Origin of the sequence: Streptomyces sp. NPDC098789 (assembly GCF_044759975.1) — a bacterium.
GTDB lineage: Bacteria > Actinomycetota > Actinomycetes > Streptomycetales > Streptomycetaceae > Streptomyces.
The window spans coordinates 109,609-166,572 of sequence record NZ_JBIWAJ010000021.1; the positions used below are offsets into that span (position 1 = coordinate 109,609).

Genomic DNA, 56,964 nt, shown 5'->3' on the forward strand with positions numbered 1-56,964 from the left:
AGTCGGGGCTGGCCGTGGACATCACGATGAGGTCGACCTCGGCGGCCTCCACGCCGGCCCGCTCCAGGGCCTGGCGGGCGGCCGCGGTGGCCATCGCGGAGGTGGAGGTGCGGTGGGCGCCGGTGGCCGGGTCGATCAGCCAGTGGCGGCGCTCGACCTGGATGCCCTCCAGGACGTCGTCCGGCAGCGGCCCGCAGACCTTGGCCAGGGCGTCGTTGTCGAGGGGGTCACCGGGCAGGTGGGCGCCGGTGGCGAGGATCGACACGTGGCGGGTGGGACCGGCCGAGCCGGTGCCCGAGGCGGTGCCGACGGGTGCGGTGCTGGCTGACATGGTCAGTTCTCCGTTGCGGGACGCAGGACGAGGCTGATGTGGGTGCCGCCGAGGGAGGAGCTGTTGATGAGCACCGGCCCGCTGTCCAGGCCGTTGTCCCAGCCGGTGACGGCGAGCAGCGCGGCCAGTTGCGCGCCCGCGCCGACCGGCTCGCCCAGGATCCGCTTGGGGCTGTGCACGGGCGGCCCGTCGACCGCGGCGACGCGGCCGGTGGCCAGGGCCTCGGGGGCGTCGGCCCGTTCCAGGCCGGCCGCGTTGGCCCAGATCCCGGCCAGCTCGGCCGGCTCCACGCCGGCGTGGGCCAGTGCCTCGCGCATGGCCCGCTCCACGCCCTCGCCCCCGTCGTCCCAGCGGCCGATGCCCTGGGCGTCGGAGGCGGTGCCGTGTCCGGCGAACTCGGCCAGCACCTTCGCGCCCCGGGCCCGGGCCGTGGACTCCCGCTCCAGCACCAGCGCGATGCCCGCCTCGGCCAGGGTGTACCCGGATCCGGCGAAGAGCGGCAGCTTGCGGTAGGCGTCCAGGACGCCCGGCGAGAGGTCCTCGACCGCGGGGCACAGCACCGCGTCGGCGCGGTGCTGGAGCAGCAGGTCGTGGGCCACGGTCAGGGCGGAGGCCCCGGCCGCGTGCCCGGTGGTCACGGTGGAGGTGGGGCCCTTGGCACCGACGTTCATGGCGACCTGGCCCGCGGCCGCGTTGAAGACCGTATTGGGGAAGACGGCCGGGCTGCCGTGCGAGGGGCAGCCGCCCAGCACCGGGAGCAGGAACTCCTCGATGCTGCGCATCGGGCCGAGGCCCGTGCCCAGGACCACGCCGACGCGCTCGTCGGCGGTCAGGCCCGCGTGCTCCAGGGCGCCCTTGCAGGAGGCCACGGCGAGCTGGCCGAGCCGGTCCATCCGGCGGGCCACGCGGGGTTCGATGTGCGCGTGCGGGTCGAACGCGGCGCGGGCGACGCTCAGTCCGTCCTCGTCGACGCCGAGCGGGCGGCCCTCGCTCCAGGCCCGCCACAGCGCCTCGGCGCCGTCACCGGCCGAGGTGATCGCCGCGAAGCCGGTGATCACGATCTTCTCGACGGCGGGCGGGGCCGGGACGGTGAAGCGGTGCCCGGAGGGCCAACCGAAGGCGACGCAGGCGTTGGCCCCGGCGAAGGCGAAGTTGTTGGACAGCGCGGCGCTCATGGCCAGCGAGCGCCCGGGGTCGGGCACCGCGTCCAGGCCGCACTTGGGGTCGACGCCGGTGAAGTTGGCGGTGGGCGGGGCGATCTGTTCGACCAGCGCCTTGACGGTGACGATCGCCTCGACCGCCCCCGCGGCGCCGAGGAGGTGGCCGATCATCGACTTGGAGCTGCTGAGCGCGGTCTTCTCGGCGGCCTCGCCGAAGGCGGCGCGGACCGCGTTGGACTCGGCGGAGTCGTTCTTGGGGGTGCCGGTGCCGTGCCCGTTGACGTAGGCGACGTCCTCGGGGGCGATGCCCGCGGAGGTCAGCGCGCCGCGGATCGCGCGCGCGGCGCCCTCGCCCTTGGGGTGCGGGGCGGTGGCGTGGTAGCCGTCGGCGGAGAGCCCGTAGCCGAGCACCTCGGCCAGGATCGGGGCGCCCGCGGCGCGCGCCACGGACTCCTCGGCGAGTACGAGCATGCCCGCGCCCTCGCCGAGCGAGAGGCCGTCGCGGTCCCGGGAGTAGGGCGCGGCGGGCTTGGTGGACAGGGACTGCAGGCTGGTGAAGCCGGCGAAGGCGGTCTCGGTGAAGGCGTCGGAGCCGCCGACCAGCATGGCGTCCGCGCGACCCGCGCTGATCGCGTCGGTGGCGTGGGCGATGGCGTGCGCGCCGGAGGCGCAGGCCGTGTTCACCGACAGGGAGGGGCCCTTGAGGCCGAAGGCGCTGCTCAGCGCCTCGGCTATGGCCTGCGGCGGGACCAGCAGGAAGTGTCGGCCGTCGTCCTCTGGCGCGGTGCCCTCGTCCGCTCTGCGGGCGAGCAGTTCGGCGCTGCGCAGGCCGCCGTTGCAGGAGCCGAAGGCGACGCCCCAGCGGTCGGCGGGCAGCGAGCCCAGGCCCGCCTGCTCCATCGCCTCCTCCGCCGCGAGCAGCGCGAAGTCGGCGGCGGGTTCGCGGACCTGCCCGCCGAAGGCGGCCAGGTAGTTGTAGGCGGGGCGGCGGTCGGTGGAGACCTCGCCGCCGATCTCGGTGTCGTAGCCCACCATGGACATGCCGCGGACCGGGCCGATGGCCGTGTGTCCGGTGCGGATGCCCTCCCACAGCGCCTCGGCGCCGTCGCCCTGTGCGGTCACGGCGCCGACGCCGCAGATCACCACGGTGCGGGTGCGGCCCGGGCCGTCCGGCGGGGTGGTGTGGTCGTACACGTCGTCGGTCATGTCCGCGCTCCTTTCGGGTGTGCCGGTCATGAGACCCGCCTCAGCGCCACCGCCACCGCCTGGCCCTCCAGGCCGCGGGCGAGGGCGAGTGCGCTGTCGGGCCGGGTGTCGCGCGGGGTGAGCGGGACGAAGTCCAGGTCACACTCGGCGGCGGGGTTGTCCAGGTTCAAGGTCGCGGGGATGATCCCGGAGTCCAGGCTCAGCGCGGCCACGGCCGCGTTCAGCGCCCCGGCGCCGCCGACCAGGTGCCCGGTCTGCGGTTTGACGCTGCTGATCTGGGCCGCCTTGGCGGACGTACCGAGCGCGTCGTGCAGGGCGATGGTCTCGCTGGCGTCGCCCTGGACGGTGGCGCAGCCGTGCGCGGCGATGTAGCTGCCGTCGGGGAAGATGCCGCCCGCGTCGGTCAGGGCGCGGCCGATGGCCCGGGACAGGCCGCGTGCCCGGGCCTGCGGGCTGGGCGGTCGTACGCAGTCGTTGCCCGCGCCGAAGCCGGTGACCTCGGCGTAGCAGTGGGCGCCCCGGGCGAGCGCGTGTTCGCGCTCCTCCAGGACGAGCAGGGCGGCGCCCTCGCCGAAGACGGAGCCGGAGCGGTCGCGGTCGAAGGGGCGGAAGGCCGCGTCGCCCAGTTCGGGGCGGGTGGTCAGGACGCCGAGGCCGTCCATCTTGGACATCGCCCACCAGCCGGTGGCGTCGTCGTAGCCGCCCGCGACCACGATGTCGGCCTCGCCGCGGCGCACGGTGCGCATCGCGCGGCCCACCGCCATGGCGCCGGAGTCGGCGGTCCCGGCGAAGTAGGCGTTGGCGCCGCGGATCCCGTACTTCTCGGAGATGTGGAAGCCGGCGGCGGGCTGGAGGCCCTCGACGAAGAAGAGCGGCGCGACGACCGAGGAGGCTTCCTGGCCGAGCTTGTGGAGGTCGGGGGTGCCGTCCTCGGCGCGGATGGCCTGGAGCTGGGCGATGAGTTCGTCCATGCGCGGCATTTCCTTGTTGCTGCCCAGGAAGAGGCCGGCCCGGTGCCCGAGGTCCTTCTCGCCGTCGAGTCCCGCGTCGCGCAGCGCCAAGGTGGCTCCGGCCAGGGCGAGTTGGTCGCCGCGGCAGAGCATCCGCAGGGTGCGGCGGCTGGCCCAGTCGGTGGGCTGGAAGTCGGGGATCTCGGCGCCGATGCCGGTCTTCAGCGGGGCCGGGTCGTAGGCGCGCAGCGGGCCGATCCCGCTGCGGCCCGCCAACAGGGCCTCCCAGGTCTGCGCCGCGCCCTGTCCGATCCCGGTCATCAGGCCGATGCCGGTCACCATGACGCGCCGCCTGTTGTCGCTCATGCTGTGCCCTCCCAGGGCTTCTCGGCGTGCGCGAGGGTGAGGACGCGAGCGGCGGCGACCACCCGGCCCTCGACCTCGGCGGTGGCCCTGACATCGGTGCTGCCTTCGGTGCGGCCGATCACCTCGACGGTGATCCGGACCTGGTCGCCGGGTCCGACGAAGTGCTTGAAGCGCACCCCGCGCACGCCCGCGAGGCGCCAGTCGGCGCCGTCGCCGGCCACCGCCTTGGCGAGGGTGGCCATGGACTCCAGGAGCAGGACGCCCGGCAGGATGGGGTGGCGCGGGAAGTGGTGGTCGAAGGCGGGCAGGGTGGCCGGCACGTTGCGGATGCCCACGCCCCGCTCGCCCGGCACGAGTTCCTCCAGCCGGTCGAAGCCCGGGACGGCGGCGGTGGCGAGCGAGGTGGTCACACGTCCTCCCGCGGGGCGCCGATGACGATGGCGGTGTTGCTGCCGCCGAAGGCGAAGGCGTTGATCAGGGCCGCGTCGACCTTCATCGGGCGCGCGGTGTGCGGTACGTAGTCCAGGTCGAGGCCGCGGTCGGCCTCGTCCAGGTTCACGGTGGGCGAGACCAGGGAGTGCCGCATCGCGTTGATCGCGGCGAGGACGCCCAGGCCCAGGCTGGCCGAGGTCAGGTGGCCCGACATCGACTTGGGGGCGCTGACCACGATCTTGTCCACGTCGGCGCCGAACACCTTCTTGATGGCGACCGTCTCGGACTGGTCGTTGCCGTGGGTGCTGGTGCCGTGCGCGACGACGTAGTCGATGCCGCCGGTGCCCAGGCCCGATTCGGCGAGGGCGCCCTCCATGGCCTGGATGGCGCCGGAGCCGTCCGGCGGGGAGTCGGTGATCCGCCAGGCGTTGAGGCTGGAGCCGTAGCCGAGGACCTCGGCGAGGACGGTGGCGCCGCGCTCGCGGGCGCTGTCCATGTCCTCCAGGATCACGGCCACGGCGCCCTCGCCGATGACGAAGCCCGAGCGGTCTGCGGCGAAGGGCCGCGAGGCGTGCGTCGGGTCGTCGTTGTAGCGGTCGGTGAGCGCGCCCAGCAGGCTGAAGCCGAGCAGGTCCAGCCAGGTGGTCAGCGAGTCGTAGCCGCCGGCCACCATCATCTTGGCGTCGCCCTCCTGGATGGCGCGGTACGCCTCCCCGATGGCGTGCCCGGATCCGGCGCAGGCGGTGGAGATGCCCATCATCGGGCCGGTGCCGCCGACCATCCGGGCCATGGCGGCCAACGGGACGTTCTGGTCGTCGGTCAGGGTGACCGCCGGGGGCTGGCAGATGAAGGCGTCCGCCTGCCCGCTGGTGGCGCGCAGGTGGCCGATGTCGAGGAGGGCCTGGAGTTCGGGGCGGCCGACGCTGGCGCCCATGGCGACCCCGCGCTCGTCGGCGGCGTACACCTCTTCGGAGACCTGGTCGATGCCCGCGTCGCGGACCGCCTCCCAGGCGGCGGCGACGCCGAACTGGCCGACCCGCGAGAGGTGCTTGCGGCCCACGTGCGCCGGAATGGCCTTGGCGGCGTCGAAGTCCTTGACCTCGGCCGCGATGCGCACGGGGAATCCCGTGGCGTCGAAGGTGGTCAGCGCGCCGACGCCGCTGCGCCCGGTGGCCAGTCCCTCCCAGGTGGTCCCGGCGTCGTTGCCGAGGGGGGTGACCGCCCCGATTCCCGTGATGGCCACGCGCCTGATGTCGCTCGTACCGCTCATCCCACCGGACCTCCGCCCTGTAGCTGCCGCGCCATGCGCGCCGTGTTCGCCGGGTCGTCGAGCCGCTCGGCGTCGATGAGCGCGCACAGGATGCCGCTCGCGTCCAGGACGGTCTCGCCGTCCACGGTGACCGTGCCGTCGAGGATCGCGGCCTCGTCGGTCATCGATTCGATCCTGGCCTCCATGCGGAGCACCTCACCGGGCCGTACGGCGCGGCTCGCGGTGGCGTCGCCGACGGCGAGGAGCGCCGCGCGCAGCCGGTGGTCGGTGCTGAGCATGATCAGCCAGGTGGCCGACTGGCACAGGGCTTCCAGGGCGAGCCCGAAGGGCATCGCGGGGCCGCCGCCGGTGTGCTGCCAGTAGTCCTCGTCGACGGAGGTGACCTTGCGAGCGGTGATGTGCTCGCGGGGAGTCCAGGATTCGATCCTGTCGATCAGATGGAATCGCATCGTCGTCTCTTCTTCCGGTCCTTTCGATCCTCGCGGTCCGTTACGGACGGCCGATGCCGAGCTGGGCGGAGAACCCGCCGTCGACGCAGAGCAGTTCGCCGGTGGTGTAGCCGGAGTCGGGGCCCGCCAGGAACACGGCGGCCGCGGCGACCTCCTCGACGGTGGCGAAGCGGCGCAGCGGGATCTGCTTCTTGATGGACCTGCCGCCGTCCTTCTCCATCACCTCGCCCACCAGTTCGGTCGGGGTGAAGCCCGCCAGGACCGCGTTGACGCGGACGCCGAAGCGCGCGAACTCGATCGCCGCGGCGCGGGTGAAGGAGTTCAGCGCGCCCTTGGAGGCGGAGTAGTTGGACTGGCCGATCCAGCCGGTCTCGCCCATGGCGGAGGAGATGTTGACGATGGTGGCGTTGCCCGCCGTCATGAACTGCTCGCTGACGGCGTGGGTGCAGTGGTAGGCACCGCCGAAGTTGACCTTCATGACGTTCCACCAGGCGTCGGGCTTGGACTGGTAGATCAGCCCGTCGTCGCTGATGCCGGCGTTGTTGACCAGGATGTCCAGGGCGCCCAGCTGAGCGATGGCCTCCGCGACCAGGCGGGCCGCGTCCTCGGGGTCGGCGACGTCGGCGCCGATCGCCACGGCCCGGCCGCCCGCCGCCTCGATCTCCTCGACCACCGCGAGGGCGTCCTCCCGGCGCGAGCGGTAGTTCACCGCTACGGCCGCCCCCTGTTCGGCCAGGGCCAGGGCGATGGCCCGGCCGATGCCGCGCGAGGCACCGGTGACCAGGGCGGTGCGGTCCTTCAGCTTCATCTGTCTCTTCCCGTTTCTGCTGCGAGGCGGGCGCCTGGTGGGCTGGGGGGAGGGAGCGGCAGGGTCCTGTCGTCAATGGGGAGCCGGTCAGGCCCGCGGCGTCCGGCGCCGTGCATCGCAAGGCGGAGGGGCGCCCGTGTACTGGACGTACTCGGGCGCCCCGACAACGCCGCGAGGCGCGGTGCCGGGCGTCGCGGGCCAGGCGCCACTTTGACGACAGGGCCCAGGGGCTCCGGGGCACCGTCGTCCCGGAGCCCCCTGCCGGGGACCGTCGTCCGGTCGGGCGGGTCGCTCGGACCCGCCGACCCGGTCGTCGTCTCAGGCGGCCGCGGCGGCGCGGGCGCGCTCGGTCAGCAGGTCGGTCAGGTTCTGGACGGTGAACAGGCCCAGCACGCCCTCGGCCGTCAGCGGCTCGCTGAGCTGGCTGCGGTCGAACTGCGGCAGGACCTTCTCCAGGTGGGTGAGGCCGGTGTCGTTGACGACCTCGTTCTCGTCGCCGAACTCCTCGTCCGGGATGCCGCCCTGGAGCAGGTTGGCGATGTCGGCCACGGTGATCTTCACCTTGGTGGCGCGCTCCACGCGGAAGAGGATGTCGAGCAGGTCGATCGATTCGGCGCCCAGCTGTCCGAGCAGGGTCGCCTCGGGCACGGCCTCGGCCTCGTCGATGCCGAGCGCGTCGGCGATGGCGGCCTGGACCGCGGAGAGGTAGTCGGTCGAAGTGGTGGCAAGGGTTTCGGGCACCGTGGGCTGCCTTTCAGAGGGTGGGCAAGAACAGGACGGGAAGGCGTGCGGGTGGGGCCGGAGGTCAGGCAGCGGCCGCCGTGGTGGCGGGCTCCGGCCTCAGGTCGCGCAGCAGGGTGGTGATGCGGCGCGCGTCGTTGGTGCTGCGGACGGGGGCGTCGGGCGCGACGCGGCCGGCGAAGCCGCTGAGCACCCGGCCGGGACCGGCCTCCAGGTAGCCGCCGACGCCGAGCGCGGCGGCCGCCTCCAGTACGCCGACCCAGCGCACGGGTCCGGCCAGCTGACGGCGCAGCAGGTCACGGGCGTGCGCACCGTCGCGGACGAGGGCGCCGGTCACCGAGCTGATGACGGGCACCCGGGGCGCACGGAAGGCGACCCGCTCCAGCGCGGCGGCGAACTCGTCCTCGATGGCGCTCATCAGCGAGCAGTGGAAGGGCGCGGAGACCTTGAGCTGCACGGCGCGCTCCGCGCCGGCCTCCAGGGCGAGCCGGGCCGCCTCGGCGACCGCCGCGCTCTGCCCCGAGATCACCGTCTGGCCCGCCTCGTTGTAGTTGGCGACCTCGACCACCCCGAGCGGGGCGGCCGCCGCACAGACCTCTTCGATCCGGGCCGGGTCCAGGCCCATCAGCGCGGTCATCGCGCCCGAGACCGTCCGCGAGACCCCGGCCATCAGCTGGCCGCGGATCCGCACCAGCCGCAGCGCGTCGTCCGCGTCCAGCACCCCGGCGGCGATCAGGGCGGTGTACTCGCCCAGGCTGTGCCCGGCCACCGCGCCCGGTACGAAGCCGGTCTCGGCGCGCAGCACCTCGTACACGGCGAGGCTGGTGGCGACGATGGCGGGCTGGGCGATCTCGGTCGGCGCCAGGGCCTCTTCGGGGGCCGTGGTGCACAGCTCGGTCAGGGCGAGCCCCGTCGCCTCCTCCGCCCGGGCCAGGACGCGTCCGGCCGTGCGGGGGTGTTCGCGAAGGAGATGTCCCGCCATGCCCGCGCGCTGCGAGCCCTGTCCGGGAAACATCGTGAATAGGTTGTCGATCATCCCCGTTCCTACCTCACTGACTTGTGGCCGATAGGTCATCGAGCCGTCGGCGACCGGTTTTCGACTCTGCGAATCTGGCACTCCGATCTGGCGCATTCCTCGAATTGACCTCGACTGGCGCCGAAGGCCCGCCATTGACGGGGAATGCGGACCGCCACAAACTGGCCGACATGGTGAGGATGAGCGCACAGGAACGGCGTACGAGCGTCGTCCGGGCGGCGATGCGCGAATTCGCGCGGGGCGGCTACGACGGCACCTCGACCGAGAGCATCGCCCGGCGCGCGGGGGTGTCCCAGCCCTACCTCTTCCGGCTCTTCCCCGGCAAGCGGGCGATCTTCCTGGCGGCGACGAGCCGCTGCCTCGGGGACATCGCGGCGCTGTTCGCCGAGGCGGCGCGCGGGCTGACGGGCGAGGAGGCGCTGCGCGCGATGTCGAACGCCTACACCCGGGTCATCGTCAAGGAACCGGACCGGCTGCGGCTCCAGATGCAGGTGTACGTCGCGGTCGCGGCCGCGGAGGCCGCGGGCGACCCGGCCTTCGGCGAGGCGGTGCGCGCGCAGTGGATGGAGGTGTGGGAGACCGTCGAGGCGCAGCTGGGCGGCGACCCGGGGGCGACGACCGCGTTCATGGCCCACGGGATGCTGGTCAACGTGCTGGTGTGCACGGGCTTCCCGGCGGGCCACCCGCTGTGGTCCCGACTGCCGGTGGAGGGGCCGCCCTTGGCGGGCTCGACGGCCCGCGCGCTGCCCGGGTGACGCGGCGCGGGGCCGCCCACCCGGGCTGGTGCCGTGCGATGACGGACGTGCGGGCGTACGGAGATACGGACGTACGGGCCTACTCGGCGCCGGGTGCGGACGTGGCCGCCGGGGTCCGGTCCGGGGCGGCGGGGGCGCGGTGGCGCCCGGTCTGCCCGGCCCAGCGGGATCCGTAGGCGACCTGGCCCTGTTCGGCCGCGGCGAAGGCCTTCGTGTTCCAGTTCTTGCGCATGAACGCCTCCCGCACCTTGATCAGCAGCGGGTTCTTCACGGAGCCCATCTGCCCGATCCGCCAGGCGATGTTCTGCAGCGGCGCGGTGCGCTGCTGGCGCTCGCTCTCGTAGCGGCGCAGCGCCGAGACCGGGTCGCTGCCGGCTCCGGCGAGGTGCTCGGTGAGCACGAGGGCGTCCTCCAGGGCCTGGCAGGCACCCTGTCCGATGTTGAAGGTGATGGGGTGCGCGGCGTCCCCGAGGAGGGTGACCCGGCCCTGGCCCCACTGGCGTTCGGGCTTGCGGCCCTCGACGTCGCCGCGCAGGATCCACTCCTCGGGAGTGGCCTTGAGGATGTCGGCGACCGGTCCGCCCCAGCCCGCGTGGCGGCGCAGCAGCATGTCCCGCACGCCGGGCAGGTCGCGCCCGCCGGGCTCGCCGTTGGCCACGCTCATCCAGTGGACGAGCCCGGGGGCGACGTCGTAGTAGGTGAAGCGGGTGCCCGGCCCGAACATGGCGTTGAAGGTGCCCGGGGGGATGTCGGCGTGCTCCATCTGGGCCCGGCCGCGCCAGGCGATGTAGCCGCTGTAGCGGTTCTGGGCGGGGCCGAACATGGCGTCCCGGACGGCCCCGTGGATGCCGTCGGCGCCGATCAGCAGGTCACCGCGCTCGGTGGTGCCGTCGGCGAAGCGGACGGTGACCCCCTCGCGGTCCTGGTCGAAGCCGACCACGTGGGCGCCGGTGCGCACCACGTCACCCTGGAGGGCGTCGCGCAGGATGCCGTGCAGGACCGAGCGCTCGACGGCGATGGTGGGCGCGCCGTAGCGGGCGACGAAGTCGCCCACCGGCCAGGCGCCGAGGACCTCTCCGCGCCAGGTGCTGAAGTGGGCGGTCTCCTGGGCGGGGGCGATCTCCAGGACCTCCTCGGCGACGCCGAGGTAGTCCAGCGCGAGGACGCCGTTGGTCCAGATGTGCAGACCGGCCCCGCCGTCGCGCAGTTCCTCGGCCCGCTCCAGGACGAGGGGTTCGAATCCGCGCTGCTGGAGGGCGAGGGCCGCGGCGAGGCCGCCGATCCCTCCGCCGGCGATGAGTATGCGACGGGCATGTCCTATGGCCATCTTGTGTGCTCTCCTCGTGGCTGCCCGGGCCGGTCCGGGACCGGTCGTGAACTCCCTGGCCGACTAGTGGAGTTGTCAACGCTAGCATTCCAAGCATCGAACTTGATAGTCTCAGCAGAACATCTAGCGTCGCTACAAAGGTGGTTGTGATGGAAGTCCTCCTGCAAACGCTGGCCGTGATCGCCACCATGGCCAACGCGGTGGTCTACGGCACCGACGTCTTCGGCGCACTCGTCCAGCGCCCGGCCCTCGCCCACGTCGACGACGCGACCCTCACCAGCGTCATGGGCCAGACCCACCGCTTCGGCGACGCCCGGATGGTCGTCCCCGGCGTCACCGGCCTGGTCTCCACGGTGCTCACCGCCGGCCTGGCCGGCTTCGAGGGCAAGCCCGTAGCGTCCATCGCCGCGGGCGTTTCGGCGCTGGCCCTGGTGATCTGGCTGACGATCTACAACAAGGTCAGCGTGCCGGTGAACAAGGCGCTGACCAGCGCCGCCCTGGAGTGCAAGGTCGCCCCCGACGCCCGCGGCCTCCAGCGCACCTGGGACAGCGTGATCAACGTCCGGGTCCTGCTCCAGGCGGTCGCCCTCGGCGCGATGTGCGTGGTCCTCTCCACCACCTGAGACCCGCGCGGCGGGGGGGCGGGGGGGGGCCCCCCCCCGGGGGGGCCCCCCCCCCCCCCCCCCCCCCCGCGGCCGCTCCTACTGGAGGGCGATGTTGCCGAGGACGTCCGCGTCCGAGTTCTCTTCCACGCCCTCGGTGACCTCGCCGGCGGCGCCCGGCGCCACTTCCGACTCGGAGCCCGTCACATTCTTCTTCTTGCTCGCCACGATGCTGTCTCCTTCAGACGCGGAACACGCACGAATACCTCATCGAGATTCACCGGACGAAACCGTCCGCGTCAAGGTCCTTTCGGCTCACCCCAGCGCAATTCCAGAGCCCCTCCAGGAAATTGCGGAAAAGTACCATGGGACCGGGATCCGACACGGGGAGACGCCCATCATGACCACTGCCCCGCACACTCCCGCCGCCGACGTGCTCGCCGAACTCACCGCGGTACTGGCGGGAATGACCGGCGTCGAGGTGCACGCCGTCGACGCCGAGCGGCCGTTCACCTTCCTGGGGATCGACTCCCTGCTGGGCGCGCAGTTCCTGAGCGCGCTGGGCGCCCGCTACGGCATCGGGCTCCCCTCCGACGCGCTGTACGAGCACCGGACCCCGGCGGCACTGGCCCGGCACATCGCCGGGCGCCTGCACGCGCCCATGACCTCCTGGTCCCCGCTGCGGCCCGTACGCCGCCCGGCCGCGGTCGCCGTGGCGGCCGACCCCGTCGGCCTGACCGAGGTGCTGCGCGGCCAGCTCGCGCAGATCCTGCGCTGCACGCCCGAGGACATCGATCCCGCGACCCCCTTCACGATGCTGGGCCTGGACTCCATCCTGGCGGCGGAGTTCATCGCGGGCATCAACCAGACCTGGGACCTGACGGAACAGACCGCCCTGCTCTACGAGCACCCCCACCTCGCGGCGATGGCGGCGTACGTCACCGCCCGCGTGACCGGCACCCCGACGGCGTCCCCGGCTCCCACCGCTCCGACGCCCCCCACCGCCCAGGGCCCGGGACTCGACCTCGAAGCACTCCTGGACGCGGTACGTGACGACGTCCTCAGCATCGACGAAGCCGCCGCCCTCCTCGCCGCGCGCTAGCGGCTGTCCAGCGGCGCCGCGCCCCCTGACCCCAGCCGAATCCAGCCCCGCCGCCGATTGACCGGGAACCACCCCGATCCAGCCCCGCCGCCGATTGACCAGGGATCACCCCGATCCAGCCGCCGGCGATTGACCGGGGATCACCCCGATTCCAGCCCCGCCGGCGATTGAGGCGCCCCCGGAGGGCCAACACACCCGCAGAATCCCACCGCACCGGCCCCCACCCCCCGGGAACCACCCGGCCGGAGACGAAAGGCACGCCAGGAGATGGAAGACCGGGAAATCCTGACGCGGTTCAAGAGCGGCACCCTGGAGCGCCGGCGCGCGGTGGCCCTGCTCACGGGCAGCCCGACCGCGGCCCTCGCCACGAGGCCCCGCCGCGCGGACCGCCACGCGGACGGCCACGCGGCCCCCGCCCCGCCGAGCGCCCCGCGGACCCCCGAGCCGTGCGCGGTCATCGCCTTCCAGGGCCGCTTCCCCGGGGCCGACGACCTGACCGCGTTCTGGCAGCTCGCCCTGGCCCCCGGCACCACACCGGACGCCACCCCCCGGGCCGACGCCCCCGCCGCCTCCGCCACGGACACGGCCACGGCCCCCGGCCGCCCCGCACCCCGCCCGACCCCACCCGCCGGAAGCACCACCCTGGCCGCAACGGGCCGCATCACGGCCACCGCACCCACGACCACCGCACCCGCGTCCAGCGCACCCGCACCCCACCGCCCCGCCCCCGACGCCGAGGGCCACTTCCTCGACGGCGTCGACGCCTTCGACCCCGACCTCTTCGGCATCGACCCCGCCGCCGCGGCCCGGCTCGACCCGCAGGAGCGGCTGTTGCTGGAGAGCGCCCGGCAGGTGCTGGAGGGCGCCGGTTGCCACGGGGCCCGGCTGGACGCCCTCGGCTCCCCCGACGGCGCCACCGCCTCCCGCGGAGTCGGCGTCTACACCGCCGTCGCCTCCCACGACTACGCCCTGCTGGACCCCGCCGGGACCCCGCACGGCGACCCCGCCGGGCGGCTCTCGCGGCTGCTGGACCTGCGCGGGCCCAGCCAGAGCGTGGACACCGGAGCCTCCTCCTTCCTGACCGCCCTGCACCACGCCCTCGCCGCCCTGCGCGCGGGCGAGTGCGCGGCCGCCCTCGTCGGCGCCGCCGAACTGCACCTGCACCCCGGCCGGCTGCGTCCCGGGGACGGGGAGGGGGTCGCGGCCGTCCTCCTCAAGCCGCTGTCCGCGGCCCGCGCGGACGGTGACCGGGTACATGCCGTGATCCTCTCCAGCGCGGTCGGCCACCCGGGGCGCGGACCCCACGCACCGCTGCGTGAGCGCCTCGTCCAGCGGGCCCTGGCCACCGCCCGGGTCCCGGCGGCCACCGTCACCGTGACCGAGGACTCCCGCAGCGCGGCGCCCTGCGTCGGCCGGGCCGGGGCCGCGACCGGCGCGGCCGCGCTGGCCCGGGCCGTCCTGCAACTGCGCCACGCCACCCTGCTCCCGGCCCCGACCCCGCTACCGGCCGACACCGGCCGCGCCCAGCCCGCCCCCTGGCCCGCCGGACCGCCCCGCCGCGCCCTGGTCGGCGTACACGAGGACGGCGCCCCGCAGGCCGTGCTCGTCCTGGAAGAGGCCCCCGCCCCCGACCCGCGACCGGACCCGTACCCGGAGCCCGTCGGCGGTCCGCGGCTGGTGCTGCTGTCGGCGCCGACCCCCGAGCACCTGGGCGCCACCGCCGGGCAGCTCGCCCGCTGGCTGACCGACCCCACCGGAGCGGCCCGCGGGGCGGTCTGCGACCTGGACTCGGTGGCGGGCGAACTGCGCTCCGGCCGCGCCCCGATGGACTGCCGGCTCGCCGTCGTCGCCAGCGACGTGCCGGCGCTCGCGGGCGCCCTGGCCGCCTTCGCCGCACCGCCCCGGGCGCCGGGAGCGACCGCCACCGACCCCGACCACCCGTACGCACCCCCCGTACGCAGCGCCGATCTGCGCGCCGCCGGCGCCCGCGATCCGTTGCTGCTCGGGGACCTCGACGAGACCCGCGCCTACGTCGACGCCCTCTGGCGCGGCGGCCGGCTCGAACAGCTGACCCGGCTGTGGCTGGCCGGGGTCGACGTCCTGACCGCGGACCGGGCACCCGGCACGCGACCGGTCCTCGACCTGCCGACGACCGCGGCCCGACCCCGCTCCTTCTGGTTCCCCGCGCCGCCTGACGACGGCCGCGCCGAGCGGGGAGACCTCGGGTGAGCGGCGGCACGAACCGGCAGCAGCTGGTCGAGGCGGCAGCCGCCCAGCGGCCCGTCGCCGAGGCGGTGACCCTGTGGCTGTGCCCCAACGACGAGGTCAGCCCCGAGCTCGCCACCCTGCTGGCAGGGCACTGGCTGGACGCCCACGAGCACAGGACCGCGGGGAAGTTCCTCTTCGAGCGGGACCGCAGCCAGTACCTCATCGCCCACACCCTGGTGCGCCGCGCCCTGTCCCTGGAGGCGGGCCTGTCCGAGGCCGAGCTGGTCATCTGGCGCTCCGCCCGCGGCCGGCCCTTCCTGCGGCCCTCCCCCGACGCCCTGCCGCGCGGCGGCGCCCAGTTGGACTTCAACCTCTCCCACGCGGGCGGCTACAACCTGCTCGGCATCGTGCGCCACCAACGCATCGGCGTGGACGTCGAGCGGATGGACAACCGCGACGCCCAGGCCATCACCACCATCGTGCGCACCTTCGCGCCCACGGAGCGGGACTGGGTGGACGAACTGCCCCCGGGACGCGAGCGCGACCGGCGGGCGCTGCGCGTGTGGACCCTCAAGGAGGCCTACTCCAAGGCCCGCGGCCTGGGTCTCGGACTGCCCTTCGACAGCTTCGTCTTCACGATGGACGCCGAGCGCGGCGTGCACGCCTTCGAACCGCCCGAGGACGACACGGCCCGCCCGTGGTGGTTCATCGAGCTGGAGCCGGTCCCCGGCGTCCTGGTCGCCGTCGCGGTGCCCGCCGACCCCGGCCAGGACGCGGTGGTCCAGCTCAACCAGGGCTTCCCGTGGAGCCGATCCGACCCGAAGAGTTTTCCGTTGCCGAAGCCGGTCGGCGGAATCCAAGCATCCGTTCCGGCCTGACACCCTTCGAATCCTTTACCGATAATTTAAAAACAATCGCGGATCCTCGCACTCTCCGGATCACCCTCCGGAAAGTTGATCTATATCGAGATCTATCGAGATCCACTTTCCTTCGGACACCCATCCACGGCCACATCCAGCCCGCCCTGACCTGCAAAAAGGCCGAATTCATACCGTTCTGATTGATCGTCATGGAAGGGCGCTTGAGGACCACTACAGGAAATAGGGAAAAACCTACTGCCCCCGCTAGCGTGCCTGGAGCGGGGGCAGTTTTCTGCCCACCGGACGGAAAAGACAAGGAACTCGACGAGTACGGAGGAGACCGTGAGGATTCAGGTTCTGGGTCCGTTGAGTGCCGAGGTCAACGGGGGATCCATCGTTCCGACCGCGGGTAAACCACGGCAGGTTCTGTCGCTGCTCGCGCTCTATCCGGGGCGCGTCATGCCGGTCCCCACCCTCATGGAGGAGATCTGGGGGACGCAGCCGCCGCAGAGCGCGCTGACCACCCTCCAGACGTACATCCTCCAGCTGCGCAGACGCCTAGGCACCGCGATGGGGCCCGACGCCCCCGGCGGGGCCAAGGAGGTACTGGCCACCCGGCACGGCGGCTACCTGTTGCAGATCCCGGAAGAGAGCGTCGACGTACACGACTACGAACGCCTGGTCCGCGAGGGCCAGGCGGCCTTCGAGACGGGCGACAGCCAGGTCTCGGCGGCCCGCTTCAAGGCCGCGCTGGACCTGTGGCGCGGACCGGCCCTGGTCGACGTCCGCGTCGGCCCGATCCTCGACATCGAGGTGATGCGCCTGGAGGAGAGCCGGCTCGTCACCGTGGAACGGCGGATCGACGCGGACCTGCGCCTCGGCCGGCACGCCGAGCTCATCGCCGAACTGACCGAACTGACCGCGCGCCACCCCCAGCACGAGGGACTGCACTCCCAGGTGATGGTCGCGCTCTACCGCTCGGGCCGGCAGGCCTCGGCACTGGAGGTGTACCGCAAGCTGCGCATGCGACTCATCGAGGACCTGGGCGTGGAACCCTCCCCGCAGCTCCAGCGGCTGCACCAGGCGATGTTGTCGGTGGACCCGCAGCTCGACGTCTTCGCGGGCCCCCGCCACACCTCGACCTTCGACCTCTTCGCCGCCTGAGGGCCCGCCCCGGGCCGGTACCCGTACCTCCCGGGGCGCCCCCCTCCCCGTGTACGACCTCCCCCGCTCCTCGAAGGCCTCTCCAGCCCCGGTCCAGCCGGGGCGCGGACAGTGATGGGTCATCACCGGCCGCTCGGAGCCAGGAGGTCGCACGTGCCCATCCTGAGGTACCTGGAGAACCCGCTCGACGACCTGCTCCGGCGGGCCGCGGCCCGCGGGGGCGACGCACCCGCCGTCACCACCGCCCGTACGACGCTCACCTTCGCCGCGCTCGACCGGGAGGCCGACCGGATCGCGCACGCCGTGCGCCGCCTCGCCTCCCGCCCCGGCGCCGTGGTCGCGGCGGCCGCGAGCCTGGACGCGGTGTTCCCCGCCGTCTACTACGGCACGATCCGCAGCGGCCACCTGCTCGCCCTCGTCGACCCGTTGACCGGTCCGGCCGCCCTGCACGAGATCCTCACCACAGCCGCGGCCGAGATCGCCTTCGTGCCCACGGCCCTGGCCGAGGTGTTGGTGAAGCTGGAGGACCAGCTGCCGCACCTGCGCACGATCGTGGTGACGGACGCCGTCGGCGAGGTGACCCCCGGGTCCGCGCTGGCGCTGTCCAGCGCGCTGGCCGGAGCACCGGACACACCGCTACGGACGGGCCCCCCGGCCGACGTGGACGGCGTGGCCTGCCTCCACTTCACCCCGCACGCCCACACGGCGACCGGGCTGCGGGCGGTCCGCTTCAGCCACCGCAACCTCATCGCGGGCGCCGCGCAGACCGCCATCGCCCAGGGCCTGGACGCGACCTCGGTCACCGTGAACCACCTGCCCTTCTACCACCCCGCCCACCTCAACGCCGCCGTGCACGCGGGTGCCTGGCAGGTGCTCTGCGCGGACCCGGCGCCCTGGGCCGGGATCGCGCTGGCCGCGCGGGTGGGCGCGGGCCACTACTACGGGCTGGCGAGCCGGCTCGCCCGGCTGGCCGCCGACCGCCGCTTCGCGCCCGGGCACCCGGACCTGCCCGGCCCGGAGCTGCGCGCGGTGCTCTGCGGCGGCACCCCGCTGGAGCCGGCGACCGCGCGGCGACTGCGCGACGTCCTGGGCGCGCCCGTCCTCCAGGGGTACGGCCTGAGCGAGGTCTGCACCCTCTCGCACCACCAGGTGCCCGGCTCCCGGCCGGACCTGGGCGCGGTCGGCGTCCCGCTTCCGGGCACCGAGTGCCGGGTGGTCGCGCCCGCCGGGCGGCAGCCGGTGGCGGTGTGGTCGACGGGCGAGGTCGAGATCCGCGGCCCCCAACTGACCGCGGGCTGCGGGGCGGACGGTTGGCTGTCCACGGGTGACGTGGGCTACCTCGACGAGGACGGCGGCCTGTACGTCGTCGACCGCCTCGGCTCCGTCTTCACCTGCGACGACGTCCTCATCGCGCCGTCCCTGATCGAACGGGTCATCGGCGAGGACCCGCGGGTCGCCGAGTGCGTCGTCGCCGACTGGCCCGACCCGGCGCGCGGCGCCCTGGTCTGGGCGGGCGTGGTCCTGCGCCCCGACGTCCCCGCCCGCGGCCTGCTCGACACCCTGGACTCGATAGCCGAAGCGGCCAACGCCCGGCTCTCGGCGGGCGAACGCATCCGCCGCCTGGAAGCCCTGGACACCATCCCCCGCACCCCCACCGGCACCCCCGCCCGCCACCACATCCGCACCCGCCTCCAAGCCCTCTCCACAGCCGAATCCACCCCCTGACCCCCCACCCCAGCCCCGCCGGCGTCTGAGGCACCCCCGGAGGGACCAACCGCCCGCGGCACCCACCCCCGACCCGCAACCCGCACCACCGCCCAAGGCGCCACCCCAGCCGGCCAATTCCAGCCCCGCCGGCGTTTGAGGCGCCCCCGGAGGGACCACCCACAAGCGGCACCCCCCCCCCCCCCCCCCCCCCCCCCCCCCCCCCCCACCCCGCCCCCCCCGCCCCCGCCACCCCGCCCCCCCCCCCGCCGGGGGGGGCGCCCCCCCCGGAGGGACCACCCACAAGCGGCACCCACCCGCCCCACAACCCCCACCCCACCGGCGAAGCCCTACCGCACCGGCACCGAAACCCCCTCCAACGCCCGCGCCAACGCATCGGCCGTAGCCTCCGCCCCCGCAACCCCCGTCATCACCACCGTCACCGAAGGAACCACCGGCCCCGCCACCAACGCCCCCGCCAACGCCTGCGCCACCCCCGCCCCCGGCCCACACCCGCACAGGAACAACCGCCGCCCAGGAACCAGCACCCCGTCCAACACGGACGGCACCACACCCACACCGACACCCACACCCACACCCACGCCCCCCAACCCCCCCGAACCCCCCACACCCGGCGCCCACAACACGACCACCGTCTCCGCCCCCCGATGCCGCCGCGCGAACAGCTCGTACGCCCCCGCCACAACCCCCGGCACGGCCACCAGGCAGATCACGTCCGCCCCGGCCCCGCCCACCCGCAGCGTGCGTACGGTCACCCGCCGCGGCAGCGGCGGATGCGGTGCCACGGACGGCACCTCGACGTGCGCCAGCAGGGCCAACGCCTGGCCCACCGTCGTCCCCGCGTCCGGCATCTGCGCCAGCGCCCGCAACAGCCCCAGGCACTGCCCGAGCGCCGCCGACGCGTCCTCGTCGGCCACGCTCGCCCGGTCGTACACCGCACTGAGGGCGAGCGCCCCGCCGCGCTCGTGCCGCGCGTTCAGCGTGATCGGCAGGCTGGTGCCACCGGCCACGGTCCGCGGCTCGTCCACCTCGATCCCCGCCGCCTCCAGCTCGGCCCGTACGCCCGGCGGGAGTTCGGGCCGGTGGTCGAAGGACACGACGGTGTCGGTCAGCCGTTCGCCGTCACCGCGCCCGATCCACGCCCGGATCCGGTCCCCGGACACCCACGGGTACGCCGCCAGGTCGAGCAGCGCGTCCCGCACCTGCTGGAGCAGCTCGGCCAGCGGGGCCGCCGGGTCCACCCGCACCGTCATCGGCAGCGGATGCCCGAGCACCCCCGGAATCCCCGCGGCCCCCGGCAGCGCGATGTCCCGGGGCCCGAGCTGCACGCCGAAGCTCACCCGCAGCGGCCCGGCCGCGCCCGCCGCCCGGTACAACAGCAGCGCCCACACCACGTGCAGGGCGCTGCTCTCCCCGGCCCCGCGGGCCGCGGCCCAGGAACGCAGCCCGGAGCTGTACGGCTCGACCAGCCGCCTGCGCTGCCGTCCCGAGCCGCTCTGCCGGGTGTCGGCGCCCCGCCGACCCACCGCGGTCGCGGCATGGAGCGGAGGACCGGTCCGCGTCCACAGCTCGCGCGCGCCCTCGCTGTGCTGCCGGGCCAGCCAGTCGGCGTGGTCGCGCAGGTCCGGGCGCCGCTCCCCGCCGGGCAGCACCCCGCCGGCCAGGTAGGCCCGGTAGAACTCGCGCAGCAGGAGGTGCACCCCGCGCTCGTCGAGCAGCGCCCGGTGGTAGGTCAGCAGGACCCGTACGGGCTCCGCGGGCCGCCCGTGCAGCAGGGTCAGCCGCAGCAGCGGCGGCCGGTCCAGGGCGAAGGCGTGCAGCCGGTCGGCCGCGAGCAGTTCGGGCCAGCCGATCTCCCCGTACGCGCGGTGGACCACGTCGACGTCGGCGCGCGGGTGCAGCACGATCCGGGCCACCACCGTCCAGTCGAAGGCGGCCCGCAGCACCACCTCCCGGTCGGCCACCGACTGCCAGGCCGCGGCGAAGCGCGCCGGGTCGAGGGGCCCCGACCAGTTCCAGTGGAGCTGCTCGATGTGCCGGTCGGGGCCGCCGTGCCGGGTGACCGCCTCCCGCAGCAGGTCCCGCTGGTGGCCGACCAGCGTGACCGGTTCGCCGGCCCCCGCACGCGGGCCGAGCAGATCGGCGAGCAGCTCGGCGCCCGGCCCGCCCCCGGCGTCCCCGGCCGCACCCGCCCCGGGGACCAGTCGCAGCGTGTGCCGCCCCGGCCCGTGGCACTCCAGCGTGACCTGGAACTCCCGGTGGCGCCCCGCGATCCGCGCGGCGAAGAGTTCGGCGTCGGCGTCGTCGCGCAGTCCGCGCACGCCGAAGACCAGCGTGCGACCGGGCGTACGGCGCCCCGCCTCGCACACCACGGCGAGGACCGGCCCCGGGCTCCTCGGGCCCGATGCGCCGGTCATCCCCGTCCCGGCCTTCCCCCGGCCGCCACCGGGAGCTGGAGGAAGCCCGGCCTATCCGACCCGACCGGCACGACGGCCCCCGACCCGGACGCGACACGGCACGGGCACGGCAGTAGGCACGGACACCAACATCGGATTCAACATCGGCATCGGCATCAGCATCGGCATCGGGCTCGGACTGTGCGTGGGCTGCGCTGCGGCGAGTCCCCTTGCCTTCACGGCGTACGCCTTCCCTTGGCCCGGCCGGAGGTTACCGGTCCAAAAAGCGTAGTAGGCCCGTCGGTTCGGGGACCCTTTCCTCAAGTGGCCCTGCAGCGCGCCGCGAACCGGAGTCCGCCGGCGCCGCCACGGGCACCGCGCCCGCCCGCACCCGCCGGTGCGCCTCGCTGACCAGATAGCGGCCCTGGACCAGATGCGTGGCGAAGGTCCACCGCTCCTGCGGGTCCCCGCCCCCGGAGTCCCCCGGCACCTCGGCCAAGACGGCCCGCGCCGCACCGCCGCCCACCCCGAGTGCCCCCGGGACCCCGCCCGCCCCCGGCCCGATCGGCTCGATCACGAAGCCGAAGCCGGCGAAGCTCCGCCGCATCCCGTGCCCGAGCGCCTTCGTGTACGCCTCCTTCAGCGTCCACAGCCGCAGCATCCGGGCCCTGCGCTCCTCTTCGGGCAGCAGGGCCAGCTCCGCGTCCTCCGCCGGGGTGCACACGTGCTCGCGCAGCAGCTCGAAGGAGATGTCCCGCGCCGCGGGTTCCGCGTCCACCCCGATCGGCCCGGTCCGGCTCACCCCGACCACGATCAGCTCGTCGGTGTGCGCCAGGCTCACCTCCAGCTCGCCACCGAGCCCGCGCAGCACGGGCCGACCGCCGGGCCGGTACCCGAGGTCGAGGGTGTCCACGGGCACGTTCAGGGCACTCGCGGCGGTGTACTTCATGACCAGCCGGGACACCGCGAAGCGCATCCGCCCCGCCGCGGTCGGCCCCTGCCGGTAGCGCGGCCAGTCGTGCCCGAGCAGCGGCCGCAGCGCCGGATCCAGCAGCGCGGCCGTCAGCCACTGGCCCCAGGTGGTGCAGACGACCGCCCGGCCCTCGTCGTCGAGCCGGTCGCCGAGCTCGTCCCACGGCCCGTCGGGCCCGGCGACCGCCAGCGGCGCGGACCCCGGCCCGTACTCCGCCTCCACCGCTCCTGCCCCCGCCCCTGCCGCGTTCACCACAGCACCCGGGTCGCGTAGAGGTCGCAGTCGACGCCGAGCCGATCGCGCCCGTCCAACTCCGCCCACACCCGCTGCTGCGCCTCGATGTCCGCGGGCCCGCCCGGGCCGCCGGGACCGATGCCGAGCCGGGCCGCGATCCGCGTGGCCGCGAGCAACGGCCAGTGTTCGCCGCCCAGGAACAGGCCCCGCCCCGCGGCGGCCCCCTGCACTCCCAGCACGGCGGCCGCCAGCAGCAGCATGGCCTGCCGGTCGGCCAGCGCCCGTACCGCCGGATCGGCGCGGCCCGCGTGCGCGGCGGCCAGGCCCGGCCCGTGCAGCGTGCGCTGCTCGCTCACCAGCCGGCCCGCCACCCGCGCGAGCGCCGCGGTGACCGCCTCGCCTCCCGCGACGGCGGTGGAGAGCCGGGCCGCGGCCCCGGTCAGCACGCCGACGAGGGTGTCGTCGCCCTCCGGCGCCGGGGGCACGCTCCGGGCCGGCATGGCCTCGCCCAGCCGGAACAGCACGGCGCCGGTGGTGTCCGACCGCCGTTCGAAGGCGCAGGCCAGTGCGGGCAGTTCGCGCACCAGGTCCGTCTGGTAGGCGGACGTGTCCGCCGGTCCGGCCCCGGACCGGGACGCGTCCGCCGCCAGTTTGGCCACCATCCGCCGCTCCGGGGAGTCGGCCGGCCGCCCGCACTCACCGAGTACGAGGTCCAGCTCGTCCAGCACCCCGCCGACCACCAGCACGGTCGCGTAGCCGACGGCCGCGCGCACGGCCCGCCCGCCCCCCTGCGGCAGCGCACTGGCCCGCAGGCCCACCGCCACCAGGGCCTCGCAGGCCAGTAGGTCGGCGAAGGCGGCGGCCAGCGGGCCCCGCCACTGCCGGACCTCCGGTTCGGTCCGACCCCGCTCGGCGACCATCCGTACCGCCGCGCGCAGCACCGTACCCGTGGTGGCGGTCAGCGCCGCCGGGCCGAGCAGCGCGGCGAACTCCCCCGCCCGCTCGGGCACCGGCTCCTCCCGCTGCGTCGCGGCGATCAGGGCGCGGGCGCCGTGGGCGTAGCCGAGCGCCAGGTCCCGGCGCAGCAGCGGGCGCAGCACGCGCACGAGGTCGTCGGCGGCGGTGAAGCGCCCGCCCCGCGCGACCGGCACGAACTCGGCCCGTACGGCGGCCTCGACGGCGGTGCGCTGCACCCCGCCGACCCGGCCTCCGGTGCCCTCGCGCAGCGCGTGGAAGCCGTAGGGGTTGGCCTCGTCGTAGGGGTCGGAGAGCAGCGCCTCCAGCCGTACCGCCCGCAGCGCGACGTCCACGGTGGGCGCGAGCGCGGCGTAGGGGTGCGCGAGCGCGAAGTGCCGCGTCCGCAGAGACCGTTCGACGACCGGCCCGACCTGCTCGGCCGGCTCGACGTCCGGGAGGACGACCGCACGCTCCTGCACGGGACCGGACCGGATGAGCGCCATCGAACTGCTCCTTGTCGTAGACGAGGTCGTGCCCACCGAAGGGTGGTCGGAAAGGCGAAGGTCCCGAGGGCCGCTCATCGCGTGCGATCCGTCATCGCAGCCTGCGCACGGCGCTCTGCGCGTGCCACTTGGCCAGTCCGAGCACCTCTTCGCTCGCCCGCCCCAGCCAGCCGCGCACGTACCTGCGGGCCTCGGCGAGGCTCGTCCCCTCGCCCAGCACCCGCCCGACGGCCTCCTCGCTCAGCATCACCTGCTGCGCGCAGACCACGCGGACCCCGTCCTCGTCGGGCACCAGGGACCATTCGCCGCTGTGCGCGGCGATCGGTTCGGGGGTGACCAGTTCCTTGTAGACGATCCGCCCGGCCGAGGGGAAGCACAGCCGCACCGCCCGCGTGGACACCGTCCGCCCGCCCGGCGCGGCGCAGGTGTCCACGACCGCCACCTGTACGCCCGGCACGTCCTCGATGACGCTGGACCACTCCACGTGCGGGACGGATTCGCTCCAGTCCCCGATCCGGTAGAGGAAGTCGTAGACCAGCTCGGCGGAGCCCTGGACGTGCACGCTGTCCTCGAAGGAGAACAACAGCCCGTCCATCCGCTGCCAGCGCTCGGCGGTCTCCTTGAGGTGGGCGAGCTGCGCGTCCAGTTCCGCCCGCCACTCCCGTTGGCTGCGCTCGCTCTCCGCGGCGGGCAGACCGATCAGGGTCCGGCGCTGGCTCAGGGTCACCAGCGAGCCGGCGTCGCCGTCCGGTTCGACGCTCCAGGTACCGGACACGGGCGCGCCCAGCCGGGCGGTGTCCTCCTGCTCGAAATCGACCGCGCGGGCGTGGGGGCGCAGCACCCGTCGGACGTGGAAGGAGCGGACCCGGTCCCCGGCCACGTCCCACAGCCGCAGCCGCTCGTGTTCGCCGTCGAAGTCCATCCGCTCGACGTGGACGGGGGAGGGCAGCAGGAGGGGCCAGCGCACGGCATCGGCCAGCAGTCCGTAGACCACGCCGGCCGGGGCGGCCACCCACGCCGTCTGCTCGCTCGCGTGCACACGCTGCGACGACATGAACGCCCCTTTCACCTCTACGGGTGCCCTCCAGGGTGCACGTCCCGACTCGAACCTCCCTCAAGCCGTTCGTCAGGCGGAAGCGGACCGGCTGCTCTCGGCCAGGGCGTCGGCCAGCATGCGCCAGATCTCGGCGGCCAGGTCGATGTTGGCGTCCTCCTGGGCCTGTTGGGCCAGGGCGCGCAGGCCCTGGATGCCGGCCGGGTCGCCGCCGAGGATCAGCAGCTGGTGGCGGAGCATCTCCAGTCGGACCTGGTCGCGGTACGTCATCCTCGGCGCGTCCCCGGCCAGTTCGCCGAGGAGGGCGCGCGCGTCGTCGTAGCGGGCGGTGGCGAAGGCCAGATCGGCCTTGAGCGCGGTGAGGTCCTGGCGCAGCGCGGGCGTGCCGACGAAGGCGAGGGCGGCCTCCGCCTCGGCGGCCCGGCGCTGGGCCTGTTCGGGGTCGGCGGGCAGGCGTTGCAGGTGGAGCCGGGCGGCGGCCAGGCGCAGCCTGAGCCAGAGCACCAGGTCCTCCTGGCTGCTGAAGCGTTCGAGCGCCTGCTCCAGGCAGGCCTGCGCGCCGGGGTAGTCGCCCTGCCTCATCCGGACGGCGGCGGCCGTCCACATGGCTTCCGCCCACAGCGCGTCCGAACGTCCCTCGACCAGCGCGGTCAGCTCGTCGGCGTGCGCCCGGGCCTCGCCGATGCGGCCCGCCTCGGCCTGTACGGAGATCAGCGCGAGCAGGGCGGTGGCCCGGTCCTCCACGCCCAGGTCCTCGCCGAGCGCGAGCCGGTGCGCCTCGACGGCCGCGTCGAGGGCCGGGGTGATGTCACCGAGGGAACGCAAGCAGCGGGCGAGCCGGGTCAGTCCGCGCACGCGCAGCTCGGTGACACCGACCTCGTCGCCGAGCGCGACGAGCTGCCCGAGCCGTTCGCGTTCGGCCGCGTGCTCGCCCTGCAACCGGTCGGCCTGCGCGAGCAGCCACAGGGCCTGCCAGCGCAGTACGGGACTCTCGTGGGCCTCGGCGGCGAGGGCCTGGCGCAGCTCCTCGATGGCGTCGCTGGAGCCGGTGGACGCGGCGAGGGTGAGCGCGTGGGCCAGCGATCCGGTCGCGGGCTCCTCGAAGTCGGAGGGTTCCAGACCGAGTCGGCCCGCGAGGTAGGTGACGGCCCGTTCGGTGGGCTGGCGGGCACCGGACTCCAGCCGGGAGAGGTAACCGGTCGACATGCCCTCCCCCGCGAGCGCGGTCTGGGACAGGCCCCGGGCCATCCTTAACTTCTTCAGGCGGTGTCCGAACGCGGGCTGTCGCAGCATGAGCATCCCTGGGGTGAGCGGGGCAGGAGAGTCGCCGGGAGAACCGCACCGAGCGTAGGCCGCCTGGCAACACCCGGGCAAACCTTTGCCACGATCCGCCGCTCCCCCTCATCCCACCCTCATCCACTCCTCGAGCGTTCCTCCACCAAATCGAGGCAGACTCTCCAGAACCCGGCCCCGCACCCGGCCGGGACCTGCTCTTTTCCGACGCCTGGGGGTCGACGATGAGGCCATCGGTGTGCGCACCACGCGCGGCAGTCCCGGCTGCCGCTTTCCCGCACATCGGAGACGACACCATCGACCCACCCCAAGAAGCCCAATCGGACGAAGACATCGGCTGGCCCAAACACTGACCCACGAACCCAGCCACCCCACCCAGGCACCAGAACCCCGCCACCCCAGCCCCACGCAAGCGAAGGCCCCACCACCTCAACCACGCGCAGGCGACCTGGCCCCGCCGTCCCAGCCCCGCAGGGGCACCCGGCCCCGCCACCCCACCCCGCGCAAGCAACCTCGCCCCACCATCTCAGCCCCGCCGGCGTTTGAGGCGCCGCCGGAGGCAACACCAGCCACCCCGCCCGGCCCCCCCCCCCCCCCCCCCCCCCCCCGGGCCCCCCCCCCCCCCGCCGGAGGCAACACCAGCCACCCCGGCCCGCCACCTCAGCCCCGCGGGGGCAACCCGGCCCCGCCACCTCACCCCCGCACAGGCACCCCGACCCTGCAACCCAAGCCTCGCTCAGGCAGCCCGGCCCCCGCCCCGCGCACGCAACCATGCCCCGCCATCTCAGCCCCGCGCAGGCAACCTGGCCCCGCCATCTCAGCCCCGCCGGCGTTTGAGGCGCCGCCGGAGGCAACACCAGCCACCCCAGCACCGCACAGGCAACCCGGCCCCGCCACCCCCCCCCCCCCCCCGCCCCCCCGCCCCGCCCGCGCCCCCCCCCCCGCGGCCCCCGCCCCCCCCGCGGCCCCGCGCCCCGTGGCCCCCCCCCCCCCCCCCCCCGCCGGGGCCCCCCCCCCCCCCCCCCCCCCCCCCCCCCCCCCCCCCCCCCCCCCCCCCCCCGCCCGGGGGGCGGGCCCCCCCCCGCCGGAGGCAACACCAGCCACCCACCCCCCGCGCAGACCCCGGCCCCGCCATCCCCGGCCCGCCATCCCCGCCCCGCCGGAGGCACAGGCAACCCGGCCACCCCCACCCCACCCCACCCCACCCACCCCCGCGGAAGCGAAAGGCACACCACCCCCGCCACCCCCTCAAGCCCGCCCCGAGCCCCCCTGGACCCGCCCCCGACCCCCTACCCCACCCCCCATTGCCACCCGCACACCCACCCCGGCCAGAGCCACCGGCAAGCCCGCACCCCCCACCCCCAAGGGAGCCATCGCCGCCCCCAACGCCCCCTCCGTCAGCTCACCCCCACCCCCCGCCGCATAACCGTCCGGCCGCACCAGGACCCACCCCCCGGCAGAGAGCCCCAGCGCCTCCCGAACCCGCCCACGCGGATCCACCAACGGCCTCGGCCCCGCCCCGGACCCAGACCCAGCCCCACCCGCCCCCCGCGACCACCCCGCCCCGCCCCCCACGACCGTCCGCACCGACAACCACCCCGCATGCCGCGCCGCAGCCGCCCGCGCCACCTCCACCGCCTCGCCCGTACCCTCCGGCACGTACAGCAACGACCACCGCACGTCCCGCAGTTCTCCCCGCAGCTCCTCCGCGACGACCCGCGGACCCCCCGCCAACCCCCCGGGCCGCCCCCCGTACGCCAGCCCGAGCCCCGACATGTCGCCGAGCACCTTCCGCTGGATGACCCGGTGCAGCAGCCCGGTCCCCCGCACGACGCCCATGACGGCCGGCAGCGCCGCCCCCGCCATCGCGTTCGTGACCTGCGCCAGCACCCCCGTCCGCTGCGCTGCCCCGAGCAGCGACCGCGCGACCGGCACCCGCTCCTCCTCGTACGTCCGCAGCAGCTCCGGCCCCGTCCAGCCCTGGTCGACCATGGCCAGCTTCCAGGCCAGGTTGTACGCGTCCTGCACACCGGTGTTCAGGCCGTGCCCGGACGCGGGACCGAAGACATGCGCCGCGTCCCCGGCGACGAAGCACCGCCCCTCGCCCATCCTCGTGGCCACCGCTCCCCGGAAGGTGTGCACGGCGCTCCAGAGCGGCACACCCACCCGCACCTCGCGCCCCAACCCGGCCGACAGTTTCGCGGAGAGCCGCAGTTCCACCGGACGCCCGTCCCCGACCACGTCGGCGGGCGACGAGTCCAGCAACCGCCAGTGCCCGACGCGCCGGTGGGGGATCAGCAACAGCGCCTGACCACCGACGTGCACCCAGTGCACGGTGTCCTGCGCCAACCCGACGAACCCACCAGCCAACCCACTCACCCCACCAGACGGACCAGACGGACCAGACGGGCCAACCCCGCCACCCCCACCCACCTCCACCACCGCATCCGCCAACTCCCAGACCTCATCGGCCCCCTCCACCCCCGGCAGCCGCAGCCGCCCCCGGACCGTGCTGTCGGCCCCGTCGCACCCGACCAGCCACGGCACGGCGCAGGCCTCCCGCCGCCCGCCGGAGTGCTCCAGGTACGCCCGTACACCGTCCTCGTCCTGCTCGAAGGACGTCAGCCGCACGCCCCATTCCACCTGGATCCCGAGGCGGGCGGCGGCCTTGCGCAGGACGGCCTCGGTACGGGCCTGCTCGACGACGACGGTGAAGGGGTACCGGGTGGGCGTCGAGCCGTAGTCGGCATCCAACCGGACCGGCCGTCCACCACCCGCGGTCATCGTGAACGCCCGGTTGCGGCGACCCTGTTCCAGCACCGGCCCCACCACGCCCATCTGGTCGAGCACCTCCAGCGTCCGCGGATGCAAGGTGACGGCCCCGCGCCCCCCACCCCCACGCCCACGCCCACCACCGACGCCACCGACACCGCCCGGACGCCCCGGCCCGGCGGCCGCGTCGACCACCCGGACCCGCAGACCCCGGCGGGCCAGTTCGTGCGCGGCGGTCAGCCCGACCGGCCCGGCCCCGACGATCAGTACCCGTGCGCCGGTCCCACTGCTCCGCGGCATGGCGCCGCCCCCTCCCCGTGGGCCGTCAACCCGCCTCCGTGGGTACGGCGTACACGGCGTTCACGGCGTTCCATCCTCGGCGGCACCGCTCGCAACCGCCCGGACACCCGCTGGAGGAGACAACCGGCAGAGGCCACGGAAGCAAAACCACAAAACCAGGACCACCCACGGAAGGCCCCGCACGGAAGGCCCTGCACGGAAGGCCCCAGACCCCAACCCGACGTATCCACGGCACACGGGTGACCCACCAGCACAGACATGTGATCCCATGATCATATGAAGAGGACCCTTTATCTGCTCTGCTCCGCCGCCCCGCCCGTCTTCGACGTGGCCCACGTCATCGAGGACGCGCAGGCCCGCGGCTGGGACGTGTGCCTCGGTCTGACCCCCACCGCGGCGCACTGGGTGGCCGGGAGCCTCGACGGACTGGCGGCACTGACCGGGCACGCCGTGCGATGGCAGTACAAGCTGCCCGGCGAGCCGGACGTGTGGCCCGCCGCGGACGCCCTGCTCTTCGCCCCCGCCACCTTCAACTCGGTGAACGCCTGGGCCCTCGGCCTCACCGACCGCTTCGTGATCGGTTCGGCCGCGGAGGCCATCGGCAAGGGCACGCCCGTCGTGGCGATGCCGTGCGCGAACGCCGCCCTGGCCGCCCACCCGCAGTTCGACCAGAGCGTGGCCGTCCTGCGGGGGGCGGGCGTCGACTTCCTCTACGGGGAGGGCGGCTTCGTACCCGGCCCCGCGGGCCCGGACGCCCCCACCCACTTCCCGTGGGCCGCGGCCCTGGACGCGGTGGACCGCCGCGTCGCCACCGCGAACGGCGGCGCGGTCTGACGTCCCCCGGGGCCGCCGCTCACTCCCCCGTCACGCCGTCGATCGCCTCGCGCAGCAGATCGGCGTGGCCGTTGTGGCGGGCGTACTCCTCGATCATGTGGGTCAGGACGTAGTGCAGGGAGTAGCTCTCGTCGATCTTGCGCTCCTCGTCCACGTACCGGCCGGTGACGTCGAGGGACTCGGCCCCGTCGACGATCGCCCGGGACAGCCCGCAGGTCCACTCCCACTTCTCGAAGGCCTCCTGCGGGTCGGCGTCCTCGACCTCCCACTCGGTCCACCGCCCGGCGGCGTCGCGCGGCCAGTACCCGCGCACGTCCTCACCGTTGATGACGTTGCGGAACCAGCCCCGCTCGACCTCGGCCAGGTGGCGGACCAGCCCGAGCAGGGTGAGCCCGGTGGTCGGGATCGGTTTGCTGCGCAGCTGTTCGGCCGTCAGGCCCGTGCACTTCATCATCAGGGTGTCGCGCTGGAACTGGAGCGTGCTGGTGAGCGTGGCGCGTTCGTCGCCCACCTGGACCGGAAGGGTTCTCTGTTCGTCGAGCATCGGGCGATCATGCACACCACGCGCCCGCCCCCACCCGGGATTCCACGTACTGGACACGCCCCGGACCACCTGCCGGACCACGTTCCGGACCGCCCCCTCCGGCCGGACCACCCACGGATACGCCTCACCGGCGGGCACCCACCTCCGCCCCAGCCGGCACGGCCCGCCGCCCACCCCGCTGCCCGGGCACCAGACCGGCCAACAACCCGGAACCCGCTCCCCAACCCACACCCACACCCACACCAGGACCAGCACCAGCACCAGCACCAGCACCAGCACCAGCACCAGCACCAGCACCAGCACCAGCACCAACCATGTCCACTCCAGCCACATCCACCCCAGCTCCGGCCCCGGCCCCGACCTCCGCCTCCGCCTCCGGCGCCGCCCCGCCCCGCGCCCGGTACCACGCGGCCGCCACCCCCAGCCTCCGTAGCGGCCCGGGCCCCGGGTCGACCCCGCCCAGTTCCCAGGCCGTGTCGCTGCGGTACCACATGTCCCCGGCCAGCAGCGAGAACTGGCGCTCGCTCACCCACCCGGGCCGCGCCCGCAGCCCCGCCAGGCAGGCGTCCCACCCCAGCGAACCGCCCGCTCCCGGCGCGTGCGGCAGCACCCCGTACTCCGCCAGGGCCCCCATCAGCGCCCCGTTGCGCACCGGCTCCGGGTGCCCCGCGTGCAGCACCCCGCCCGGCAGCGCCCGCGGGGTCACGGCGAGGGCGGCAACCAGACGTGCCAGGTCCATGACATCCACGAAGGAGGCGAGCCCGTTCCCCCCGGCCCAGCCGACCGGCACCCGCCGAAAGGCGTCCACCAGCGCCGGCACGGCCCACCGGTCCCCGTACCCGGTCACCAGCGGAGCCCGCAGCACCGTGCCGCCCGCCGCGAGCACCGGCGCCTCCCCCGCGAGCCGGCTGCGACTGGCGGCCGACACCGGAGCGGGGTCCAACTCGCCCTCCCCCGCGCCGCGGTGCGGCCCGGGCCCGTACACCGCGCAGGTCGAGAGGTGCACGATCCGCGGTACTCCGGCCCGGCGCGCCTCCGCCATCAGGGCCAACGTGCCGCGGACGTTGACGTCGTCGCAGCGCCGCTCGTCCCCGCCGACGTACGACGCGAGCGAGAGCAGGACCGAGGCCCCGTCGCACAGCCCGCGCAAGGAAACGGGATCGCCCAGGTCCCCGCACACCCCGCCGGCGCCGGCGCCCGCCCGCCCGCCCGACACCCGGCGCTCCCGCGAGAGGACGCGCACCGGCACCCCCTGGCCGACCAGTCTGCGCACCACCGCCGAGCCCACGAACCCGGTTCCCCCGCTGATCACGATCATCACGCCACCCCCGGCCGACTGCCCCACAGAAAAAAAGAGAACGCCCTTTATGTTATGAGGGCGTTCTCTCTTCGCGCAGGCGTTCGGCACGGTTTCCCGCACATCCCTACCCGGACGGCGCGGCCATCACCCGACGACCGTCACCCGGCAGTCACTCCCCAAGACACTCCCGCCCCAGCGCCCTCTCCCGCGCTCTCTCCCTCTCCCGGAAGAACGCACGCACGTCCCCCACCAACAACTCCGGCACCTCCATCGCGGCGAAGTGCCCACCCCGGTCGTACGAGGTCCACCGCACGACGTTGTCCGTCCGTGCCGCGACGTGCCGCAGCGGGATGAAGTTGTCCCGCGGGAAGTCGGCGAGGGCCGTCGGCGTCGCCGACGACTCCGGGGGTCCGCCGTAGTACGCCGCGTGCGCCCGCTCGTAGTAGATGCGCGCCGCCGACCCGGCCGTGCCGGTCAGCCAGTACAGCATCACGTTCGTCAGCACCTGGTCCCGGTCCACCGGGCACCGCGGATCGGTCCACTCCACGAACTTCTCGCCGATCCAGGCCAGGAGCCCCACCGGCGAATCGTTCAGCCCGTACGCCAGGGTCTGCGGCCGGGTCGCCTGGATGTCCGCGTACCCCTGCCGCTCCCGCGCCCACACCCGGTAGCGCTCCCAGGAGGCCACCGTCCGCTCCCGCTCGGCCGGGCTCAACCCGGCGAGTTCCGCCTCGCCCGGCGCGGCGACGGCGCCCGCCCCGGGCAGCAGGTTCAGGTGGACCCCGATGACCCGCTCCGGCCGGATCCGGCCCAGCTCCCGGGAGATCGCGGCCCCCCAGTCGCCGCCCTGCACCCCGTACGCCGGGTACTCCAGCCGCTCCATCAGTTCGGCGAAGGCCCACGCGACCCGCTTGAACTCCCACCCGGTCTCGGTCGTGGGCCCGGAGAGGCCGAAGCCGGGAATGCTCGGAAGCACCAGGTGGAAGGCGTCGCGCGGATCCCCGCCGTGCGCCCGCGGATCGGTGAGCGGCCCCACGACCCGCTCGAACTCGACGATCGAGCCCGGCCACCCGTGGGTCATCAGCAGCGGGGTCGCGTCCGGCTCGGGCGAGCGCACGTGGGCGAAGTGCACCTGCGCCCCGTCGATGACCGTGGTGAATTGCGGCCACTCGTTCAGCCGCGCCTCGGCCGCCCGCCAGTCGTAGCCGTGGCGCCAGTGCCCGGCCAGCTCCCGCAGGTGGTCACGGGGAACGCCGTAGTCCCAGCCCACTCCGGACAGTTCGGAGGGCCACCGGGTCCGGTCCAACCGCTCCGCCAGGTCGTCCAGCTCCCGCTGCGGCACGTCGAGCCGGAAGGGCACCACAAGATCATCGTCCATGGACCGGATGCTAGTGCGCCGGCGTGCCGGCGCTCCGGCGGCATCAAACAACGCCAAACGGCATCAAGCGGCATACAGATCGAAGGTCGACCCCCGCTTCGGCCCCGCCGCCACGTCCAGCGCCGGATCCACCGTCAGCATCGCCTGGTGCAGCCGCTGCAGTTGCGGCGAGGGCTCCACGCCCAGGTCCTCGATCAGCCGGGTCCGCAGCCGCCGGTAGACGTCCAGCGCGCGCGCCTGCCGCCCCGACCGGTACAGCGCCACCATCGCCTGCGAGTGCAACCCCTCGTGCTGCGGGTGCCGGGCGATCATCTCCGCCAGCTCCGCGAGCAGTTCCCCGTGCCGCCCGAGCCGCAGGTCGACGTCGATCCGCCGCTCCATGGTGACCAGCCGGGACTCCTCCAGCCGCATCACCTCGATCTCCAGGATCGGTCCCACCCGTACGTCGACCAGGGCCGGCCCCTGCCACAGCGCCAACGCCTTGCGCAGCTGCGCCGCCGCGCCCTCGTCGTCCCCGGCCTCGAAGGAGGCGTGGCCTCCGGCGACCAGGGTCTCGTACTCGAAGACGTCCAAGCATTCCGGCGGTATCTGGAGCAGGTACCCCCCGTGCCGCGTGGCCAGAATGTCCTTGGCACCGCCGCCCGCGCCGTCCAGTCCGCCCGGCTCCGCACCCGGCCCGCCCGGGCCCATCGCGGTGCCGAGTCTTCGGCGCAGCTGGAGTATGTAGGTCTGCAGCGTGGTCAGCGCACTCTGCGGCAGGTCCGTGCCCCAGATCTCCTCCATGAGGGTGGGCACCGGCATCACCCTGCCCGGATACAGCGCGAGGAGGGTCAGGATCTGCCGCGGCTTGCGCGCTGTCGGAACGATCGATCCCCCGTTGACCTCGGCACTCAACGGACCCAGAACCCGAAACTTCACGGTCTCCTCCGCACGTCGTCGAGCTACCTCGCTTTTCGGCCGTCCCCGGCCTTCGACTCACGAAAGATAGCCGGGCCCCACGCGATGTCACCGCATTCTCAAGTCCCTTTCGAGGCCACCTCCATGGGGCTTGACCGGCGCCCTTCCGACAGCTGCTAGATTCCGCTCGAAGGCGTACGAAATGACGTACGAAGGGGGATCGCCACCGTCATGGAATTCCTTCTCCTCGGTCCGGTCGAGGCACTCGATCCGCGTACGGGCGCCCGTAGCGCCCCCTCGGGAGCCAAACAGCGCGCCCTGCTCGGCGCGCTCGCCGTGCACCGCGGCCGGGTCCTCTCCGCGGACCGGCTGATCGACGAGCTCTGGGGCGACGCCCCGCCCGCCGCCGCGGCCGGCGCGCTCCAGGCCCACATCGGCCGGCTGCGCCGCTCCCTGCACGCGGTCGACGGCCGCGACCACATCGCCACCGGACCGGCGGGCTACCGACTGCGCGGCACCGCGTGCGGAACGGACGCGGGCGCCTTCGAACGGCTGTCGTCCGAAGGCCGCGCCGCCCTCCCGACCGATCCGGTACGCGCCGCCGACCTGCTCCGTCGCTCGCTCGCCCGGTGGCGCGGCGCGCCCCTGGAGGGCGCGTCGGGCGGCCGGCTCTGCGCGGCGGAGGCGGACCGCCTCGGGGAACTACGGCTGACCACGCAGGAAGCCCTGTACGAGGCCTGCCTGGCGGAGCCGCACGCCGACCACCAGTTCCTGGCCCGGGAACTGGAGCGCCTCACCGCCGACCACCCGACCCAGGAGCGCCTCTACGACCTCCTGATGGTGGCGCTGTGCCGCGGCGGCCGCCGCTCGGAAGCACTGGGAGTCTACGAACGGGCGCGCCGACGGCTGCGCACCGAACTCGGTGTGGAGCCGGGCCCCGCACTGCGCGCCCGGGCCGCGGAAATCCTGGAGGACCCCGCGGAGAGCCCCGCCTCGGGAACGGCCGCGGCACTCCTCGACCTCGGCAGCGAAATATCCCGCCTGAGCGCCCGCGTGGACGAACTCACGCGCCGCCTGAATTCCGCTGGAGCACTCACCGGCTGACGCAAAGCAGTAGAAAGAAAGAACTGGGGACGGAATCCAGAACCAAAGAACGTCAAGAAATGAACCCGGAACCAGCCCCGGCCCCAGCCCCAACGGCCCCGACGCCATCGAACCCGTCCCCGGGCTCGGACTCCAGCGCGGACTCCAACCCGGACCCCGACCCCGACTCCGGCTCCGCCTCCACCCCGACCCCCGCCCACAGCGGCGCCGCCGCCCGCGTCCGGTACTCCCCTTCGTGCCCGGCAGCCACCACGCTGGGCAGGAGCAGCGCCCACAGATCCGTCACCTTGCGCTGTAACTCCCCGTACGGCATGCCGGTCCCGGACATGCCCTCGATCCCGCACGCGGCGGCCGCGACCAGCGACTCCGCGTTCTCCCAGCGCCGTTCCGCACACAGCTCACCCGTGTCCCGGGCCTGCCGCAGCAGCGTGCACACCACGGTGAGCCACGTCCGCTGGAAGTCGATCACAGGCGGCTGGTGACCCGCGCACTCCTTGGTGATCCGGAAACTCGCCGGGATCGCCGGGTCCTCGTGCAGCATCCGCGCCATCCAGTGCGTGGTGTCGATCAGCGCCTGTAACGGGGAGGCCCCGCCCTCGCGCAGCGACCGTACCGACGCGTGCAGCAGTGCGCAGCCCCGCTGCTGCACCGCCTCCGCGAGCTCGTCCTTGGAGGCGAAGTGGAAGTACAGCGCCCCCTTGGTCACTCCGGCGGCGCCCGCGATCTCGCCCAGGGTCGCGTTCGCGTATCCATTGCGGTGGAACAACTCGGCCCCGGCGCCGACGAGCCGCCTGCGGGTCCGCTCCGACCTCTCCTGCACCGCACCGTCCCCTCTCGTCCCGCGCAGCCGAGCCGCGGCACTCGCCGTCACACCCTCGTGCCCACCGCTACGCCGGTCCGCGGCCAGGGCCGCACCCGCACCCGCACCCGCACCCGACATCAGACGCGGACGAGCCGCTCGCCGCCCGCGTCCGTCGCCTCCGCCAGGCTCTCGGGGCCGGCCATCAGGATCGAGCGCTGCAACCGGCGCAGCGCGGCGGACGGTTCGAGCCCGAGCTCGCGCACGAGCATGCCGCGCAGCCGCTGGTAGACGTCCAGGGCCTCACCGCGCCGTCCGGAGCGGTGCAGGGCGAGCATGAACTGCCCGTGCAGGTTCTCGTGCGTGCGGTAGCGGCTCGCCAGCACCGTCAGCTCGGCCAGCAGTTCACGGTGCCGTCCCAGTCGCAGGTCCGCCTCGATGCGCTGGTCGAGCGCGCACAGCCGGGTCTCCTCCAGCCGCCGGGTCTCCATGTCGAGCTGCACACCGCCCTGTACGTCGGCGAAGGCGGGGCCCGACCACAGGGCGAGGGCTTCGCGCAGCAGCCGCGCCGCACCGGGGAAGTCCCCGGCGTCCATCGCGCGGTAGCCGGTCCCGGCCAGCCGGTCGAACTCCCGCACGTCGCTCGTGCCGCCGTTGCTGTTGAGCAGGTAGCCGCCGGGCAGCGTGACGAGGACGTCCTTCGCGGTCCGCCCTCCGGCGACGCCCGCGGGTGCACCCCCCTCGGAGTCCGCGGCCGGGTCCCGTTCCTGCTCCAGCGCCGTCGCGATCAGTGCGCGTAACTGCAGGACGTACGTCTGCAGGGTGGTCCGTGCGCTGCGCGGCGGTTCGCCCGCCCACAGCTCCTCGATCAGTGCCGACACCGGCACGACCTGGTCGGCATGGAGCGCAAGGAGCGCCAGGACCTGCCGGGGCTTGGGGGCGGTCGGCGTGATGGAGATTCCGTTCTCCCGCACGGCCAGTGCGCCCAGTACATCGATGTCCACGCCGTACTCCCCTGTCCTTGGATGAGTCGCAATCTCAGTAGAAAACAGGACCGACGGTTTGTCAATATCAAACCGGTTGCGCTGTTTTGCAGCCCAGTCGCGCCCTAGCCGCACTCAAGAACCCACTCTGAACAGGGGAGTTGTACGTCGATCAACGCACCGGAGCGCACTCAGCGGCCCTAGGCCACCCCTCAACGGGTCCTACAGATCGGCCCCCGGAGGTCAAGAAGCAGACCAAGCGGTCTCGTTCAGCACCCAGCCCCTGAGCCGACACCCGACCCGGCACCCGACCCAGCACCCGGCTCCACACCCGCACCCGCACCCGCACCACCATCAGCAGCAGCAGGAGCAGGAGCACCCGAGCCACGATCACCACCCCCGCTCCCACCCTCACCCCCACCCCCGGAGGCCCCCGCACCCCGCCCCACCCACCGCCCGGTCCCCTCGGCCACCAGCCCCCCGAGCACCCCCTGCGCGGCGAGCCGCGGCAGCATCAGGATCCAGAACCGGGTCAGGGTCTCCCGCGAGACCCAGTCCCGCTCATCGGCGCCCAGCACCTCCAGCCCCACCATCGAGGCCACCACCGCGTTCGCCGCGTCCTGCGGCAACACCCCGTCGGCCAAGGCACCCCCGCGCGCCGCGGACCGGACCACTTCGTCCACCCACACCTGCCACTGGCGCCGCAGGTCCACTCCGCTGCCCCGCGAGACGTCCGCGCACAGTCCGAATCCGGCCCGCACCACGACGTCCTCCGCGAGCAGGGCCATCAGCTCATGCGTGGAATCCACCAGCACCTGCAACGCGTTCGCGGCCAGTTCGGCCGCCCCGCCCGGCCGCCCCGAGGTGATCCGCCGCAGTGCCTCCACCGCACGGTCCTCCACGGCTTGGGCCAGCGCCGTCTTGCTCCCGAAGTGGAAGTGCAGACCTCCGGCGCTCACTCCGGCCCGCTTGCTGATCATCGCGATCGACGCGGTGCCGAACCCCTCCTCGGCGAACACCTCCGCGGCGCAGCGCACCAGGGTTTCACGCGTGCGGGCGGCACGTTCCTGCTTGACCATGGAGTCTCCACAAACCGCCCTCGCGGTTTGCCCAAGGGGGCAAAAGATCTTCAGCCGACACAGTCGGCGCCCCCGCTGGAGCGGCGCTCGCGCCGCGCCGGAGCCGGCAGGTGAACGGCGCTCGACCACCGGCCCCACCGGGGCCGGCCGGTCACCGCCCCGTGGACCCGCCGCCGGGACCCCCCGACCTACCGCCGCCCCGCGAACCCGACACCCGCACCCGCACCCGCACCCGCACCCGCACCCGCCACAGCAGCACCACCGGCCCCACCGGCCCCAGCGCCCTCCGCGGCCAATGCCTCCAACTCCAGGGCCACCCGGTGCCCGCGGTCCGGCGCCATGTCCAGCCGGCCGAGCATCGCGGGCGTCGAGATGCTCGGGTAGATGTGCTGGTAGACGGAGGCCACCCGGTCCTCGATGTCCTCACGCTCATTGAGGGTCTGCGAATAGATCTGCGCACCCGTCCAGCACGCCGAGAGGATCCAGGCCGTCTCGGCGGGGTCCACGTGCGGCAGCAGTTCGCCCTGCTGCTTCGCCTGGACCAGCAGTTCACGGGTGAATTCGATCCAGCCCGGCACCGATCCGCCCCCGAAGATCTCGCGCATCCCGGGACCGAGCGAGAGCCGCGCCCCCGCGCTGAGCATCGGTTCGAACTTCATCCGGTGGGCCAGCAGCATCGCCACGTCGACGAGCTCCTGGAGCTTGCTCTCCCTGGAGGGCACCCCGGCCTCGCCGAACTGCTCGTCGAGCACGCCCTGCGCCAGCTCCTGCTTCGAGGCGAAGTGGAAGTACAGGGCGCCCTTGGTGACGCCCGCGCGCGCGAGGATGTCCGCGATGGTGGCTGCGTCGTAACCGCGCTCGTCGAAGACCGAAGCGGCCGCCTCCAAGATCGCGCGACGCGTACGGACCGCACGTTCCTGTCGTGCCACGGTGCCTCCGTTGTCCAGGGTCGGTTCAGGCTGGGTCCTGCGAACAGGATCCACCACCCCTGATAAAACCAACCAGAAGGTCCGTATTTTATCAAGCAGACTATAGCCACCCCTTGATCCCCACGGGCGTCGCTTCCCCGCCCGACCCCGCCCGACCCCGCTCGGGCCCCGCCCGTCCCCGACCGCCCCCGTCCGCCCCGCCTCCCCCCTGCACCCCAACGGGTCGAACCGCCCGGGCGCTCCCTCGTCACCCCATCGAGCTCCTCCGTCCGAACGACGAAGGAGCCCGACGCATCTATGTCAAGTCGACGCGCACAACGCCCTTTTGAACCAACGGCAGGCCGCCGGCCACAGCACTAGCGCGCCGCGCCGAGGAGCACCGGAAGCTCCTTGAACCCGTTGGAGATGAACGACTCGACCTTGCGCAGCTCAGCCGGCCGGACGGCCAGCGAGAGGTCCGGGAAGCGCTCGAAGAGCCTCTGCAATCCCACTCCGCACTCCAGCCGGGCCAGCGAGGCGCCCAGGCAGTAGTGCGTGCCGAACCCGAAGGACAGGTGTTCCCCGCGGGTGGTCCGGGTGAGGTCGAAGCGATCCGCGTCCGGGCCGTGCACCTCGGGATCCCGTCCGGCCGAGGCGAACGAGACGACGATGGGGGCGCCCCGGGGGATCACCACCCCGTCCTCCATCTCGATGTCCTCGACCGCGAAGCGCATCAGGGCGTAGGTCGCGGGCGGCTCCAGCCGCAGCGCCTCCTCGACCGCGTCCTCCCATGAGGCCTTGCCGCTGCGCAGCAGCTCCAACTGGTCCGGGTTGCGCAGCAGTTCGTAGACCGCGGAGCAGATCAGGTTCACCGACGTCTCGTATCCGGCCGTGAACAGCAGGATCAGGTTGTCGATCAGCTCCTTCTCGCTCAGCCGGGAGCCGTCGCCCTCGTCACGGGTGTTGATCAGGGCCGTGGTCATGTCGTCGCCGGGGTGCTCCCGTCTGTGGGCGAGCAGCTCCGTCATCGTGACGTAGAGCAGCTCCGCGTTGGCCTGGGCGTCCTCCGCGGTGATCGTCGTGTCGAAGAAGCCCTTGATGATCCTGTGCAGCGGTTCCCACGACTGCTGCGGGATCCCGAACAGCTCGAAGACGATCCGGGTCGGCAGGTCGTGCGCGAAGGCGGTGCGCAGATCCACCGCCTCGCCCTGCGGCAGCGCGGCCATCCGGTCGAGGAGCTCGTCCGTGACCTCCGCGATCCTCGGCAGCATCCGGGCGACCCGGCGCGCGGTGAAGGTGGCCACCACGGGCTTGCGCAGCCGGGTGTGCTCCGACCCGTAGGCGGTGATCATGTTCTGTACGGACACCCAGATGGCCAGCGGCCATTCCTCCCCGACCTCCCCGTTGGCCCAGGCGGGCCAGTGCCGGTAGGCGTCCTTGGAGACCCGGGGGTCGACCAGCAGCCGACGTATGGTCTCGCTCCCGCTGATCACCCACCCGGTCACCCCACCCGGCAGGACCACCGGAGTAGCCGTCCCCCGCTGGTGCAGCATGGCCGCCTCGCCGTGGATGTCGGACCCGGACGGGTCGAGCGCATAGGGGCACTGACGGTTCATTCGGTGATCTCCAGTTGGTCGGCGATGGATCGGCGATGGATCGGCAATGAACTGACGACACATTGGCGACGAAGTGCGCAGGCTGCTCCACACCCCGTATTCCAAACCGCTCAACCGGTTTCTAACTCACCAGCGGCGGGCTCAAGTTTGGCACCGGCCCCACTCGCGCGCCAGCAGAGCCGAGCGAGTCGACCTACACTCGATGATGGCTTGAATTCCCCTCACGGACCCTTACGTGCCAACACCCCTTCGGACCGGGGCATATGACCGGAAGACCAGCTCTCACTTGGCGCGGAACCTCGCGGTCTCCGCCAACGCTGTCCGACCGGAACTTCGCTGGTGGGACCCGCCCGACAGTGCCCCAAACCCCTCGTCCGCGATGTTGACATTGGTACACGTGCGACATGCGGACACCTTTAGCACCTTGCAAACAAAACCGGAGAGTACGTATCTTGCGTCTCGCGTGCGTTGCCCATCCCATCCGTCGACACGGCTCTGTGGAGAGGTCCATGACGATGCTGACGATCCGGAAGAACCCCCCGATCCACCCTCCGATCCACCCACTGGAGCCGACGGGGGCACCGTGGACCCGCTGCAACGAGGCCCCCGCCCCCCGGCTGACGACCACCGTCCCCCGGGAGTACGTCCACCGCTCCTCGCTGGCCGAGGTGTTCCTCACCGGCTGCGACCTGATCGGCGCGGACACCTTCTCGCTGACCGGCCAGTGGCCCCGCGCCCACACCTTCTTCACCAGCCCCGACGGCACCAGCCACGACCCCGTCCAGGCCGGTGAGACGATCCGCCAGGTCGGCCTCTACCTCTGCCACGCCGTGTACGGAGTCCCCCTCGGCCACAACGTGCTGCTGTGGAGCCTGGACTTCGCCTCCGACCCCGACCAGCTGCGCATCGGCCGCGGCCCCAGCGATCTCGTCATGGTCGCCACGTGCACGGACTTCGGCTGGCAGGGCAGCCGTTTCAGCGGCTTCCTCCAGGTCGACATCCACCGCTCGGGCCGTCTCGCCGCCACCGGCACCGCCCGCTTCACCTGCGTCGCCCCCTCGACCTACCGACGCCTGCGCGGCGACCGCGCCCGCACCGGCCTGGCCCGACCCCTGGAGCGGCGCACCCCGATACCCGCCGCGGCCGCCGGCCGGCTGCTCCCCTTCGACGTGGTGCTCTCGCCCACCGAGGAAGAGGGCCGCTGGCTGCTGAGCCCCGACCTCGACCACCCGATCCTCTTCGAGCACTCCAACGACCACCACCCGGGCATGGTCCTCGTCGAAGCCGCCCGCCAGGCGGCCTGCGGGCTGCGCCCCCTGGACGAGTTCGTCCCCTCCGCGGTGTCCACCGAGTTCGGGCACTACGCCGAACTGGACACCCCGTGCTGGATCGAGGCGACGTCCCGGACCCCTTCCATCATCGACGTCACGGGCCACCAGGAGGGCCGGACGATCTTCCGCTCCACGGTCACCGGCACGGTCACCAGCACCGGCACGGTCACCGGCACCAGCACCGGCACCGGCACGGTCACCGGCACCGGCAGCCAGCACCTCGCCGGTTCCCTCGTCACCGGTGCCGCCCTCTGACCTCGCCCCGGTACCAGTCCCCGTAGGCCCCGAAGGCCTCCTCGAAACGCGGTCCGGACGCCACCGACACCTGCCCCCAGAGCCGCCGGGTGTCGTACCAGTGGTCCACCGCCAGCAACGACACGTGCCTGCGCACCACCGGATCGTCCGCCGCCCCCAGCAGGCACACCGCCCCGTCGAGATCGACCTCTCCCCGGGGCAGCGGAAGCCCCAGCTCCCGTGCCACCGTGCCCACCAGTTCGCGGGCCGTCACCGGCACGGGATGAGCCGCGTGCAGCACCCGCCCCGCTCCTCCCAGCTCCTCCCCCAGGTCCTCCCGCACGGCGAACTCGGCGAGCACGTCGGCGAGTACGTCCACGGCGATCATCGAGATCCGGGCGCGCCCGCCGTCCACCCAGTGCGGCAGCCGCGCCATGAGGCCCACCAGCGCGGGCACCATCCACCGGTCCCCCCGCCCGAAGACGAGGTGCGGACGCAGCACCGTCCCGCCCGCGGCCAGGACCATCCGCTCCCCCGCCAGCCGGGTCACGCTCGTCACCGACCCGGGGCCCTCCGGCAACACCCCCTCCGGCTCACCCCGGTGCGCCCCGTCCCGGTACACCGCGGCCGTCCCCAACTGGACGATCCGCCGCACCCCGGCCCGCTCGGCCTCCGCCAGCAGCGCGCGCGTCCCCTTGACGTTGACCGCTCGACACTCCTCCTCACCACCCCCGATCCGCGAGGCGAGGTGCAGCACGGTCCCGATGCCGTCGCACGATCCCCGCAGCCCGCCTCCGGCGAGATCCCCCCGCACCACCTCGACTCCGGGCACTTCCACCGCCGTCCGGTGCACCAACACCCGCACGTCGACGCCGGCTCCGGCCCGCTCCCCGCAGCCGGCTCCGCGCGCCAGGCGCTCCACGACGTGGCGTCCGACGAACCCCGCCCCACCGGTGACGAGAACACCGTTTCCCCCCACGGTCCACCTCTCCTCAAAACCCTTACGGACACCATCACATCGTGTTACCGTCTCGCCCGTGACAGTGGGTAACAGCTTATTGCTGGCGGGAAAATCGGCGCTGATCACCGGCGCCAGCGCAGGCATAGGCGCGGCCGCTGCCCGGGTGTTCTGCCGGGAGGGCGCGGCAGTCACCCTGATCGCACGCCGCGAGCCCGAGCTCGCCGCACTCACCGAGGAGCTCCGCGGCAGCGGTCACCGGGCCCAATACGTCGTCGGTGACGTGACCCGCGTCGAGGACGTGGCCCGCGCGGTGTCGGCCGCGCTGTCCGCCCACGGCTCCCTGGACGCGGCGTTCAACAACGCGGGAGTCGGCGCCGAGCCCAAACCCCTGCACCTCCTCGACGAAGACGTCTACGACAGCGTCATGGACACCAACGTCCGGGGCGTCTGGAACTGCATGCGCCAGGAGATACGCGCCATGCTCGCCGCCGGCACGGGCGGCACCATCGTGAACAACAGCAGCACCGCCGGCCTCGTCGCCACCCCCGTGACGGCCGCCTACATCGCTTCGAAGCACGCGGTCCTGGGCCTGACCAAGGCCGCCGCCGCCGAGTACGCCCCCCAGGGCATCCGCGTCAACGCGATCGCCCCGGGCTCCACCCGCAGCGAGATGATCGACGCCTGGCTGAAGCAGAACCCGGCCATGGAGGAGATCCTCCTACGATCGGCCCCCCTCCCCCGCATCGCCGCCCCGCAGGAGATCGCCGAGTCCGCGGCCTGGCTCTGCAGCGACCGCTCCTCCTTCGTCGTGGGCGCCACCCTCTCGGTCGACGGCGGCTGGACCACCCGCTGAAGCCGCGCCCCGCCCACTCGTGCCGGGCCGGCCGGCCCGAAGCCGAATGGGCGCGGCCGGCCCGGGCCGCTGAGGTGGACCCTGTCCTGTCCGGTCAGATGATGGGGCCGAGGCCCGTGCGGGTGAGGTAGGTGCGGTACCAGTCGACGGTGCGGGCCAGGCCTTCGTCCAGGGTCCAGGCGGGGGTCCAGTCCAGGGTGCGGGCGGCCTTGTCGTTGGCGATCTGCTGGTGGGCGATCTCTCCGGGTTGGGAGGGAGCGGGGACCGGCTGGATGTCCTGGCGGCCCATCAGGTGCTGGATGCGGCGCACCACGTCGACCGGTTGCAGGTTCAGCCCCATGGCGAAGTTGTAGGCCTGTCCGGCGCCGTGGCCGGCGTCCAGGGCGGCTGCCATGGCGAGGTAGGAGGTAACGGCGTCGGCGACGTAGAGGAAGTCGCGGGAGAACGGACCCGCTGCGGCCTGCCTGACCACGGGGGCCTGGCCGTGGTGCAGGCGTCGGATGGTGCCGGGGATCAGGCGGCTCCAGTGCAGGTCGCATTCACCGAAGATGTTGCCGTAGCGGCCGACGGCCACGGGCAGCCCGTAGCCGGTGTGGTAGCTGCGGGCGAGCAGATCGGCGCAGCTCTTGGAGACGTCGTAGGTGCCTTGGCCGGCCATGGGCATGTCTTCGGTGTAGGGCAGGTGGGGACCGTTGCCGTACGCCTTGTCGCTGGAGGCGACCACGACGCGGGCCACGTCGTTGACCCGACAGGCTTCCAGGATGTTGTAGGTGCCCTGGATGTTGGTGTCGAAGGCCTGGCGCGGGTTGTAGTGGGCGACGGTGGTGGTGGCGATGGCGGCGAGGTGGAAGACGGTGTCGACCTGCTGGTCCCGGATGAGCTGGTCGACGGCCGCGTAGTCGGCGATGGTGCCGACCTGCACGGTGACCTCTTCGAATCGCGGGGCCGGCGCGACCACGGCGCCGAATTCGTGCTCGGGTACGAGGGTGGAGACCTTGGCTCCGTGGTCGAGGAGGTGGGTGGTGAGGTTGGAGCCCAGGAAGCCTGTGGCACCGGTGACCATGACGTGGCGGCCGGAGAAACGGGTGGACCAGGTGGTGTCGGTCATGGTTCAGGTGCTCATTCCGGTGGTGACGACGTGGTCGGCGTAGCGGGGGACCCAGGTGAGCTTGCCGCTGTCCAGAGAGAGCCAGTGGGGGGACAGTTGCTTGACTCCGGTGCCGAGCCGGTGGTGGATCGCGGAGGTGGGGTCGTAGATGTCGGCCTGGCCTCCGTGGTAGAGGGCGCTGGCCATGACGTCGAGGGGCTCGGCGCCACGCAGCGCCGGGATGAACTCCGCGACCCCCGCGAGGATGGTGCGGGCCAGGGTGTCGTGTTGCTCGGGAGGGAACGATTCGTCCAGGAGTGGCCACCACTGCGCGGGGACGTGATCCTTGGCCGTGGCGACGTTGGAGACCGGTTCGTACATCATCAGTCCGGTGCCGTCGCCACAGTTGGTGAAGGTGCAGAAGGGGCCGTGGGCCACCAGCGCGGAAGGCGTGTCGAGTTGTTCGCCGGACAGGCGCACCCGCAGCAGCGCCCGCAGCCGGTAGACCGTGTCTGCCGGTGGCCTCGCCCCGGTGTGGGCCGCGATGTCCGCGTCCAGGCGGCGACGCGAGATCCAGCTGGCGTTCAGGACCCGCCGGGCCCCCACCACCGTGCCGGCTCCGCGATCCACCCGCACCTCAAGGTCGAACCCCCCGCCGTCCGCCTCCCCTCTGGGGCGGGCACCGACGACGTCGTGGCCGGTCAGCACGGTGATCCTCGGATGATCGCGCACGGCCTGCGTCACGCGCCGGGCCAGTGCGGGCAGGTCGACGAACGACTCCACGGTCTGCGCCATCACTTCAACCCTGGCCGGGTCGATCCCGGGGTTCCACGCCCCCCGCTCGAGCACGCGGAAGAATCGTTCCGGCTCACCGAAACTCACCGACCGCTTCTCACACTGCTCCTGGTAGGCGGCGCGCATGCGCTCCGCGGTGTCCACGAGCTGGGCGGCGGTACTGAAGGAGTCCTTGGCGAAGGCCAACAGGCTCGCGTGGAAAGGTAGTCCGCTGCCGGGGTCGCCTGGGATCATGACGTCGCCGAACTCCTCAAGGAAGTCGAACGCGGCTGGAATACATCCCAACGCGGTCTCCGGGCTTCCTAGATAGTGCCAGCCCAAGTGGATCCGCCCCATGTTCGCGCGCGCGAGGCACCTGCCATCAGTCGTCCGGTGCGTTCCAACACCGTGACCTGGAACCCCGCGTCGGCCAGCCGACGCGCGCAGTGCAGCCCCGCGAACCCTCCGCCGATGACCACGTAGTCACGATCGGGCCCACGCACGTCGGACGGTAATAAACGCAATTCGCACACTCCAAGTGAGAAATGGGACCCCGGACCGCCCCGATGCCGCATCGGCGCAGGACCCAAGGGGGTGCAGAGGATCTGCTCGCCCCGACTGCCGCAGCCCCCAGATGATCAACCTAAGCAGTCAACGAGAGAGACACGGATCGGTTTCCGCCAATCTGAAAGTCTCACAGCGACCCGTCGTGCCACGACGTGAATGGGAGGCGCACGTTCCGCACCCTTCGTTCTTCGTTGCTCGTTTCCGTGGTGTCCGTGTCGACTCGCGAGCAGGGAGCCACAGTGCCGTTCCCCGCCGTACCGTCCCCACCGCCCGCGCTGCTGGCCGCTCGGGTACAGGACCCCTATCCGTACTTCGCGTGGCTCCGCCGGCGTGCGCCCGTGCACCCGGACCGCAGGCCCGGACGGTCCATCGTCCGGCAGGTCTCCCGGTACGCGGATGTCCGGGCACTGCTGACCGACGCGCGGCTGAGCAAGGACCCGGCCCGAGTACCCGGCTACGTCGCGGGGCCCACCGGGTTGAACCGGGGAACACCCCGATGGACAGCCAAGACCCCGTCCAGGTCGCCGAGCCCCACCCCGGCGTCCTGCTCATCACCCTCAACAGGCCCCACGTCCGCAACGCCATCCTGATCACCGCCGCCGACACCGCGTTCTTCGCCCTGCCCGAAGTCGCCTGCGGACTGATCGCCGCCGAGGGCGGAGCCATCCGCCTGCCCCGCCGTATCCCCTACCACGTGGCCATGGAGATGCTCCTGACCGCAGCCCCACTGCCCGCACCGGACGCGGCCGGGTACGGACTCGTCAACCAGCTCGCCCCCGAAGGCCAAGCCCTCGACGCAGCCCTCGCCCTGGCCCACCGCGTCCAAGCCCACTCCCGTGAAGCCGTGCACGTCACGAAGTAGATCGTCCAGAACACCCGCGGCCTCGACGACCACGCCGCCTACACCGTCCAGGACCCCCTCAGCACCCCCGTCTTCATGACCACCAACGCCACCGAAGGCGCTCACACGTTCACCGAGAAGCGACCTCCGGCCCGGCACGGAGCCGAGGCAGGACCGCTCGACCGTTAACGGCGTTAACGCCGTTAACGCCGCAGCACCACCTCCCACGCCTCCCCGTTGCACGGCCTCGGCGTTAACGGCGTTAACAACCGGACCACAACACTCCACTTAACGGCGTTAACACCCCACCACTCCGCGCACTAAAAAGTACTTGTCGACTGGTTTTTTTAACCCCTCCCCCACTAGATTGACCAGGCATCTAAAGACACCGCAGACACCGCGGACACCCCAGATCACAAACCACAGACCACAGACACACAAATCAAGGAGACCGCACGTGGCGAGGGCCAGGCAGGAACGGGCTGAGATCACCCGCCAGGCGATCCTGGACGGCGCGGCCATCGCCTTCGACCGTTCCGGTTTCGGCTCGACCAGCCTCAGCGACGTGGTCAAGCACGCGGGGGTCACCAAGGGCGCCCTGTACTTCCACTTCCCGTCCAAGGAAGCCCTGGCCCGCACCCTGATGGAGGAGCAGTTCCAGGTCGCCGAGGGCGTCCCCGCCATCGTCGACCCCGGCCTCCAGACCGCGATCGACCTGTCCCACCAGATGGCCCACGGACTGCGCACCAACGTCCGGATCCGCGCCGCCATCCGCCTGGTCGTCGAGTTCGGCTCGTTCACCGACCCGGACCCGACCCCGTACAACGCCTGGATCGAGACCTCCTTCAGCTGTCTGAAGCCCGCCCAGGACCGCGGTGACGTCCTCCCGCACCTCGACGCCCGGGACCTCGCGACCTATCTCATCGCCTCGTTCACCGGCGTACAGGTCACCTCCCACGTCCGAACCACGCGCGAGGACCTGCACACCCGGGTCACCGACCTCTGGAATTTCCTCCTCCCGGGCATCACGCCCGGCCCGCGCATCCCCTTCTTCGACCCGTCAGGTTCGCCCGAGTGTCGGGCCGCCCTCGGCCTCCCGGCCCCGGACTCCCCCTCGGTCCCGGTCGGCTGACGACGTGTCCAAGGCGGTCTCGTACACGCCGTGGTGAACCACGGGGGTGCTCGCCACGGCGTGTACGAGACCGCCTTGTCGCGTCCACTTCCCTGCCCGACCCCCATTCGCCCCGGGCCGGCGCCCCAGGTCGCCCCAGGTCAACCGGCGATCCGCCGCTGTCCTCCCGGGGCGCAGCCGTGCCCCCACCGGGCTCCACATCCACTCCGTTAGCAAAACTCAAGCGTGGCGCCCACATCACCCTCTGAACGTTAGTAAAGTCCCTCTCATGACTTCGCCCTCGTCTCAGAACGACCGAGAGAAGGTCGTCTCCAAACTGCCCCCGTGGCTGCGCCAGGAGTTGAAGATCCGCACCGCACAGCTGCGGGTGGACATCCAGGACGCCGTACACCAAGGCATTTCTCACTGGAGCGCCCTCGCTTCCGCCCCCTCCCCCGTCGACACCTCCGGCGCCGAATCGTTCTCCACCTGGCTGCCCGCCGGGCAATGGGAGTCATTCCGCTCCTCTTCCAAGGACCGCGGCGTCTCCCTCATCCAGGGGCTCGCCCAATCCGTCCAGCTCTGGCTGGAGATGAACCCGGCCCCCACGGTCAAGCGCCCCTCCGTGGTCCGCCGCATCATCGTGTGCAACCAGAAGGGTGGGGTCGGCAAGACCGCCATCACCGCGGGTACCGCCGAAGCCCTCGCCGAGGACCCGGACAGCCTCCACCCGGTCCGCATCGCCCGCCAACTGGCCCGCCTCGCGGCGGACGAAGAAGCGCACCCCGCCGATGGGCACCCCGGCGAAGGGCGCCCCGCCGAGGGACATCCGACCGAGGCCCACGCGACCCCGTTCGACCTGGAAGACCTCCCGGGCCTCGGCATGCGCGTCCTGCTCGTCGACTTCGACCCGCAGGGCCACCTCACCAAGCAGCTGGGCCAGCAGCCGCTCCCCATCGGCGGCGACAGCCTCACCTGCCACATGGCGAGCGAAGCCAAGGGCCCGCTCTCGGACCTCATCGTTCCCATCGCGGATGACCGCTTCGGCGACCGGTTGCACGTCCTCCCCGCCTGCACGGACGCCTTCCTGCTGGACGTCCGCCTGTCCACCGTCCGCGCCCGCGAGGCCGCCCTCGAACGCGCCCTCGCCCCGGTCGAGGCCGATTACGACGTGATCCTCGTCGACTGCCCCCCGAGCCTCGGCCTCAGCATGGACGCGGCCATCTACTACGGCCGCCGCCGCGACGCCGAACAGCCCGGTGCCTCCGGTGCGCTGATCGTCGTACAGGCCGAGGACTCCTCCGCGGACGCCTACGATTTGCTCACCTCCCAGATCAACGACCTCCGCGACGACCTCAGCCTCGACATCGACTACCTCGGGCTCGTCGTCAACCTCTACGACGGCCGCCGCGGCTACATCGCGACTTCCTCCCTCCAAGCCTGGATGGACATAAAGGATCCGCGTGTCGTCGCCATCGTCCCGGACCTCAAGGAACAGCGTGAGGCCGTCCGCGTGAAGCAGCCGCTGTTCGTCTACGCGCCCAAGGGCGACCAGGCGGTCGCCTTCCGCGCACTCGCCAGGGAGATCTCATGAGCAAGGCCGACAAACTCGGGGTCTCGGCCTCCTTCGCCCGCGCCCAGCCGGTCGGCGTCAGCTCCCGCCGCGCGGCCATCGCCGAAGCCACCGGAGCACCCACCTCGGGGATGGTCCCGCCGTCCGAGGTACCGATCGAGGCGCTCGCCCACAACCCGTTCAACCTCCGCGAGGACCTCACGGAGATCGACGAGCTGGCCCAGTCCCTCATCTCCCGGGGCCAGCTCCAGCCCCTCGCCGTCGCCACCCGCATGGCCTTCATGGAGGCCCACCCGGGTCAGACAGACGGCCTGGGGCGGGCCCCGTACGTCGTCATCGACGGCAACCGGCGTCTTGCCGCAGCACAGCTCGCGGGCCTCAAGACGATGCACATCCACGTCAACGACTCCCTGTCGACCTCCGCCGCGGACATCCTCGAATCGGCCCTGATCGCCAACGTCCACCGCGTCGACGTGGCCCCGATGGACCAGGCCCGCGCCCTCCAGGAACTGGTGGACGTACACGGCTCGCAGGCCCAGGTCGCCAAGCGCCTCGGCAAGACGCCCGCCTGGGTCTCCCAGCGCCTCACCCTCCTGAACCTCACTCCGACCCTCCAGGACAAGGTCGACACGGGCGAGCTGAAGGTGGAGCCGGCCCGCAGGATCGGCCGCCTCCCGCAGGAGTCCCAGGCCGCGGCGGCGGCGGAGAGCATTAACGCCGTTAACCCCCCGCGCCAGCGCACCCGACCGACCCCGACACCCGTTAACGGCGTTAACGCCGTTAACACCACGCCCCCTCCCGCGGCACCCGCCAACGCCCCCTCCCCCGCTCCCACCCCCCGCATCACGATCACCACGGAATCCCCGGAGACGATCGCGGACGCCCTCACCGCCCATCTGACCCCTGACGACCTCAAGGCCGTCACGGAACTCCTCATGACACGCATCTGACGCAGTCCGCACTCACGGTGGGGGCGCTGACGGCATTAACGCCGTTAACGCCCCCACGTGCGTTTAGTGTGCGTTCAAACGTGCGACTCGACTAGGCTGCCCCCGGAGGTAGGTACATGCCCGACGAACAAGAGAGCCTCTTCGCAGCGGTCGACGCCCTGTTGGAAGAAGCCGCCGCCCAGGACGCGCTCCCGCACCCGGACGAACGCAAGCGCCTGCGCGAAGCCGCCGGCCTCAGCCAGGACCAGATCGCCAAGGCCCTGTCCGTACGCCGCGAAACGGTGACCTCATGGGAAACCGGCCGCACCGAACCCCGGCCCCCCAAGCGCGCCGCCTACACCCGCCTCCTGGACGGCCTGGCCACCCTCCACCCCATTAACGCCGTTAACACCCCCACACCCCCCACCCCCGACACCGCCGCTGCCACCCCCACCGCGGCGACCCCGCCAACGCAGCCCCCACCACCAGCACCCCCGACCGTTAACGCCGTTAACGCCCCCCAGCCGCATCCCCAACCCACTCCCCCCACTCCCCCCGCTCCCCCTATTCCCCCCACTCCCCCCGCCCCCCGCACCCAGCACCCGTCCCGCCCAAGCCCGCGCCCCACCTCCCCCACCCCTCCTCCCCACACCCCCCTGGCCGTCCTGGACGGCAACGCCCAAGCCCACGCCACCAACGGCCTGGTCCTCCCCCTCCCCCCCAAGGCCGCCACCGACCTCCCCACCCTCATCTCCTGGGCCCTCAGCGAGGACGCCGACCTCCGCTCCCCCCGCCTCCACCGCAACGGCAAGGACGGCGACCCCCTCCTCGTCCTCACCGCCGAGGCGACCGAGGCCCTCGGCCTCCCCCTCACCCTCGCGGACCGCCGCGGCCTCCGCCTGCCCGACGACCACCCCGTCGTCCGCCGGCTCGCCAAGGCCAAGTGGCAGCTGACCCGCCGCGGCTTCGGCCCCTGGGCCCGCGTCTACCGCCCGGCCTCCCCCACCACCGGCCGCCAGTGCGTCCAGCTCGCCGTCCTGCCCTGGGGAGCCCTCGACCCGCGCGCCTGGGGCGAGGAGACCGCCGACCTCCCCGCGCCCGAGATCGCCCTGCTCCTCACCACCTACGCCACCCGCGTCCTCACGCCCCGCGGCTCCACAGCCGTCACCGGCCTCGAACTCATGACGGCCCTGCGCCCGCCCACCCGCGCCGCCCGCAACCCCGAGACCAACGTCTGGGAATCGGCCCCCGTCCACGGCTCCCTCACCCGACCCGTCGACCCGGCTCCCCCGGAGGCCCCCGACGAGCACCCGGTCGTCGCCGCCCTCTACCCCCGGGCCCACCAGCGAACCCCGGACCAGGTCCTCGACGAAGAGGCGTACGACTGGATCCGCGACCCGGAACTCCTCACCGACGCCGAGTGCGCGCGCACCCACGCGGTCGGCATCGACGTCAACATGGCCTTCGCCGCGGCCGCGAACCGCCTCACCGTCGGCCTCGGCCCGGCGGTCCACACCCCGGCCCCCCGCTTCGACCCGAAGGTCCCCGGCTGCTGGCTCGCCGACCTCTCGTCCGTCCCCCTCGACCCCCGCCTGCCGAACCCCTTCACCCCCCACGGCAAGCCCCCCACCGGCCCCGCCTGGTACGCGACCCCGACCCTGGCCTACGCACAGGAGCTCGGCCACGCCGTCGCACCCACCGAGGCCTGGCTCCGCCCGGACAGCGGCTCGTACCTCGACGCCTGGTACACCCGCCTGCGCGACGCCTACATGGCCACGATGGCCGACCTGGGCGTCACCGCGGACCTCACCGACGAGGCGTTCCTCCGGGCCATGGCGGTCCACAAGCAGCACGACCCGGCCCTGGCCTCCGTCCTCTCCGCCATCAAGGCCACGGTCAAGGGCGGCATCGGCAAGCTCCGCGAACGCCCCCAGGGCGCCGGCTACCGTCCGGGCGAAGCCTGGCCCGCCCTCGAACGCCCCACCTGGCGCCCCGACATCCGCGCGGCCGTGATCTCCACGGCCCGGGTGAACATGCACCGCAAGATGCGCAAGCTCGCCACCGCCGACCTGTACCCCGTCGCGGTCCTCTCCGACTGCGCTGTGTACCTGTCCAACGGCCCGAGCCCGCTGGACTTCCTCCCCCGCACCCCGGACGGCAAGCCCCTGCCCGGCGGCTTCCGCCTCGGCGTCAGCCCCGGCATGGTCAAGCACGAGGGCACCCAGCCCCTCCTCTGGGCCGTCGGCCTCCTCGACGAAGGCCACAACCCCGCCCGCCACATCAAGGGCCACGACGCAGCGGCCGACGGAGAGTAGACGAGCATGTCCGGCAACATCGAAGACGGCCTGGCCCAGGCGGACGAGCACAATTTCACCCGTCCCATTCCGAAGTCCGCCCAGGCCCGGGTGAAGTTCCTCCTCAAATCCGAGAAGAACTCGGTCAAGGCGGTCGCCCAACGCCTCGGCATCTCCCCGCGCACCGTCGAGCGCTATCTCAAGGGCCAGATCAAGACCCCCCGCCCCGAGCTCGCACGCCGCCTCGAAACCGAAGTCCGCAAGAGCTGGCAGCCCCTCGTCCGCAAGCGCGCCCGCGCCAAAGCGGCGAAGTCCACCGGCCTCGTCGTCGAAACCCGCGCCCGCTTCGGCTTCACCGCGGCCCCCGGCACCACCGACGACGGCCGCATGCGCCGCATCACCCAACACCTCCCCCCGGAGTACGCCTCCCGCCTCTTCGCGGCCCAGGAAGCCGGCGCCACCGAAGCCGAGCTCCGCCACATCACCGCCCAGGGCCTCCAGGACGTCTACTTCCGCGACCAGGGCTCCCGCGCCTCCGGCCTCCTCGTCGACTTCACCGACATCGACTACATCGACTTCGACTTCTGACCAAGACCCGCAGGAACACCATGCACAACGCAGTAGCCGCCATGGTCGCCCTCGCCATCACGGGGGCACTTCGGACCCTTCGAGTGAGTCCGGGCCCAGCAGGTCCGCAGCGACCACGGTGACGTCGCCGCGATCAAGGCCGTACGGAAGAGCCACACCTACCGCTCGTCCTCGCAAGGCGGTACGTAGACGAGCTGCCCACGCCAAAAGCGATCACGCACTGACCAGACGAAGCCACCGATCGACCACTGTGCCGTAGCAGTTCTGACCGAAGTCGTACGGGTCGTCGCCCCTCCCGATCACGAGGCGCGACGCCCCGGTGCAGCATCCGGACGTACGACGACGCCCCGAACCGGCACTGCCCGGACCGCCGTTCCGCGCCGGCCGCCACGCGGTACGACCCCGCCTCCCGCGCCCCCCTGGCCCTCTTCCGCACCGCGGCCTCACAACCCGCCCCGGTCCGACCCCGCCAGATGGCCCGTCAAGGCCCCTCAGCGCCCCCCTGAGCCCCTATCCCCCCGACCTGACCATTCGGTACCCACCCGCACCCCAAAATGCCGAGGGGCGCCACCGAGCGGCTTCAGCCACTCCACGGCGCCCCATCAACGGACAACTTCCAACGAGCCCTAGCCCACGGCGTGCAAGGTCCGCCTCCGCTTGGCCTCGACGGCCTTCTTCGCAGCGTTCTGCGCGGCCCGCTTCTTCCGCTGCTCAGCGAGCTGGTCCTGATACTCCGCCACCGCGCGGTGGTAGCTGTCGACGTACCCCCGCGCGTCCAACCGCTCGTCCATCGGCATCTCGTTCACGGCCGCGACCGCGTCCTCGAACGAGTTGTATCCGGCCAGCATCGGGTTGATCTGGTAGATGCCGTTGCGAACCTTCCGCACCAGCCGCGCCAACTCCAGGCTCCGCAGCGCCGCGTTCACACTCGGCCGGCTCAGATCCAGCATGCCGGCGATCGAGGCCTGGTCGATGAGGATCCGCCCGCCGGGCTCGCTCAACGAACGCAGCTTCAGCAGCACCCGGTAGGCCGCGGGCGGAAGGTCCAGGTCAGAGAGAAGCCCGTCGGCGTTGACCGCAGCGAATCGCAAGGTGCTCACTGAGCTGTCCCTTCTTCCTTGCGCTGTCGTCGGCTAAGCCGGCGCGCAGCGCGCTCTTTGGCCCGTTCGGCCCGCAGTTCCTCGATCGCCTGCCGCATGTGGTCCAGCGACGGGAACCGCACCAGATCCGGCAAGCTCGTGTCACCGCGAATCTGCGAGATGGTGCTGGACTGCTCCACCTTCACAAACTCACCCGTCGTCTCAGTACCCGGGATGAACTCGGCTACTCGGTAACTGTAGGGCGGGTTGAACTGATACACACCCCGCCTCACCTTGAAGACGATCCCATGAGACATGACCGTGTGGAGCGCCTCGGACGTCTTTGTCCGACTGACATCAAGGATCGTAGCCATCTCCTCCTGAGTCAGCGGAATCCGCCCCCCCGCTCTCTGACACGCGATGAGCAGCAGGATCACGCGCAACGGCAGTGCTTCCCGGAAGTACTGGGCGATCACCAGGAAGAACTCAAGGCTGTCCATCGAGAACGCGTTTGGCTGGCTCTGAGTCCCGTAGAACTCCAGGGGCTTGCGCTCGCCGTCCAGAGTCAGCTTCCGACTCGGGTACCGCTTGGCCAAGCTGTCCAGATCCTTGACGGGCGCCAGCGGCTGACTCCACGCCGAGATCGCGTCATCAACGGGCAGATCAGGACGCGGCGCGCGCGACGGACTCTGCCGACGGCGCTGTGGCTCTGATGACACGAGGATGCTCTCCACTTCGTTGATCTGCGGAAAGCAGTATGTCAACAAGGGTGACACTAGTGTCACGCTCGTTGACGTTCGGCGTGTCTTACGTCCCCCCAGGGGGGACACATCTCGGCCACGCCCCGCCCGAAGCCCCCTCCGGGCCTCTCGGAGCATTCTCACCCCTCCCCCCGACGCCCGTCCGACGTATCTCCCACATTATGTCAGCCTCCCCGACGTTTTAGGCCAAAAAGCGTCAGCGGCACTGACGTTTTGTAGCCGCTCTGTCCCCCCACCAGCGACACAACGCCCGAGATATGTCCCTCCTGAGGGGACATATCTTTCCCCCCGCACCCTCCCTGACCTGCGGCTACGCATCTCCGTACCCTCTATAGGCCGGCGGTCGGCCCGCTGCGCGCACTCAACGTCGTCCGCAAGGCACTTCTCCCCGGTTCTTCCTGACAGAGCGTCAGAAGTTGTGGATCTTCGGCAGCTCCCGGACAGCCTGTCCAGAACAGTCCTGAATCTGACTGATTCCCATTTCTATCCACAACCCCTTTTGAATCAGAGCTGTCCGTCAAGAGTTAACGCCGTTAACTCCCCTGCACCAAAGGGTCATATGGCCCTCGCTTCCATTTCTGAGCACGTCCGATCAACCAACTTTCAGTTGGTCATCCCACCCCTGTCAGAACCGAGCAGGAAGCAGAACAACAGTTCAATCCGGAACCTCTTTTGCCCCTCTGACCTGGAAGAACATCGTCATCCACCCTCCAGACAGCCCTGAGAGCTAGGTTCCGACGGACCTCCTGGACCAGGGCCACCAGCTCATCAACAGCTCGCCGCGGAGCGGTCAGGACCTCCGTCCTCAACGCCGGCCTTTGAACGGCGCAGCAGGTCAACCACCGAGCTCAACAAGGTGGCCCTTGCAGTTCAGCGAGCGCAGCGAGCGTCATCTCTTCCCAGGGCGCCTCAGCTACTGGGCCCCCCGCCTGTCGCAGCCCGCTTCGGCCTGCGAATTAGGTCACCACGGAGCGAAGCAAGGTGGGGCCTGTAGTCGAGGCGAACGCAGCCAGCGTTAACCCTTTAGCCCCGCAGCCGCTAGCACTTGCCTGCCCCCTCGCCAAGCACCACCAAGCGCAGCACTGTGCGCTCGATCCCTAGGCGCGCAGCGGCTGGGGACCCGGGCCTTCGGCCCGGTTTGACCTGCGGGGCAGGTCAAGCACCGAGCGCAGCGAGGTGGCCACTCCCGTTCAGCGAGCGCAGCGAGCGTTCTCTCTTCCTAGGCGCGCAGCGCCTAGGGCCCTTGGCCCTTCGGCCCGGGTTTGACCTGCGGAGCAGGTCAAACACCGAGCGAAGCGAGGTGGACCGTGTAGTTGAGCGAGCGCAGCGAGCGTTCTCCCTCCTTAGGCGCGCAGCGCCTAAGGCCCTTGCCCCCGAAGGGGGCAAGTTGACCTGCGGAGCAGGTCAACCACCGAGCGCAGCGAGGTGGACCCTGTAATCGAGCGAGCGCAGCGAGCGTTCTCCCTTCCTAGGCGCGCAGCGCCTAGGACCCCGGGCCAAAGGCTCGGGTTTGACCTGCGGAGCAGGTCAACCACCGAGCGCAGCGAGGTGGACCCTGTAATCGA

Annotated in this window: 49 protein-coding genes (1 of these 49 only partly in view); 17 read left to right on the forward strand and 32 right to left on the reverse strand. The window is 72.6% G+C overall.

The annotated features are described in order from the left end of the window. From ACIQWR_RS33185 to fabD, 9 genes are all read right to left on the reverse strand, one after another. A protein-coding gene (locus ACIQWR_RS33185) for a 3-oxoacyl-ACP synthase III family protein (RefSeq protein ID WP_404017327.1) crosses the window boundary here: on the reverse strand, window positions 1–331 show its beginning. It extends 821 nt beyond the left edge of the window; only the first 331 of its 1,152 coding nucleotides appear in the window; it begins with the start codon at window positions 329–331; its stop codon lies beyond the left edge, outside the window. A gap of 2 nt (window positions 332–333) precedes the next feature. Further along, window positions 334–2,697, reverse strand: coding sequence for a beta-ketoacyl synthase N-terminal-like domain-containing protein (locus ACIQWR_RS33190; RefSeq protein WP_404017330.1), 2,364 nt, complete (start codon window positions 2,695–2,697; stop codon window positions 334–336). 26 nt (window positions 2,698–2,723) lie between these two features. Further along, window positions 2,724–4,013, reverse strand: coding sequence for a beta-ketoacyl-[acyl-carrier-protein] synthase family protein (locus tag ACIQWR_RS33195; protein ID WP_404017333.1), 1,290 nt, complete (start codon window positions 4,011–4,013; stop codon window positions 2,724–2,726). Then, window positions 4,010–4,423 carry a 3-hydroxyacyl-ACP dehydratase FabZ family protein gene (locus ACIQWR_RS33200; protein ID WP_404017335.1) on the reverse strand — a complete coding sequence of 138 codons (414 nt, stop codon included), beginning with the start codon at window positions 4,421–4,423 and terminating at the stop codon, window positions 4,010–4,012. Before ACIQWR_RS33200 ends, ACIQWR_RS33195 begins: the two co-directional genes overlap by 4 nt. Continuing rightward, entirely contained in the window at window positions 4,420–5,715 is a 1,296-nt protein-coding gene (locus ACIQWR_RS33205; RefSeq protein WP_404017337.1) for a beta-ketoacyl-[acyl-carrier-protein] synthase family protein, read from the reverse strand. The genes ACIQWR_RS33200 and ACIQWR_RS33205 overlap by 4 nt, the downstream gene beginning before the upstream one ends. After that, window positions 5,712–6,164: a 3-hydroxylacyl-ACP dehydratase gene (locus ACIQWR_RS33210; protein WP_399268945.1), complete on the reverse strand. Its 453-nt coding sequence runs from the start codon at window positions 6,162–6,164 to the stop codon at window positions 5,712–5,714. The genes ACIQWR_RS33205 and ACIQWR_RS33210 overlap by 4 nt, the downstream gene beginning before the upstream one ends. Before the next feature lie 40 nt (window positions 6,165–6,204). Then, window positions 6,205–6,972, reverse strand: a complete 768-nt coding sequence (locus tag ACIQWR_RS33215) for an SDR family NAD(P)-dependent oxidoreductase (RefSeq protein WP_385776257.1) — start codon at window positions 6,970–6,972, stop codon at window positions 6,205–6,207. Window positions 6,973–7,290: 318 nt separating this feature from the next. Further along, window positions 7,291–7,713: an acyl carrier protein gene (locus ACIQWR_RS33220; protein ID WP_404017341.1), complete on the reverse strand. Its 423-nt coding sequence runs from the start codon at window positions 7,711–7,713 to the stop codon at window positions 7,291–7,293. A 64-nt stretch (window positions 7,714–7,777) separates the two neighbouring features. After that, on the reverse strand, window positions 7,778–8,749 hold the full coding sequence (gene fabD, locus ACIQWR_RS33225) for an ACP S-malonyltransferase (protein ID WP_404017344.1): 972 nt from the start codon (window positions 8,747–8,749) through the stop codon (window positions 7,778–7,780). Window positions 8,750–8,919: 170 nt separating this feature from the next. On the opposite strand from fabD, the gene ACIQWR_RS33230 reads away from it, so the two are divergent. Continuing rightward, window positions 8,920–9,504, forward strand: a complete 585-nt coding sequence (locus ACIQWR_RS33230) for a TetR/AcrR family transcriptional regulator (protein ID WP_404017347.1) — start codon at window positions 8,920–8,922, stop codon at window positions 9,502–9,504. Between the two features lie 79 nt (window positions 9,505–9,583). On the opposite strand, the gene ACIQWR_RS33235 is transcribed toward ACIQWR_RS33230, so the two are convergent. Next, a complete protein-coding gene (locus ACIQWR_RS33235) occupies window positions 9,584–10,831 on the reverse strand; it encodes an FAD-dependent monooxygenase (RefSeq protein WP_404017349.1) in 1,248 nt (415 codons plus the stop codon). Between the two features lie 149 nt (window positions 10,832–10,980). Here ACIQWR_RS33235 and ACIQWR_RS33240 point away from each other — a divergent pair, with 149 nt between their 5' ends. After that, complete coding sequence (locus ACIQWR_RS33240) at window positions 10,981–11,454, forward strand: DUF1772 domain-containing protein (protein ID WP_404017351.1); 474 nt, start codon at window positions 10,981–10,983, stop codon at window positions 11,452–11,454. A gap of 78 nt (window positions 11,455–11,532) precedes the next feature. Here ACIQWR_RS33240 and ACIQWR_RS33245 read toward each other — a convergent pair whose 3' ends face one another. Beyond that, entirely contained in the window at window positions 11,533–11,661 is a 129-nt protein-coding gene (locus ACIQWR_RS33245; RefSeq protein WP_404017354.1) for a hypothetical protein, read from the reverse strand. A gap of 172 nt (window positions 11,662–11,833) precedes the next feature. On the opposite strand from ACIQWR_RS33245, the gene ACIQWR_RS33250 reads away from it, so the two are divergent. From ACIQWR_RS33250 to ACIQWR_RS33270, 5 genes are all read left to right on the forward strand, one after another. Continuing rightward, on the forward strand, window positions 11,834–12,535 hold the full coding sequence (locus ACIQWR_RS33250) for a phosphopantetheine-binding protein (RefSeq protein WP_404017357.1): 702 nt from the start codon (window positions 11,834–11,836) through the stop codon (window positions 12,533–12,535). A 267-nt stretch (window positions 12,536–12,802) separates the two neighbouring features. Then, window positions 12,803–14,764 carry a beta-ketoacyl synthase N-terminal-like domain-containing protein gene (locus tag ACIQWR_RS33255; RefSeq protein WP_404017359.1) on the forward strand — a complete coding sequence of 654 codons (1,962 nt, stop codon included), beginning with the start codon at window positions 12,803–12,805 and terminating at the stop codon, window positions 14,762–14,764. Then, on the forward strand, window positions 14,761–15,621 hold the full coding sequence (locus ACIQWR_RS33260) for a 4'-phosphopantetheinyl transferase family protein (protein ID WP_404017362.1): 861 nt from the start codon (window positions 14,761–14,763) through the stop codon (window positions 15,619–15,621). Before ACIQWR_RS33255 ends, ACIQWR_RS33260 begins: the two co-directional genes overlap by 4 nt. A 324-nt stretch (window positions 15,622–15,945) precedes the next feature. Further along, complete coding sequence (locus tag ACIQWR_RS33265; protein WP_399268963.1) at window positions 15,946–16,767, forward strand: BTAD domain-containing putative transcriptional regulator; 822 nt, start codon at window positions 15,946–15,948, stop codon at window positions 16,765–16,767. A gap of 153 nt (window positions 16,768–16,920) precedes the next feature. Further along, window positions 16,921–18,492: a class I adenylate-forming enzyme family protein gene (locus tag ACIQWR_RS33270; RefSeq protein WP_404017364.1), complete on the forward strand. Its 1,572-nt coding sequence runs from the start codon at window positions 16,921–16,923 to the stop codon at window positions 18,490–18,492. A gap of 329 nt (window positions 18,493–18,821) precedes the next feature. Here the strand turns inward: ACIQWR_RS33270 and ACIQWR_RS33275 are convergent, their stop codons facing one another. From ACIQWR_RS33275 to ACIQWR_RS33300, 6 genes are all read right to left on the reverse strand, one after another. Beyond that, entirely contained in the window at window positions 18,822–20,909 is a 2,088-nt protein-coding gene (locus ACIQWR_RS33275; protein WP_404017367.1) for a condensation domain-containing protein, read from the reverse strand. A gap of 250 nt (window positions 20,910–21,159) precedes the next feature. Then, on the reverse strand, window positions 21,160–22,113 hold the full coding sequence (locus tag ACIQWR_RS33280; RefSeq protein ID WP_404017370.1) for a 4'-phosphopantetheinyl transferase family protein: 954 nt from the start codon (window positions 22,111–22,113) through the stop codon (window positions 21,160–21,162). Next, window positions 22,110–23,555 carry a hypothetical protein gene (locus tag ACIQWR_RS33285; RefSeq protein ID WP_404017373.1) on the reverse strand — a complete coding sequence of 482 codons (1,446 nt, stop codon included), beginning with the start codon at window positions 23,553–23,555 and terminating at the stop codon, window positions 22,110–22,112. The genes ACIQWR_RS33280 and ACIQWR_RS33285 overlap by 4 nt, the downstream gene beginning before the upstream one ends. Window positions 23,556–23,646: 91 nt before the next feature. Continuing rightward, window positions 23,647–24,609, reverse strand: a complete 963-nt coding sequence (locus ACIQWR_RS33290) for an SRPBCC family protein (protein ID WP_404017377.1) — start codon at window positions 24,607–24,609, stop codon at window positions 23,647–23,649. A 72-nt stretch (window positions 24,610–24,681) separates the two neighbouring features. Continuing rightward, a complete protein-coding gene (locus tag ACIQWR_RS33295; protein WP_404017380.1) occupies window positions 24,682–25,902 on the reverse strand; it encodes a helix-turn-helix domain-containing protein in 1,221 nt (406 codons plus the stop codon). Between the two features lie 1,248 nt (window positions 25,903–27,150). Further along, window positions 27,151–28,974, reverse strand: a complete 1,824-nt coding sequence (locus ACIQWR_RS33300) for an FAD-dependent monooxygenase (protein WP_404017382.1) — start codon at window positions 28,972–28,974, stop codon at window positions 27,151–27,153. Between the two features lie 276 nt (window positions 28,975–29,250). Between ACIQWR_RS33300 and ACIQWR_RS33305 the strand changes: the two genes are divergently transcribed. Then, window positions 29,251–29,808 (forward strand): flavoprotein, encoded by a 558-nt coding sequence (locus ACIQWR_RS33305; RefSeq protein WP_404017385.1) that lies wholly within the window; start codon window positions 29,251–29,253, stop codon window positions 29,806–29,808. Window positions 29,809–29,827: 19 nt separating this feature from the next. On the opposite strand, the gene ACIQWR_RS33310 is transcribed toward ACIQWR_RS33305, so the two are convergent. From ACIQWR_RS33310 to ACIQWR_RS33325, 4 genes are all read right to left on the reverse strand, one after another. Continuing rightward, window positions 29,828–30,352, reverse strand: coding sequence for a DinB family protein (locus ACIQWR_RS33310; protein ID WP_404017387.1), 525 nt, complete (start codon window positions 30,350–30,352; stop codon window positions 29,828–29,830). A gap of 124 nt (window positions 30,353–30,476) precedes the next feature. After that, the gene (locus tag ACIQWR_RS33315; RefSeq protein WP_404017390.1) at window positions 30,477–31,670 is read right to left on the reverse strand and encodes an NAD-dependent epimerase/dehydratase family protein; all 1,194 of its coding nucleotides are present in this window, start codon (window positions 31,668–31,670) and stop codon (window positions 30,477–30,479) included. A gap of 151 nt (window positions 31,671–31,821) precedes the next feature. Next, entirely contained in the window at window positions 31,822–33,030 is a 1,209-nt protein-coding gene (locus ACIQWR_RS33320) for an epoxide hydrolase family protein (protein ID WP_404017392.1), read from the reverse strand. 63 nt (window positions 33,031–33,093) lie between these two features. Further along, window positions 33,094–33,948, reverse strand: coding sequence for a BTAD domain-containing putative transcriptional regulator (locus ACIQWR_RS33325; RefSeq protein ID WP_385786235.1), 855 nt, complete (start codon window positions 33,946–33,948; stop codon window positions 33,094–33,096). Window positions 33,949–34,158: 210 nt separating this feature from the next. Between ACIQWR_RS33325 and ACIQWR_RS33330 the strand changes: the two genes are divergently transcribed. Then, window positions 34,159–35,031, forward strand: coding sequence for a BTAD domain-containing putative transcriptional regulator (locus ACIQWR_RS33330; RefSeq protein WP_404017396.1), 873 nt, complete (start codon window positions 34,159–34,161; stop codon window positions 35,029–35,031). A 52-nt stretch (window positions 35,032–35,083) separates the two neighbouring features. Here the strand turns inward: ACIQWR_RS33330 and ACIQWR_RS33335 are convergent, their stop codons facing one another. The 5 genes from ACIQWR_RS33335 to ACIQWR_RS33355 all read right to left on the reverse strand — a co-directional run bounded on the left by ACIQWR_RS33335 (window position 35,084) and on the right by ACIQWR_RS33355 (window position 40,416). Continuing rightward, window positions 35,084–35,851, reverse strand: a complete 768-nt coding sequence (locus ACIQWR_RS33335) for a ScbR family autoregulator-binding transcription factor (RefSeq protein ID WP_404017399.1) — start codon at window positions 35,849–35,851, stop codon at window positions 35,084–35,086. Window positions 35,852–35,970: 119 nt separating this feature from the next. After that, entirely contained in the window at window positions 35,971–36,834 is an 864-nt protein-coding gene (locus tag ACIQWR_RS33340) for a BTAD domain-containing putative transcriptional regulator (RefSeq protein WP_404017402.1), read from the reverse strand. A 248-nt stretch (window positions 36,835–37,082) separates the two neighbouring features. Beyond that, entirely contained in the window at window positions 37,083–37,892 is an 810-nt protein-coding gene (locus ACIQWR_RS33345) for a ScbR family autoregulator-binding transcription factor (protein ID WP_404017405.1), read from the reverse strand. A gap of 188 nt (window positions 37,893–38,080) precedes the next feature. Beyond that, complete coding sequence (locus ACIQWR_RS33350) at window positions 38,081–38,821, reverse strand: ScbR family autoregulator-binding transcription factor (RefSeq protein ID WP_404017408.1); 741 nt, start codon at window positions 38,819–38,821, stop codon at window positions 38,081–38,083. 356 nt (window positions 38,822–39,177) lie between these two features. Beyond that, window positions 39,178–40,416, reverse strand: a complete 1,239-nt coding sequence (locus ACIQWR_RS33355; protein ID WP_404017410.1) for a cytochrome P450 — start codon at window positions 40,414–40,416, stop codon at window positions 39,178–39,180. Between the two features lie 509 nt (window positions 40,417–40,925). On the opposite strand from ACIQWR_RS33355, the gene ACIQWR_RS33360 reads away from it, so the two are divergent. Beyond that, on the forward strand, window positions 40,926–42,002 hold the full coding sequence (locus ACIQWR_RS33360) for a ScbA/BarX family gamma-butyrolactone biosynthesis protein (RefSeq protein ID WP_404017413.1): 1,077 nt from the start codon (window positions 40,926–40,928) through the stop codon (window positions 42,000–42,002). Here the strand turns inward: ACIQWR_RS33360 and ACIQWR_RS33365 are convergent. Continuing rightward, window positions 41,983–42,960, reverse strand: coding sequence for an NAD-dependent epimerase/dehydratase family protein (locus ACIQWR_RS33365; protein WP_404017415.1), 978 nt, complete (start codon window positions 42,958–42,960; stop codon window positions 41,983–41,985). The genes ACIQWR_RS33360 and ACIQWR_RS33365 overlap by 20 nt on opposite strands. Before the next feature lie 58 nt (window positions 42,961–43,018). On the opposite strand from ACIQWR_RS33365, the gene ACIQWR_RS33370 reads away from it, so the two are divergent. After that, the gene (locus ACIQWR_RS33370; protein ID WP_404017417.1) at window positions 43,019–43,795 is read left to right on the forward strand and encodes an SDR family NAD(P)-dependent oxidoreductase; all 777 of its coding nucleotides are present in this window, start codon (window positions 43,019–43,021) and stop codon (window positions 43,793–43,795) included. A 94-nt stretch (window positions 43,796–43,889) separates the two neighbouring features. Here the strand turns inward: ACIQWR_RS33370 and ACIQWR_RS33375 are convergent, their stop codons facing one another. The 3 genes from ACIQWR_RS33375 to ACIQWR_RS33385 form a co-directional block, all read right to left on the reverse strand. Further along, complete coding sequence (locus ACIQWR_RS33375) at window positions 43,890–44,903, reverse strand: NAD-dependent epimerase/dehydratase family protein (RefSeq protein WP_404017420.1); 1,014 nt, start codon at window positions 44,901–44,903, stop codon at window positions 43,890–43,892. 3 nt (window positions 44,904–44,906) lie between these two features. After that, window positions 44,907–45,911: a hypothetical protein gene (locus ACIQWR_RS33380; RefSeq protein WP_404017423.1), complete on the reverse strand. Its 1,005-nt coding sequence runs from the start codon at window positions 45,909–45,911 to the stop codon at window positions 44,907–44,909. Between the two features lie 68 nt (window positions 45,912–45,979). Next, entirely contained in the window at window positions 45,980–46,231 is a 252-nt protein-coding gene (locus ACIQWR_RS33385; protein ID WP_404017424.1) for an FAD-dependent oxidoreductase, read from the reverse strand. A 488-nt stretch (window positions 46,232–46,719) separates the two neighbouring features. Here ACIQWR_RS33385 and ACIQWR_RS33390 point away from each other — a divergent pair, with 488 nt between their 5' ends. The 6 genes from ACIQWR_RS33390 to tpg all read left to right on the forward strand — a co-directional run bounded on the left by ACIQWR_RS33390 (window position 46,720) and on the right by tpg (window position 53,559). Continuing rightward, a complete protein-coding gene (locus tag ACIQWR_RS33390) occupies window positions 46,720–47,085 on the forward strand; it encodes an enoyl-CoA hydratase-related protein (RefSeq protein WP_404017426.1) in 366 nt (121 codons plus the stop codon). Between the two features lie 436 nt (window positions 47,086–47,521). After that, a complete protein-coding gene (locus tag ACIQWR_RS33395) occupies window positions 47,522–48,196 on the forward strand; it encodes a ScbR family autoregulator-binding transcription factor (protein ID WP_404017427.1) in 675 nt (224 codons plus the stop codon). Window positions 48,197–48,464: 268 nt separating this feature from the next. After that, complete coding sequence (locus ACIQWR_RS33400) at window positions 48,465–49,769, forward strand: ParA family protein (protein WP_404017428.1); 1,305 nt, start codon at window positions 48,465–48,467, stop codon at window positions 49,767–49,769. Continuing rightward, a complete protein-coding gene (locus tag ACIQWR_RS33405; RefSeq protein WP_404017430.1) occupies window positions 49,766–50,698 on the forward strand; it encodes a ParB/RepB/Spo0J family partition protein in 933 nt (310 codons plus the stop codon). The genes ACIQWR_RS33400 and ACIQWR_RS33405 overlap by 4 nt, the downstream gene beginning before the upstream one ends. 116 nt (window positions 50,699–50,814) lie before the next feature. After that, window positions 50,815–52,992: a telomere-associated protein Tap gene (tap, locus tag ACIQWR_RS33410; protein WP_404017432.1), complete on the forward strand. Its 2,178-nt coding sequence runs from the start codon at window positions 50,815–50,817 to the stop codon at window positions 52,990–52,992. A 6-nt stretch (window positions 52,993–52,998) separates the two neighbouring features. Beyond that, the gene (gene tpg / locus ACIQWR_RS33415; protein ID WP_404017434.1) at window positions 52,999–53,559 is read left to right on the forward strand and encodes a telomere-protecting terminal protein Tpg; all 561 of its coding nucleotides are present in this window, start codon (window positions 52,999–53,001) and stop codon (window positions 53,557–53,559) included. A 626-nt stretch (window positions 53,560–54,185) separates the two neighbouring features. On the opposite strand, the gene ACIQWR_RS33420 is transcribed toward tpg, so the two are convergent. Next, the gene (locus ACIQWR_RS33420; protein ID WP_385786186.1) at window positions 54,186–54,659 is read right to left on the reverse strand and encodes a MarR family transcriptional regulator; all 474 of its coding nucleotides are present in this window, start codon (window positions 54,657–54,659) and stop codon (window positions 54,186–54,188) included. Then, window positions 54,656–55,372, reverse strand: coding sequence for a hypothetical protein (locus ACIQWR_RS33425; protein WP_399268967.1), 717 nt, complete (start codon window positions 55,370–55,372; stop codon window positions 54,656–54,658). Before ACIQWR_RS33425 ends, ACIQWR_RS33420 begins: the two co-directional genes overlap by 4 nt. Window positions 55,373–56,964: the final 1,592 nt, after the last annotated feature.

Coding starts and splice junctions, on each gene's coding strand:
- ACIQWR_RS33190 (WP_404017330.1), bottom strand. CDS start 2,697: ATGACCGACGACGTGTACGACCACACCACCCCGCCGGACGGCCCGGGC.
- ACIQWR_RS33195 (WP_404017333.1), bottom strand. CDS start 4,013: ATGAGCGACAACAGGCGGCGCGTCATGGTGACCGGCATCGGCCTGATG.
- ACIQWR_RS33205 (WP_404017337.1), bottom strand. CDS start 5,715: ATGAGCGGTACGAGCGACATCAGGCGCGTGGCCATCACGGGAATCGGG.
- ACIQWR_RS33210 (WP_399268945.1), bottom strand. CDS start 6,164: ATGCGATTCCATCTGATCGACAGGATCGAATCCTGGACTCCCCGCGAG.
- ACIQWR_RS33215 (WP_385776257.1), bottom strand. CDS start 6,972: ATGAAGCTGAAGGACCGCACCGCCCTGGTCACCGGTGCCTCGCGCGGC.
- fabD (WP_404017344.1), bottom strand. CDS start 8,749: ATGATCGACAACCTATTCACGATGTTTCCCGGACAGGGCTCGCAGCGC.
- ACIQWR_RS33230 (WP_404017347.1), top strand. CDS start 8,920: ATGGTGAGGATGAGCGCACAGGAACGGCGTACGAGCGTCGTCCGGGCG.
- ACIQWR_RS33235 (WP_404017349.1), bottom strand. CDS start 10,831: ATGGCCATAGGACATGCCCGTCGCATACTCATCGCCGGCGGAGGGATC.
- ACIQWR_RS33240 (WP_404017351.1), top strand. CDS start 10,981: ATGGAAGTCCTCCTGCAAACGCTGGCCGTGATCGCCACCATGGCCAAC.
- ACIQWR_RS33250 (WP_404017357.1), top strand. CDS start 11,834: ATGACCACTGCCCCGCACACTCCCGCCGCCGACGTGCTCGCCGAACTC.
- ACIQWR_RS33255 (WP_404017359.1), top strand. CDS start 12,803: ATGGAAGACCGGGAAATCCTGACGCGGTTCAAGAGCGGCACCCTGGAG.
- ACIQWR_RS33275 (WP_404017367.1), bottom strand. CDS start 20,909: ATGACCGGCGCATCGGGCCCGAGGAGCCCGGGGCCGGTCCTCGCCGTG.
- ACIQWR_RS33285 (WP_404017373.1), bottom strand. CDS start 23,555: ATGGCGCTCATCCGGTCCGGTCCCGTGCAGGAGCGTGCGGTCGTCCTC.
- ACIQWR_RS33290 (WP_404017377.1), bottom strand. CDS start 24,609: ATGTCGTCGCAGCGTGTGCACGCGAGCGAGCAGACGGCGTGGGTGGCC.
- ACIQWR_RS33295 (WP_404017380.1), bottom strand. CDS start 25,902: ATGCTGCGACAGCCCGCGTTCGGACACCGCCTGAAGAAGTTAAGGATG.
- ACIQWR_RS33300 (WP_404017382.1), bottom strand. CDS start 28,974: ATGCCGCGGAGCAGTGGGACCGGCGCACGGGTACTGATCGTCGGGGCC.
- ACIQWR_RS33305 (WP_404017385.1), top strand. CDS start 29,251: ATGAAGAGGACCCTTTATCTGCTCTGCTCCGCCGCCCCGCCCGTCTTC.
- ACIQWR_RS33310 (WP_404017387.1), bottom strand. CDS start 30,352: ATGCTCGACGAACAGAGAACCCTTCCGGTCCAGGTGGGCGACGAACGC.
- ACIQWR_RS33315 (WP_404017390.1), bottom strand. CDS start 31,670: ATGATCGTGATCAGCGGGGGAACCGGGTTCGTGGGCTCGGCGGTGGTG.
- ACIQWR_RS33320 (WP_404017392.1), bottom strand. CDS start 33,030: ATGGACGATGATCTTGTGGTGCCCTTCCGGCTCGACGTGCCGCAGCGG.
- ACIQWR_RS33330 (WP_404017396.1), top strand. CDS start 34,159: ATGGAATTCCTTCTCCTCGGTCCGGTCGAGGCACTCGATCCGCGTACG.
- ACIQWR_RS33345 (WP_404017405.1), bottom strand. CDS start 37,892: ATGGTCAAGCAGGAACGTGCCGCCCGCACGCGTGAAACCCTGGTGCGC.
- ACIQWR_RS33355 (WP_404017410.1), bottom strand. CDS start 40,416: ATGAACCGTCAGTGCCCCTATGCGCTCGACCCGTCCGGGTCCGACATC.
- ACIQWR_RS33360 (WP_404017413.1), top strand. CDS start 40,926: ATGACGATGCTGACGATCCGGAAGAACCCCCCGATCCACCCTCCGATC.
- ACIQWR_RS33375 (WP_404017420.1), bottom strand. CDS start 44,903: ATGACCGACACCACCTGGTCCACCCGTTTCTCCGGCCGCCACGTCATG.
- ACIQWR_RS33380 (WP_404017423.1), bottom strand. CDS start 45,911: ATGATCCCAGGCGACCCCGGCAGCGGACTACCTTTCCACGCGAGCCTG.
- ACIQWR_RS33385 (WP_404017424.1), bottom strand. CDS start 46,231: ATGCGGCATCGGGGCGGTCCGGGGTCCCATTTCTCACTTGGAGTGTGC.
- ACIQWR_RS33390 (WP_404017426.1), top strand. CDS start 46,720: ATGGACAGCCAAGACCCCGTCCAGGTCGCCGAGCCCCACCCCGGCGTC.
- ACIQWR_RS33400 (WP_404017428.1), top strand. CDS start 48,465: ATGACTTCGCCCTCGTCTCAGAACGACCGAGAGAAGGTCGTCTCCAAA.
- ACIQWR_RS33405 (WP_404017430.1), top strand. CDS start 49,766: ATGAGCAAGGCCGACAAACTCGGGGTCTCGGCCTCCTTCGCCCGCGCC.
- tap (WP_404017432.1), top strand. CDS start 50,815: ATGCCCGACGAACAAGAGAGCCTCTTCGCAGCGGTCGACGCCCTGTTG.
- tpg (WP_404017434.1), top strand. CDS start 52,999: ATGTCCGGCAACATCGAAGACGGCCTGGCCCAGGCGGACGAGCACAAT.